The organism is Rhodococcus sp. NPDC057529 (assembly GCF_042802055.1).
In the GTDB taxonomy this organism is placed as follows: domain Bacteria; phylum Actinomycetota; class Actinomycetes; order Mycobacteriales; family Mycobacteriaceae; genus Rhodococcus_F.
The window spans coordinates 57672-114944 of record NZ_JBHVEY010000019.1 but is presented as its reverse complement, the minus strand read 5'-3'; the positions used below and the strand labels follow the sequence as shown (position 1 = coordinate 114944).

53 protein-coding genes (2 of these 53 running past the window's edge) are annotated in these 57273 nt (G+C 68.2%); 27 read left to right on the top strand and 26 right to left on the bottom strand.

Going from position 1 to position 57273, the window contains the following annotated elements:
• The 7 genes in view from ACFU5V_RS31175 to ACFU5V_RS31145 are tightly spaced (each overlapping or abutting the next) and all read right to left on the bottom strand, a layout consistent with a single transcriptional unit that may run on beyond the window.
• Positions 1-785, bottom strand: partial view of an AMP-binding protein gene (locus ACFU5V_RS31175; protein WP_378703720.1) — the 5' portion only. It extends 613 nt beyond the left edge of the window; only the first 785 of its 1398 coding nucleotides appear in the window; its start codon is at positions 783-785; its stop codon lies off the left edge, out of view.
• Positions 778-1380, bottom strand: a complete 603-nt coding sequence (locus ACFU5V_RS31170) for an energy-coupling factor transporter transmembrane component T family protein (protein ID WP_378429828.1) — start codon at positions 1378-1380, stop codon at positions 778-780. The genes ACFU5V_RS31175 and ACFU5V_RS31170 overlap by 8 nt, the downstream gene beginning before the upstream one ends.
• A complete protein-coding gene (locus ACFU5V_RS31165) occupies positions 1377-2057 on the bottom strand; it encodes an energy-coupling factor ABC transporter ATP-binding protein (protein ID WP_087555067.1) in 681 nt (226 codons plus the stop codon). Before ACFU5V_RS31165 ends, ACFU5V_RS31170 begins: the two co-directional genes overlap by 4 nt.
• Entirely contained in the window at positions 2054-3181 is a 1128-nt protein-coding gene (locus ACFU5V_RS31160; protein WP_378703718.1) for a thiolase family protein, read from the bottom strand. Before ACFU5V_RS31160 ends, ACFU5V_RS31165 begins: the two co-directional genes overlap by 4 nt.
• The gene (locus tag ACFU5V_RS31155) at positions 3178-4299 is read right to left on the bottom strand and encodes a class I adenylate-forming enzyme family protein (protein ID WP_378703717.1); all 1122 of its coding nucleotides are present in this window, start codon (positions 4297-4299) and stop codon (positions 3178-3180) included. The genes ACFU5V_RS31160 and ACFU5V_RS31155 overlap by 4 nt, the downstream gene beginning before the upstream one ends.
• The gene (locus ACFU5V_RS31150) at positions 4296-4880 is read right to left on the bottom strand and encodes a biotin transporter BioY (RefSeq protein WP_083395608.1); all 585 of its coding nucleotides are present in this window, start codon (positions 4878-4880) and stop codon (positions 4296-4298) included. Before ACFU5V_RS31150 ends, ACFU5V_RS31155 begins: the two co-directional genes overlap by 4 nt.
• Positions 4877-5812: a DMT family transporter gene (locus ACFU5V_RS31145; RefSeq protein WP_378703715.1), complete on the bottom strand. Its 936-nt coding sequence runs from the start codon at positions 5810-5812 to the stop codon at positions 4877-4879. Before ACFU5V_RS31145 ends, ACFU5V_RS31150 begins: the two co-directional genes overlap by 4 nt.
• 83 nt (positions 5813-5895) lie before the next feature.
• Here ACFU5V_RS31145 and ACFU5V_RS31140 point away from each other — a divergent pair, with 83 nt between their 5' ends.
• Positions 5896-6819: a LysR family transcriptional regulator gene (locus ACFU5V_RS31140; protein WP_378703714.1), complete on the top strand. Its 924-nt coding sequence runs from the start codon at positions 5896-5898 to the stop codon at positions 6817-6819.
• Here ACFU5V_RS31140 and ACFU5V_RS31135 read toward each other — a convergent pair.
• The 5 genes from ACFU5V_RS31135 to ACFU5V_RS31115 form a co-directional block, all read right to left on the bottom strand.
• Entirely contained in the window at positions 6811-7812 is a 1002-nt protein-coding gene (locus ACFU5V_RS31135; RefSeq protein ID WP_378703712.1) for a sugar phosphate isomerase/epimerase family protein, read from the bottom strand. The two genes, ACFU5V_RS31140 and ACFU5V_RS31135, sit on opposite strands and share 9 nt — an antisense overlap.
• A gap of 50 nt (positions 7813-7862) precedes the next feature.
• Complete coding sequence (locus ACFU5V_RS31130) at positions 7863-9041, bottom strand: Gfo/Idh/MocA family protein (protein ID WP_378703710.1); 1179 nt, start codon at positions 9039-9041, stop codon at positions 7863-7865.
• Between the two features lie 229 nt (positions 9042-9270).
• Positions 9271-10338, bottom strand: a complete 1068-nt coding sequence (locus ACFU5V_RS31125; protein WP_378703708.1) for a LacI family DNA-binding transcriptional regulator — start codon at positions 10336-10338, stop codon at positions 9271-9273.
• Positions 10339-10479: 141 nt separating this feature from the next.
• Positions 10480-11661, bottom strand: coding sequence for a DUF2254 family protein (locus ACFU5V_RS31120; RefSeq protein ID WP_378703707.1), 1182 nt, complete (start codon positions 11659-11661; stop codon positions 10480-10482).
• Positions 11658-12323, bottom strand: coding sequence for a hypothetical protein (locus tag ACFU5V_RS31115; RefSeq protein WP_378703705.1), 666 nt, complete (start codon positions 12321-12323; stop codon positions 11658-11660). The genes ACFU5V_RS31120 and ACFU5V_RS31115 overlap by 4 nt, the downstream gene beginning before the upstream one ends.
• A gap of 214 nt (positions 12324-12537) precedes the next feature.
• On the opposite strand from ACFU5V_RS31115, the gene ACFU5V_RS31110 reads away from it, so the two are divergent.
• From ACFU5V_RS31110 to ACFU5V_RS31085, 6 genes are all read left to right on the top strand, one after another.
• Positions 12538-14892 carry a sulfatase-like hydrolase/transferase gene (locus ACFU5V_RS31110; RefSeq protein ID WP_378703703.1) on the top strand — a complete coding sequence of 785 codons (2355 nt, stop codon included), beginning with the start codon at positions 12538-12540 and terminating at the stop codon, positions 14890-14892.
• Between the two features lie 131 nt (positions 14893-15023).
• Positions 15024-16928: a helix-turn-helix domain-containing protein gene (locus ACFU5V_RS31105; RefSeq protein WP_378703702.1), complete on the top strand. Its 1905-nt coding sequence runs from the start codon at positions 15024-15026 to the stop codon at positions 16926-16928.
• 147 nt (positions 16929-17075) lie between these two features.
• Complete coding sequence (locus tag ACFU5V_RS31100; RefSeq protein ID WP_378703701.1) at positions 17076-18350, top strand: hydroxymethylglutaryl-CoA reductase, degradative; 1275 nt, start codon at positions 17076-17078, stop codon at positions 18348-18350.
• A 1-nt stretch (position 18351) separates the two neighbouring features.
• The gene (locus ACFU5V_RS31095) at positions 18352-19320 is read left to right on the top strand and encodes a hydroxymethylglutaryl-CoA lyase (protein WP_378703699.1); all 969 of its coding nucleotides are present in this window, start codon (positions 18352-18354) and stop codon (positions 19318-19320) included.
• A gap of 32 nt (positions 19321-19352) precedes the next feature.
• Complete coding sequence (locus ACFU5V_RS31090; RefSeq protein WP_378703698.1) at positions 19353-19826, top strand: hypothetical protein; 474 nt, start codon at positions 19353-19355, stop codon at positions 19824-19826.
• Complete coding sequence (locus ACFU5V_RS31085; RefSeq protein WP_378703696.1) at positions 19823-21202, top strand: tripartite tricarboxylate transporter permease; 1380 nt, start codon at positions 19823-19825, stop codon at positions 21200-21202. Before ACFU5V_RS31090 ends, ACFU5V_RS31085 begins: the two co-directional genes overlap by 4 nt.
• A gap of 10 nt (positions 21203-21212) precedes the next feature.
• On the opposite strand, the gene ACFU5V_RS31080 is transcribed toward ACFU5V_RS31085, so the two are convergent.
• Positions 21213-21911, bottom strand: a complete 699-nt coding sequence (locus ACFU5V_RS31080; protein WP_378703695.1) for a GntR family transcriptional regulator — start codon at positions 21909-21911, stop codon at positions 21213-21215.
• Positions 21912-22001: 90 nt separating this feature from the next.
• On the opposite strand from ACFU5V_RS31080, the gene ACFU5V_RS31075 reads away from it, so the two are divergent.
• Positions 22002-23135 (top strand): AbrB family transcriptional regulator, encoded by a 1134-nt coding sequence (locus ACFU5V_RS31075; RefSeq protein ID WP_378703694.1) that lies wholly within the window; start codon positions 22002-22004, stop codon positions 23133-23135.
• On the opposite strand, the gene ACFU5V_RS31070 is transcribed toward ACFU5V_RS31075, so the two are convergent.
• Positions 23095-23601, bottom strand: coding sequence for an FBP domain-containing protein (locus ACFU5V_RS31070; RefSeq protein WP_378429843.1), 507 nt, complete (start codon positions 23599-23601; stop codon positions 23095-23097). The two genes, ACFU5V_RS31075 and ACFU5V_RS31070, sit on opposite strands and share 41 nt — an antisense overlap.
• Before the next feature lie 294 nt (positions 23602-23895).
• Between ACFU5V_RS31070 and ACFU5V_RS31065 the strand changes: the two genes are divergently transcribed.
• The 15 genes from ACFU5V_RS31065 to ligD all read left to right on the top strand — a co-directional run bounded on the left by ACFU5V_RS31065 (position 23896) and on the right by ligD (position 41388).
• Entirely contained in the window at positions 23896-24852 is a 957-nt protein-coding gene (locus tag ACFU5V_RS31065) for a glycosyltransferase family 2 protein (protein WP_378703693.1), read from the top strand.
• A 129-nt stretch (positions 24853-24981) separates the two neighbouring features.
• Positions 24982-25836, top strand: coding sequence for a glycosyltransferase family 2 protein (locus ACFU5V_RS31060; protein ID WP_378429845.1), 855 nt, complete (start codon positions 24982-24984; stop codon positions 25834-25836).
• Positions 25826-26830, top strand: coding sequence for a glycosyltransferase family 2 protein (locus ACFU5V_RS31055; RefSeq protein WP_378429846.1), 1005 nt, complete (start codon positions 25826-25828; stop codon positions 26828-26830). Before ACFU5V_RS31060 ends, ACFU5V_RS31055 begins: the two co-directional genes overlap by 11 nt.
• Positions 26830-28215 carry a glycosyltransferase family 2 protein gene (locus ACFU5V_RS31050; protein WP_378429847.1) on the top strand — a complete coding sequence of 462 codons (1386 nt, stop codon included), beginning with the start codon at positions 26830-26832 and terminating at the stop codon, positions 28213-28215. Before ACFU5V_RS31055 ends, ACFU5V_RS31050 begins: the two co-directional genes overlap by 1 nt.
• Positions 28212-29546 (top strand): lipopolysaccharide biosynthesis protein, encoded by a 1335-nt coding sequence (locus ACFU5V_RS31045; protein WP_378429848.1) that lies wholly within the window; start codon positions 28212-28214, stop codon positions 29544-29546. Before ACFU5V_RS31050 ends, ACFU5V_RS31045 begins: the two co-directional genes overlap by 4 nt.
• 40 nt (positions 29547-29586) lie before the next feature.
• Positions 29587-30375 (top strand): glycoside hydrolase family 16 protein, encoded by a 789-nt coding sequence (locus ACFU5V_RS31040; protein ID WP_378703691.1) that lies wholly within the window; start codon positions 29587-29589, stop codon positions 30373-30375.
• The gene (locus ACFU5V_RS31035; RefSeq protein ID WP_378703689.1) at positions 30368-32497 is read left to right on the top strand and encodes a hypothetical protein; all 2130 of its coding nucleotides are present in this window, start codon (positions 30368-30370) and stop codon (positions 32495-32497) included. The genes ACFU5V_RS31040 and ACFU5V_RS31035 overlap by 8 nt, the downstream gene beginning before the upstream one ends.
• Positions 32498-32821: 324 nt before the next feature.
• Positions 32822-33751, top strand: a complete 930-nt coding sequence (locus ACFU5V_RS31030; RefSeq protein ID WP_378703688.1) for a hypothetical protein — start codon at positions 32822-32824, stop codon at positions 33749-33751.
• A 24-nt stretch (positions 33752-33775) separates the two neighbouring features.
• A complete protein-coding gene (locus ACFU5V_RS31025) occupies positions 33776-34828 on the top strand; it encodes an NAD-dependent epimerase/dehydratase family protein (protein WP_378703686.1) in 1053 nt (350 codons plus the stop codon).
• Positions 34825-36015, top strand: coding sequence for a DegT/DnrJ/EryC1/StrS family aminotransferase (locus ACFU5V_RS31020; RefSeq protein WP_378703684.1), 1191 nt, complete (start codon positions 34825-34827; stop codon positions 36013-36015). Before ACFU5V_RS31025 ends, ACFU5V_RS31020 begins: the two co-directional genes overlap by 4 nt.
• Positions 36012-36821: a glucose-1-phosphate cytidylyltransferase gene (rfbF, locus tag ACFU5V_RS31015; RefSeq protein WP_378429854.1), complete on the top strand. Its 810-nt coding sequence runs from the start codon at positions 36012-36014 to the stop codon at positions 36819-36821. The genes ACFU5V_RS31020 and rfbF overlap by 4 nt, the downstream gene beginning before the upstream one ends.
• Positions 36805-38037: a methyltransferase domain-containing protein gene (locus ACFU5V_RS31010; RefSeq protein ID WP_378703682.1), complete on the top strand. Its 1233-nt coding sequence runs from the start codon at positions 36805-36807 to the stop codon at positions 38035-38037. Before rfbF ends, ACFU5V_RS31010 begins: the two co-directional genes overlap by 17 nt.
• A gap of 99 nt (positions 38038-38136) precedes the next feature.
• Positions 38137-39750 carry a serine/threonine-protein kinase gene (locus ACFU5V_RS31005; RefSeq protein WP_378703680.1) on the top strand — a complete coding sequence of 538 codons (1614 nt, stop codon included), beginning with the start codon at positions 38137-38139 and terminating at the stop codon, positions 39748-39750.
• 92 nt (positions 39751-39842) lie between these two features.
• The gene (locus tag ACFU5V_RS31000; RefSeq protein WP_378429857.1) at positions 39843-40277 is read left to right on the top strand and encodes a PAS domain S-box protein; all 435 of its coding nucleotides are present in this window, start codon (positions 39843-39845) and stop codon (positions 40275-40277) included.
• 139 nt (positions 40278-40416) lie between these two features.
• Entirely contained in the window at positions 40417-41388 is a 972-nt protein-coding gene (gene ligD, locus ACFU5V_RS30995; RefSeq protein ID WP_378703679.1) for a non-homologous end-joining DNA ligase, read from the top strand.
• 23 nt (positions 41389-41411) lie between these two features.
• Here the strand turns inward: ligD and ACFU5V_RS30990 are convergent, their stop codons facing one another.
• The 11 genes from ACFU5V_RS30990 to ACFU5V_RS30940 all read right to left on the bottom strand — a co-directional run bounded on the left by ACFU5V_RS30990 (position 41412) and on the right by ACFU5V_RS30940 (position 55213).
• A complete protein-coding gene (locus ACFU5V_RS30990; RefSeq protein WP_378703678.1) occupies positions 41412-43172 on the bottom strand; it encodes an MOSC domain-containing protein in 1761 nt (586 codons plus the stop codon).
• Between the two features lie 480 nt (positions 43173-43652).
• Positions 43653-44870 (bottom strand): VWA domain-containing protein, encoded by a 1218-nt coding sequence (locus ACFU5V_RS30985; protein ID WP_378703676.1) that lies wholly within the window; start codon positions 44868-44870, stop codon positions 43653-43655.
• Entirely contained in the window at positions 44867-45529 is a 663-nt protein-coding gene (locus ACFU5V_RS30980; RefSeq protein WP_378703674.1) for an SRPBCC family protein, read from the bottom strand. Before ACFU5V_RS30980 ends, ACFU5V_RS30985 begins: the two co-directional genes overlap by 4 nt.
• A 12-nt stretch (positions 45530-45541) precedes the next feature.
• Positions 45542-46429, bottom strand: a complete 888-nt coding sequence (locus tag ACFU5V_RS30975) for an AAA family ATPase (protein WP_378703673.1) — start codon at positions 46427-46429, stop codon at positions 45542-45544.
• Positions 46426-47310 carry an XdhC family protein gene (locus ACFU5V_RS30970; RefSeq protein ID WP_378703672.1) on the bottom strand — a complete coding sequence of 295 codons (885 nt, stop codon included), beginning with the start codon at positions 47308-47310 and terminating at the stop codon, positions 46426-46428. The genes ACFU5V_RS30975 and ACFU5V_RS30970 overlap by 4 nt, the downstream gene beginning before the upstream one ends.
• A gap of 30 nt (positions 47311-47340) precedes the next feature.
• Positions 47341-49740 (bottom strand): aerobic carbon-monoxide dehydrogenase large subunit, encoded by a 2400-nt coding sequence (locus ACFU5V_RS30965; protein WP_378703670.1) that lies wholly within the window; start codon positions 49738-49740, stop codon positions 47341-47343.
• Entirely contained in the window at positions 49737-50315 is a 579-nt protein-coding gene (locus ACFU5V_RS30960; RefSeq protein WP_095863487.1) for a (2Fe-2S)-binding protein, read from the bottom strand. The genes ACFU5V_RS30965 and ACFU5V_RS30960 overlap by 4 nt, the downstream gene beginning before the upstream one ends.
• Positions 50316-50317: 2 nt before the next feature.
• Positions 50318-51223, bottom strand: coding sequence for an FAD binding domain-containing protein (locus ACFU5V_RS30955; RefSeq protein WP_378703668.1), 906 nt, complete (start codon positions 51221-51223; stop codon positions 50318-50320).
• 75 nt (positions 51224-51298) lie between these two features.
• Positions 51299-52441, bottom strand: a complete 1143-nt coding sequence (locus ACFU5V_RS30950) for an XdhC family protein (RefSeq protein WP_378703666.1) — start codon at positions 52439-52441, stop codon at positions 51299-51301.
• Positions 52442-52478: 37 nt separating this feature from the next.
• Positions 52479-54290, bottom strand: coding sequence for a DUF4873 domain-containing protein (locus tag ACFU5V_RS30945; protein ID WP_378703665.1), 1812 nt, complete (start codon positions 54288-54290; stop codon positions 52479-52481).
• Entirely contained in the window at positions 54287-55213 is a 927-nt protein-coding gene (locus ACFU5V_RS30940) for a diiron oxygenase (protein WP_378703663.1), read from the bottom strand. The genes ACFU5V_RS30945 and ACFU5V_RS30940 overlap by 4 nt, the downstream gene beginning before the upstream one ends.
• A gap of 125 nt (positions 55214-55338) precedes the next feature.
• Between ACFU5V_RS30940 and ACFU5V_RS30935 the strand changes: the two genes are divergently transcribed.
• The 4 genes from ACFU5V_RS30935 to ACFU5V_RS30920 are packed head-to-tail and all read left to right on the top strand — an operon-like array spanning position 55339 to position 57259.
• Positions 55339-55956, top strand: coding sequence for a TetR/AcrR family transcriptional regulator (locus tag ACFU5V_RS30935; protein ID WP_378703661.1), 618 nt, complete (start codon positions 55339-55341; stop codon positions 55954-55956).
• 33 nt (positions 55957-55989) lie between these two features.
• Complete coding sequence (locus tag ACFU5V_RS30930) at positions 55990-56307, top strand: ArsR/SmtB family transcription factor (protein ID WP_378703659.1); 318 nt, start codon at positions 55990-55992, stop codon at positions 56305-56307.
• Positions 56304-56867 carry an SRPBCC family protein gene (locus ACFU5V_RS30925; RefSeq protein ID WP_378429868.1) on the top strand — a complete coding sequence of 188 codons (564 nt, stop codon included), beginning with the start codon at positions 56304-56306 and terminating at the stop codon, positions 56865-56867. The genes ACFU5V_RS30930 and ACFU5V_RS30925 overlap by 4 nt, the downstream gene beginning before the upstream one ends.
• A gap of 41 nt (positions 56868-56908) precedes the next feature.
• Positions 56909-57259 carry a VOC family protein gene (locus ACFU5V_RS30920; RefSeq protein ID WP_378429869.1) on the top strand — a complete coding sequence of 117 codons (351 nt, stop codon included), beginning with the start codon at positions 56909-56911 and terminating at the stop codon, positions 57257-57259.
• Positions 57260-57264: 5 nt separating this feature from the next.
• Here the strand turns inward: ACFU5V_RS30920 and ACFU5V_RS30915 are convergent, their stop codons facing one another.
• Positions 57265-57273 carry the 3' end of a sigma factor-like helix-turn-helix DNA-binding protein gene (locus tag ACFU5V_RS30915; protein ID WP_378429870.1) on the bottom strand. The gene runs 471 nt beyond the window's last position, so 9 of the gene's 480 nt are visible here — the last part of the coding sequence; the start codon falls outside the window, past its right edge; the stop codon is at positions 57265-57267.

Here is a 57273-nt window from a genome sequence, read left to right as displayed (position 1 = left end):
TGCAACGCCTCACGCCCCGTGCGCGGCCACCGGGCCGCCGAGGACAGCACCTCCCGGACGCTGTCGACGGGGCCGATCCCCGACCGCACGACGTCCCAGGCGATGGTCGGTACCGAGTACAGGTGGGTGGCCGCGTCGCCCAGCGACTGCGTGACCGGCCGCAGGTCCACGGTCGCGCCGCGGCTGAGACCGTGGATCGCGCCGTACAGGAAATGCGTGTGGTCGAGGACCCCGGGCACCGCCACGCGGTCGCCGCCGCCGATGTCGAACGTCGTGTCGGAACGGTCGAGGGTCGTGGCCCACGATCGCTGATTGCGCACGAACAACTTCGGTTCACCGGTGGTACCGGAGGTGATGCCGACCAGCAGTTCGGCGCCCGGGTGTGCCCGGCCCGCGGTGCCGTCGGATTGCAGGGTGTCGGCCGTCTCGACGGTCCCGTCGAATCCCAGCCTCCGCAGCCGGCGGTGCTGGTGCGGCGCGGCGACGACGGCACCGGGTTTCGCGAGTTCGAGCACCCGCGTCAGCTGCGCGGGCAGCAGGTGCCGGTGCAGCAGGACGACGCTGACGCCCGCGTGCATCGCGGCCGTCACGACGACCAGAGACCCGACGTCCGACGTCGGCAGCACGGCGACCCGGTCCATGCCGTCGAGCCCGGCCGCGGTCCGGGCGACGCGCGACCAGAACCGGCCGTAGTCGACGGTCTCGCGGGCGGAGACGATCGCTACCGCCTCCGGGTTCTCGGCGGCGCGACGGGCGATGCGTTCGGCGGGCAGCAGCTCAGTCATCGTCCACTCCCCGTGCGACGAGGGCGTCCCCCATCGCGTCCGCGGTCCGGAGGGCACGCACCAGAACCGGTGTGGCCAGCGCCGTCATCGACCATTGCAATCCTCGTGCCTTCCGCGCCTGCGCCACCTCCTGCACGATCCCGGTGAGCAGCGGGATACACCGGATCGCCAACGCGAGGAGGAGCCCGATCCGGTCCGGGTCGACCCCGACTCTCCGCAGCGGCCCGAGTGCGCGCGACACGGTGTCGAGCATGTCGGTGACCCGGGTGGTGAGCGTGACCAACGCGGCGAGCGCCACCGAGATCAGCAGCACCCCGCACACGACGACCGCCCGCGACGGGGACGTGATCAGCACCTGGAACACCGCGATGATCAACAACATCCACACCACGGGGCGCAGTTGCGCCACGGCCACCCGCCACGGAATGGCGGCCACCACGAACAGCAGTCCCACCAGAACGACGACGACGCCGACCTCGAGTGGGGTGCGCACGAACACGGTGGCCGCGACGATCGACAGAATCAACAGCAGCAGTTTCAGCCCGGCGGGCATCCGGTGCAGCAGCGAGTCGCCGGGGCGGTACAGCCCGATCATTCGACCAGCTGCCGATACGCGGGGACGGCGTCGTCCGGGCTGCCGTCGAACGCGACGAGACCGTCGTCGATGACGATGACCCGTTCGAAGCTCTCCAGCAACGCCAGTTGGTGGGTCACGACGATCACCTGCTGGTCCATCGAATCGAGCGCCTCGGAGACGACGCGCGCGTTCCGCAGATCCAGCAGCGTGGTCGGCTCGTCGGCGATGACCACCTCGGGCCTGCGGATGAGAACGGCGCCGATGGCGAGCAACTGCTTCTGGCCCCCGGACAGCAGGTGCGCGGGATGCTCGGCGTGCTTGTCGAGCCGGAACCGCACCAGGATCTCCTCGACGCGGGCCGCGATCTCCTCTTTGCTCAGACCCGACCGGCGCAGCGAGAACGCCAGATCCTCGGAGACGGTGGGCATGACGATCTGGGTGTCGGGGTCGGTGAACACGAACCCGACCTTGCGCCGCACCTGCGCGCCCTTCCGGGCGGCGTCGACGCCGTCGACCGTGACGGTGCCGGAGGTGGGTTTCAGCAACCCGTTGATCATGCGCGCCAGCGTCGACTTGCCGGAACCGTTGGATCCGATGATGCCGACGCGCCGCTCGGCGAAGCGCAGGTCGACGCCGCGCAGCACCTGGCGGTCGCCGAAGGCGTGACTCACCGAGTCGAAGACGATCTCGCTCACGACACACGCTCCACGAGCACGGCGATGCCCTGTCCGCCGCCGATGGCGCAGGCGGCGAGTCCGAGCGCGGGTCCGTCCTCGCGCAGCATCTGACTTGCCAAGCGCACCAGCAGGATCGCGCCCGACGCCCCCCAAGGGTGTCCCATGGCGATGGCGCCGCCCTGCGGGCAGATCACGGATTCGTCCAGACCGAGTTCGTCCGACACCGCCAGCACCACCGACGCGAACGCCTCGGTGATCTCGACGACGCCCAGATCCGCCACGTCGTGCCCGGTTCGCTTCAGGAGTTTGCGGATCGCCGGAACCGGACCGAGCCCGGGCAACGCGGGGTCCGATCCCGCGACCGCGGAGCCGAGCACCCGCAGCGCAGGCAGTCCGGCGGCCAGCGTCTCGGTGGTCACGGCCAGCACTGCGGCGCCGTCGGAGATGCCGCACGAGTTCCCGGCAGTGGCTGTTCCGCCGGCACCGAAACTGGGGCGCAGTCGCGCGAGCCTTGTCTCCGTCAGGCCTGCGCGAATGCGCTGGTCCTTCGCGATGTCGCCGATCGGCACGATCTCCGACGAGAAGTCGGCGGCCGCAGCCAGGGCGTGCGACCGCGCCGCGTACGCGTCCTGCCGCTCGCGGCTGATGCCGCGCACCCGGGCGAGATCGTCGGCGGCCACACCCATGTCGGGGTCGGGAAAGCCTTGCGGCGCAAAGGGAGCGCGGGTGTAGCGCACCGGGTCGGCGCCGGCGACCGGCGGCCAGAACCGCCACGGCGCGGTGCTCGCCGATTCGACGCCGCCCGCCAGGATCAGCTCGTCGGCGCCGCTGCGGACGCGCAGCGCGGCCTGCATCACCGCGTCGAGACCGGAACCGCACTGCCGGTCGACGGTGACCCCGGGAACCTCCACACCCAGCCCCGCCCGCAGTGCCGCGACCCGTGCCGGGTCGCCGCCCGGCCCGAGACAGTTGCCGAGCACGACGTCGTCGACCTCGGCGTCGAGGCCCGACCCGCGCAGCGAGTCCACGACGTCGCGCAGCACCGGGGCGGCCAGATCGGTGGTGGTCAGATCGGCGAACCCGTGCCCGGCATTGCCGATCGGCGTCCGGCGCGGCGCGACCAGTACAGGGACAGAGCTCATGCCAGCCAGTCTCTCACTCGGCCTCGGGCGACCTTGCCACTGGCGGTCCGCGGCAGCGCCTCGATCGGCACCCAGCGGCGGGGCATGGCTTCCTTCGTCAGCGCCCGGCGCGCGTGCGCACGGATCTCTGCGATCTCCGCGGTGCCGTCGAGCTCCACCACCGCGGTGACGGTCTCGCCGAGCACCGAGTGCGGCGTTCCGACGACGGCGACCGCGGCGATGCCGTCGAGCGTCCCGAGGATGCGCTCGACGTCCTCGGCGACCACCGTGGTGCCGCCGACGTTGATCGCGGAGTCGCCCCGGCCGCGGACGGTCAGTTCCCCGTTGTCGCCGAGTTCGGCCAGGTCACCGACGCCGAACCAGTCCGGTGCCCCGATCACGCTGTACGGCGAGCGGACGTACAGCAGACCGTCGCGGATGTCGGCCTCGACACCGCCCAGCAGCCGCAACGGTTCGGGGACCTTCCGCGCGGCGACGAGGGATAGTTCCGCAGCGCCGTAGTACTCGACGATCTCGATCCCGTCCGCCATCGCGCGGGCGCCGTCGTCGAGGGCGGTGCCTGCGACGATCGCGGTGCGCAGCTTCGGCGCCTTCCCCACCACGTCGCGGAGAACGGCGGGGACGGCGTGCACCACCGTCGCCCGCGACGGGTCGTCGGTGACGCACGCGCCGCGCCACAGTGCGTGCACCGCACCGAACAGGTGCATCGTGGCGTGCAGCGGCCCGGTGATCAGCACGTGGTCGGTGGGTTCGATCCCGGTGATCGCGGTGAAGGCGGGGAAGCTGTCGAACCAGGATGCCGCGGTACGCGCGAGCGGACGGGGCCTGCCGGTGGAACCGGACGTGGCCACCAGTAGGAAAGCCGACGGCGGAATCGCGGGCCGGTCGGGACGGGCGTCGGGGTTCTCGACGATCACCGCGGTCCCCTGCCGCGCGGCGGCGCAGACGCAGATCAGTGCGTCTGCAACCGGCAACTCCGACGCGTCGTGGACGGACGCGTCGGAGCCGTGTTCGTCGATCCACCGGTCGATCGCCCGGTCGAGTTGGGCGTAGGTGTATGTGCGGCCGTCGACGTCGAGAGCAGGCTGATCGCCGGCGCCGCCGAGTACGGCAGTCACGTACGGATGAGGCCGGGGTACGCGCGGTGCACACTCTTGGCGACGACGGTGGCGACGACGACCTTCAGCGCGTCGCCGGGGATGAACGCGAAGTTGGTGGTGATGGCGGCGCCGACCCCGAGGTCGGTGCGCAGCAGCAGCCCGATGGTGCCGAACAGGTAGATGATCACGATCCCGCCGAGGGCGTTGATCAGCAGACCGAGAGCGATCGGGTACTTCGGCAGGATCCGCGCGGTGAGGAGGCCGATGACCAGCGTCGCAGGAAGCCACCCGATGAGGTATCCGGCGCTGGGACCGGCGAGCGCCGTCAGTCCGGTGCGGCCGCCGGACAGCAGCGGGAGTCCGATCAGGGTCAGTGCGAGGAAGACCGCGACGGCGGCGGTGCCCTTGCGTGCACCGAGCACGGCGCCCGCGAGGATGACCCCGAGGGTCTGCAGTGTGATCGGCACGCCGCTGAAGCCGACCGTGATGGCGCCGGGCAGACCCAGCGCGGCGATCAGTGCGGCGAACACCGCGATCTGCGCCATGTCCCGCGCTGAAATACCGAGCCTCGACACCCGAGCACTCCCGACTTCTGTCATGACGACTCCTCTTGCTTCAAACTTGAACGACGTTCAAGGTAGCAGGTCGGCGCCGCCAACGGTGCGGCAGACTCCGGCACCTCGTCCGCGATGGGCGACGTGCGCGCCCCGGCCCGCGCCGCCCCGATTCCCGCCGCGACGACGAAACAGATCCCGGCCACCGCCGCGCGGTCCGGTACCTGCTGCAACACGACGAGTCCGATGATCAACGCGAAAGCCGGTTCCAAACTCATCAGTGTCCCGAACGCCGCCGTATTCAGCCGGCGCAGGGCGAGCATCTCCAGCGTGAACGGCACTACCGGCAGCAGTATCGCCAATCCCAGCCCGATGATCAACAGGTCCGGCGTCATCTTCGCGAGCATCGACGGCCCGCCCACGACGGTCGCGACGAGTCCGGCGACGGGCATGGACACCGCGAGTCCGTTGACACCCGCCACCTCGTCCCCCACGCGCTGGGTGAGCACGATGTAGAGCGCCCAGCACGCGGCCGCGCCCAGGGCGAACAGGATTCCGACCGGGTCGACGCCGCCGACCCAGGGTTGCGTCAGCAACAGCACTCCCACGGCCGCCAGCGCCGGCCACCGGAGGCGGCCCCGCCCGTGCACGACCGCGACGCCGAGGGGTCCCAGAAACTCCAGTGCACTCGCGGTTCCCAGCGGGATCCGGTCGACCGCGGCCATGAACAGCAGGGTGACCGCGGCCGTCACCACTCCGAGCAGGATGCACGCGACGAGGGAGGAACGCGTGAACGCCTTCGGCCGGGGCCGCACGATCACGGCCAGCAGCACCCCGGCCCAGGCCAGGCGCAACCACGCGGCCCCCTCGGCGCCGACGCGTTCGGAGACGCCGACGGAGATCGCGAGTCCGGTCTGCACGCACAGCATCGAGGTCAGCGCCATCGTCGCGCCGACGTGGGTCGGGTTCCTGGTCATGCCTGCATTGAAGGACACCGCAACCGTTCACGTCCACGTGACTTTCATGGACAAACCGTTCGGCTATCGCGAACAATGCGTGGGTGGACACGCGGCGCCTGCATCTCCTGCTCGAGCTCTCCCGCCTCGGCTCGATGCGTGAGGTCGCCGAGACACACCGGCTGACCACCTCGACCGTCTCCCAGCAGATCGCCGCGCTGGCGAAGGAGACGGGTGCGCAGCTCGTCGAACCGATCGGCCGCCGGGTGCGGCTCACCCCGGCCGGTCGCCGGCTCGCCGATCACGCCGTCACCATTCTGGCCGCCGTCGACGCCGCCCGGCTCGACCTCGACCCCCACGCCGAACCGGTCGGCACCCTGCGCGTCGGGGGTTTCGCGACGGGCATCCGGGTGTCGCTGCTCCCCGTCGTCGCCGAACTGGCGCACACCCACGCGCAGGTGGACGTGGTGATCAGCGAATACGAGCCGGTCGAGGCGTTCGCACTGCTCGCCGACGACGAACTCGATCTCGCCCTGACCTACGACTACAACCTGGCGCCTGCGTCGCCCGGCGCGGCGCTCGAGGCCGTCCCGCTGTGGTCGACGGCCTGGGGACTCGGCGTCCCCACAACCGACGCGGTCGAACCCGCCGACGTCGCGGCGTATGCCGATTCGCCGTGGATCGTGAATTCCCGCAACACCGCCGACGAGGACGCCGTCCGCACGCTGGCCTCGCTCGCGGGGTTCACACCGCGGATCGCCCACCAGATCGACAGCCTCGACCTCGTCGAAGACCTCATCACCGCCGGCTACGGCGTAGGGCTGCTGCCCGCCGACCGTCCCACCCGAGAAGAGGTCACCGTCCTGCCGCTCGGCAACCCGAAGGTGGTGCTGACCGCGTATGCCGTGACCCGCCGCGGCCGGTCCACCTGGCCGCCGCTGCGGCTGGTCCTCGACCGCCTGGCCGCACAGCGGACAGAACTCCCCACCCGCGCGGACACGGGTGGGGAGTCGGGGGTCCTAGCGTGATGCAACGGCGGACGCGGCGTCCTTCAACGTGCGGGCAGCGACCTGCAACCCTTCGAGCTGTCCGAGTTCGACGTCCTCGTGCTCGATGTTGACGGCCATGTCGGGGTCGACTCGCTGCAGCGCCGCGAGGAACCGCGACCAGAAGTCGACGTCGTGTCCGCGGCCGACGGCGACGAAGTCCCATGCCGAGTCCTCGGGCCACTTGTTGACCACGTGCCTGCCGCCGAGCCCGGTGGGGTTCTGATCGGCGGGGATCCGGGTGAACCGGTCGTCGAGGACGCCGTAGATCTTGCAGTTCTCGTTGATCCGGGTGTCCTTCGCCGCCGCGTGGAAGACGAGGTCACCGAGCCAGTCGACGGCCGCGACCGGGTCGATGCCCTGCCAGAACAGGTGCGACGGGTCCATCTCGGCACCGACGTTCGTCGCACCGGTCTTCTCGACCAGACGCTTCAGCGTCGGCGGGTTGAACACCAGGTTCTGCGGGTGCATCTCGATCGCGACCTTGACCCCGTTCTCGCGGGCGAGCGCGTCGATCTCCGTCCAGAACGGCACCGCGACCTGATCCCACTGGTAGTCGAGGGAGTCGAGATAGCCGCTGTCCCAGGTGTTCACGTGCCATGCCGGCCACTGGCCGCCCGCGTGCGCGGCGGGCAGCCCGGACATTGTGACCACCCGGTCGACACCGAGCAGGCCGGCGACGCGGATGGCGTTGCGCAGGTCCTCGGCGTCCTCGACGCCGACCTCGGGGTCGGCGTGCAGGGGGTTGCCGTTGCAGTTCAGGCCTGCGATGGCGACGCCGGTTTCATCGAACACCTTCAGGTACTCCTGCGGCGACACCTCGCCGGAGAGGAGTTCCTTGACGGGCAGGTGCGGGGTGGGCAGGAATCCGCCCGCGTTGATCTCCGCGCCCTCGAGTCCGAGGGACGCGATGGTCTCCAGGGCCTCGCGCAGGCTGCGGTCGTGCAGGATGGCGGTGTACACACCGAGTTTCATGAGGGTTCCTTGCGTGGTGGGAAGAAGTTGCGGTTCAGGGGTTTTGCGGCTCAGCCGATCTTGACGGCTGCCCCGTTCGCACGGGCGGACTCCGCGACCGCGGTGACGATCTGCATGCCGCGCAGGGCGTGAGCGAACGTCGGCAGCGGGCCGAGGACGTCGATGCCGGCGATCTGGTCGAGGAAGGCGCGGGCCTGGTAGGCGAAGAACTCGGCCTTGCCGTGTCCGACACCGCCCGCGTCCATCGGCAGGCCACCCTGGATGTACGGGTGCTGCGGTCCGACGATCACCCGTCGCTGACCGTTGACGGCGGGGTCGATGCCCTCGCTGGACACCGAGAATTCCGCGGCGCGAGCCAGATCGAAGGCGGCGGAACCGGACGTCCCGAACAACTCGAATCCGAGCCCGTCCGGAAGCTGGTGCGCGACACGGGAAGCGGAGAACGTGCCGACCGCGCCGTTCTGGAAGCGCGCGGTGAACGTCGCGAGGTCCTCGTTCTCGACGGGCGCCATCTCCCCGGTGGTCTCGGCCTTGGTGTGGCCGTACGTGACTCCGGCAGGCACGGGACGCTCCGTGATCACCGTGGCGAAGGTCGCGCCGCTGATCTCGACGATGGGACCACACACGAACTCGGCCATGTCGAGCAGGTGGCTGCCGACGTCCGCGAGCGCGCCGGTGCCGGGACCGCCGCGGTGCCGCCAGGTGATCGGCGAGGCGGGGTCGAGGCCGTAATCGCACCAGTAGTGCCCGTTGAAGTGGATGATCTCGCCGAGACGCCCGGTCGCGAGTTCGTCCCGGATCGCCTGGATCGCGGGTGAGCGGCGGTAGGTGTATCCGACGGTGGCGATCGTGTCGGCGTCCGCCGCCGCCGCGACCATGGACTCGGCGTCCGCGATCGACCCGGCCAGCGGCTTCTCGCACAGCACGTGCTTTCCGGCGGCGAGGAGCCCCTCGACGATCTCCCGATGCAACTGGTTGGCGACGACCACGCTCACCGCGTCGATGTCCGGGGATTCGGCGATCGCCTGCCAGCTGTACTCGGCCCGCTCGTAGCCGTACCGCTTCGCGGTGTCGTCGGCAACGGCCTCGTTGGTGTCGGCGATCGCGACGAGACGCACGTCCGGCCGGTCGGTCCCGAACAGGGTCGACGCCATGCGATATCCGGCGGCGTGCGCTCGTCCGGCCATGCCGCCGCCGATGACGGCGACACCGATCGAGTTGGAGGTCATGAGTGAAGCCTTTCGAGAGGGTGAAGAAACCGGCGGATGTCCTGTCCAACTAGTTCGGTCTATTTGACCGGTCTAGTACGACTACTATGAGCTGAGTCACGCCACGGTGTCAAGCCCGGTGCCGAGCGACATGCGCCTACGCGTCGGAGCAGACGGGAACACCCGCCGAGCGCCCTGCAGCCTCGGCGGGTGGGATAGTGAAAACTAGTGCGTCAGTGCACGTTCCCGATCAGGACACGTCGGACCGGGATCCTTCCACCGGCGCGGGCGCCGGTCCGGTGGTCCGGCGCGTGACGAGCCGGGGCCGGAGAACGGTCGCGATCGATTCGGTCCTGCCGCGGTCCAGCCGCTCGATGACCGCGTCGACCGCCGTGGCGGCCTGCTCCCGCGGTTGCTGATTGACCGACGTCAGATCGATGTGCGCGAGCTGAGCCAGGAAGCTGTCGTCGTATCCGGCGACGGAGACGTCCTCCGGGATCCTCACGCCCCGGCTCCGCAGTTCGCTGATCAGCCCGATGGCACTGCGGTCGTTCGCCGCGATCACCGCGGTGGGTAGCTGGGACCGCTCGAGCAGAGTGTGCGCCGCGACCGTCCCGGCGTTGTCGGTGAAATCGCCCTCGACGACGTCGACGTCGAGGCCGTGACGGCGCATGGCGCGGCTGTAACCCGATCTCCGGTCGGCCGCGATCGTGCCCGCACCGCCACTGAGGTGCGTGATCTGCCGATGACCCAGTTCCACCAGATGATCGACGACGGTGCCGATCCCCTTGCCGTCCGCGGTGCGCACGACGTCCACCGAGCTGTCGCCGACGCGTCGACCGACCACGACCACCGGAAGCCGCTCCCCCAGCGCGTCGAGAACGTCGGTGTCGAGTTCGGTGCCGAGCAGAATCAGCGCCTCGCAGCGGAAATCGAGCAGAGTGTCGACCACCTTCTGTTCGGCATGGGTCGGAGTGAGCGCACCGAGCACCACCTCGTACCCGTTCTCGTCGGCGGCGGCGACGAGGTACTCGACCATCTCGGCGTGGAAGCTGTTGCGGATGTCGGCCATCACGCCGACGAGGTGGGTGCGCCGAAGCGACATCAGTGCGGCGGTCCGGTTCGGCCGGTAGCCGAGCTCGTCCGCGACCTCGAGGACGCGTTTCCGCGTCTCGGCGCTCGGTCCGGCGACGCGCCGAAACACCATGGAGACCAATGCCTTCGACACACCCACTCGATCGGCGATGTCCTGCATCGTGACGGCCTGCCGGGGCATCTGAACGGAACCGCCGCTCCGGGAATCGTCGTCGCTTCGCATGTGCGGACCCTTTCGCTCGCCGGGCACGAGGCACACCCAGGGTATCCGACACGGACCGAAGTACTAGACCGGGCTACCTCCCCGAATAGTCCAGGTGCCACGACGAGAAGCATCGCGCCGGGCGCGGGATCGTCGGCCAGCTCACACGGGAGGGGGAAGGAGTGTGCCGAGGTGTTCGTTCACCCGGGTCAGCCGCTGGGTGAGGACGTCGCGGTGGTCCGGGTGGGCCCGGTTCCGCACGCGTTCGAGCAGTGTCTGGATGCGGATGAGGACACTGGGTGTGGTCGCCGCCGCGGGGATGAGGTCGTCGAGGCTGGTCCGGACGAAGTCGTCCCACCCCGGTCGTGCGATCACCAGGCGCAGAGCGTTGTTGCGGTCGGTGACGCGCCGGGATTCGATCGGTGCCGCGGCGGCCCGGGCGAGCAGGTCCTCGAGGTAGTCGAGGGCCTGGACCGCCGTCGCGGGGTCGTTGGGCCGCAGCGCGCGTAGCGCGATGTCGGTGAGGAGCCTGAAGGCCAACAGCGGGTCTTGTTCGAATGTCCGCTCGCTGCCGACAACCAGCCCGCCGAGAACGATCGACGGTGCCAGTTCCCCATAGATGTCGGCGACCGGGGTGCCGCACTGCAGGGTGGTGCCTGGGGCTGCGCGCAGGACGATGACGGCGTTCGCGGTCTGAGCGGCGCCGACCAGGCGGTCGACCAGAATTTTTTGCAGCACGGCAGGTGATGTCGGCCAGGTAACCATGGTGCGAGGCTCGGGCAGGGGGGCTGCGGGTGACACAACTGTGCTCGCGGCTGTGGGGCTCGCAGCGTCGAGGACGTCGCGGCCGCGGGCAGCGATGGAGTTCAGGACGGGCGAGAGTTGGATGGAGGTTGCCGCTGTCACCTGGAGGGTCCGCAGCAGCACGGCCATCACGGCCAGCAAGACGATGGCGATGATCAGGACAGCCATCGAGACCCGGGCGCGGGGGCCGGTGGCGAAGGCCGCGGAGATGCAGAAGACGGCCACGCCGAGGGCGAACGCGAAGGTCTGCCGCAGAATCGGGGTGTCCCGGAATTGGGTCAGGCGCGGGCTGTAGTTCGAGGCCACCCACCGCACGACCAGGATCCCCAGTGAGTAGATGACGGCGACCAGGCCGAGCACACCGAGTCCGATCGTGGTCAGGACGCCGATCACCTGCTGCGCCGGCAGTTCGGGTCCGCGCCGGATCCTCGGGACGGTCAGCCCCAGGCCCAGCCCGACGAGGATGTACAGCGCCACTGTGAGTTCGGCGTACAGGATGCGCCGACGACGGTAGGCATCACCGGCGGGCGCTGTGCTCATGCTCCTCCCTCCCGCGGCCGGACCGATTGTCGGTGATCGGTGGCGAGGATGTACACGCTGACTGCCAGCACCCACGCCGGGAAGACCAGCGCCACCCAGAGACTGAAGCTGACGACCACCAGCAGCACCACCGCGAACAGGTAGGTGGCGATCACCAACGGCCCGGGCATCAGCCGGGTCCGCCACCACATCGTGGCCAGGGAGATCATGAACACGGCGGCCATCCGCACGGCGTAGACGTTGGTGACGTGCAGCATCACCTCCCGCCCGAAGTACACGATGTCGTTCTCCGGGACGTTGGCGTTCCGGGAGACGGCGAGTAGTGCGCCCGCGAGCGCCATCGACACGAACGTCATGGCGAGGAACAGCAGCCCGCTGCCCACGAAGACGGTCGAGAAGAAGCGGTCCTCGAGGTCGCCGAACCGGTCGCGGAGGACCCCGATGAACCACAGGAACGCGATGCCCGCGAACGGGGCGAGGAACAAGGCGGTGGTGATCTGCGAGCCACCCCGCGCCCAGGGCGCGCTTGCGGTGGCCGGCATCGCCGCGGCCAGCAGGGCAATGCTGGTGGCGAAGAGCACACCGAAGACGATGCCCGCGATCGCCGCGGAACGCGGCGTCCGAAGCCGTCGGTACCGGGCCCCGCCGCGTGGATCGGCCATGGGATCAATCATCGCCGAAATCGGGGGTGGGAACCAGCAGACAATGGACCCGTCGCGGCCGCGCGCGGCGCTGCTGCACAGCGGGTGAACAAACCCCGCGAGGCTTGCGCGTGGCGGGGGTAGACGCTCGGTCGCCGCACCGGGAACGATGAAAAGGTGGGGTTCCCGCATGCCGAGAAGTGCGCAGCGGACCGTCGACCGGAGGAGCGACGCCATGGCCACGAACCGTAAGGGCAAGATCGCCGTCGATATTCGAGATTCGGTTGCGGACTGGTCACCGTACCTGCCCGCCGCGGCCCCCGAGGGCGCCCCGAACGTGTTGATCATCGCGTGGGACGACGTGGGCTACGGCAGCATGGATGTCTTCGGCGGTCCCATCGAGACCCCCACCATGCGGCGCATCGCCGACGCGGGTGTGCGGTACTCGAACTTCCACACCACCGCGCTGTGCTCGCCCACCCGCGCCTCGCTGCTGACCGGCCGCAACGCCACCTCCAACGGAATGGCCACGGTCGCCGAACTCAGCTCCGGGTTCCCCGGCATCTCGACGCACATCCCCTTCGAGAACGGATTCATCTCCGAGGTGCTGGCCGAACGCGGCTGGAACACCTACTGCGTCGGCAAGTGGCACCTGACCCCGAGCGAGGAATGCAACCTGTCGGCGGTCAAGAGCCGGTGGCCGCTCGGTCGCGGGTTCGAGCGCTTCTACGGCTTCCTCGGCGGCGAGTCGAACAGCTGGTACCCGGACCTCGTCTACGACAACCACCCGATCGAGGCTCCCGGAACCCCCGAAGACGGCTACCACCTGTCGAAGGACCTGTCCGACAAGGCGATCGAGTTCATCCGCGACGCCAAAGCCGTCGACCCGGACAAACCGTTCTTCATGTACATGGCCCCGCAGGCCGGGCATGCCCCGCACCACGTCCCCCCGGAATGGGCCGACAGATACAAGGGCACGTTCGACCAGGGTTACGAGGCTATCCGCACCGAAATCCTGGCCCGGCAGAAGGAACTGGGCCTGTTGCCGAGGGGCACCGAGCTGTCGCCGATCAACCCGCACGGGGAGCCGAACACGACCGGCCCGGACGGACAGCTCTGGCCGATCCTCGACACCGTCCGCCCGTGGGACTCGCTCACCGCCGACGAGCAACGCCTGTTCATCCGGATGGCCGAGGTATTCGCCGGATTCATCTCCTACGCCGACGATCAGCTCGGCCGGGTGATCGACTTCCTCACCGAATCAGGGCAACTCGACAACACCCTGCTCATCGTGATCTCCGACAACGGCGCCAGCGGCGAGGGCGGACCGAACGGTTCCTTCAACGAATGGCGGTTCTTCAACGGCGTCGCCGACACCACCGAGGTGACACTGCCGCACCTCGACGAACTCGGCGGCCCCGCCTCGTACAACCATTACAACACCGGATGGGCCTGGGCGTTCGACACCCCGTTCCCGTACTGGAAGAGGTGGGCCGGATACGAGGGCGGCATCGCCGACATGTGCATGGTCTCCTGGCCCGCCAGGCTGCAACCCCGCACCGAACCGCTGCACCAGTACATTCACGCGGTCGACGTCGTGCCCACCATCTACGAACTCCTCGACATCGAACCGCCCGCGGTGCTCAAGGGCTACACACAGAGCCCGATCGAGGGCGAGAGCTTCGCAGCGACGCTGACCGACCCCACCGCCCCGGGGAAACAGACCCAGTTCTACGCCATGCTCGGGCAACGTTCCCTGTACCACGAGGGATGGCTCGCGTGTTCGCTGCACCCGCCGATCTCCGGGTGGGGCAACTTCGGCCACGACGTCTGGGAGCTCTACCACCTCGACGAGGACCGAGCCCAACTCCACAACCTCGCCGACACCGAACCGCAACGCCTCGCCGAGATGAAGGAACTCTGGTTCTACTACGCCGGCATCTTCAACGGCCTCCCACTCGACGACCGCAACGCCCTCGAACAGGTCCTCGCCGACCGCCCCCACCCCGGCAAACCCCGCGACCGCTACGTCTACTACCCGAACTGCGCGGACGTCCCAGAAAGCGCCGGTGCCCCGATCACCGGCCGCTCGTACACCATCGCGGCCGGCGTCCACGTGGACACTTCCGACGCCGAGGGTGTCCTCTTCGCGCACGGCGGCGTCGCGGGCGGGCACAGCATGTACGTCAAAGACCACCGACTCCACTACACGTTCAACTGGCTCGGCACCCGAATCGAAGACGTGGCCGCCGACCGCGACATCACCCCCGGCGGGCACGTGTGCACCGCCGAATTCACCGTGAAAGGCAAGAACGAGGACCCGGCCATGCCAGGGTTCGCCGGCACCCTCGACCTCTACCTCGACGAGCAGCAGGTGGCCAGCAGCGAAATCGTCACCCAGCCCGGCGTGTTCTGCCTCGTCGGAGACGGAATCTGCGTCGGACGCGACAGTGCTTCCCCGGTCACCGCCGACTACACCGCACCGTTCCCGTTCACCGGCGGCACCATCGACAAGGTTGTCGTCGACGTCTCCGGGGAGCACTACGTCGACCACGAGGCACAGGTCCGGGGCTGGTTCATGATCGACTAGCGCCGCTCACCGGAGCAGCCGCACCAGCCTCGATTTTCCGTCCGCGGCAACTGCCCGCCGTGCCGGGATTCGTGCGGGGCGCTGATCTCGATCAGTAGGGACTTCTCCGCCGGTCAGGGCAGAGTGTGGGCATGGATTCACGGGAGGCCGGCGACGCGCTGGGGATACTCGCCGACGCGATGACCGGCGAACGGTCGGTCGACTCGGCCGCGGTGCGCGAGGCGCTCGAGCAGGTCGCGGCCGGTCCGGCCGACAAGTCGGCGTTCGCGGAGAAGGTGCGCAGGCACCAGGTCGAGCTGACCCGTTTGCGGAGGCGCGAACGCGAACTCGGGGTGTTGTTCTCGAGTGCCCGCGAACTCGCCGAACTCCGTGACATCGACGCACTCCTCGGACGGCTGGTGAGCCGCGCCCACGAGATGATGGGCACCGACGTCACCTACCTGTCCGAGTTCGATCCGGCGAACCGGGAACTGAACGTCCGCAAGACCGTCGGCTCGGTGACGCCGCAGTTCCAGCACCTGCGCGTTCCCCCGGGGATGGGACTGGCCAGCCAGATCGCCGATTCCCGAGCTGCACAATGGGTTCTGCGTTACCAGGACTACGCGGAGGGACCGCACGAAGATCTGATCGACGACGCGGTCTCCGCGGAGGGAATCGTGTCGATTCTCGGGGTGCCCATGCTGTCGGACGGCCGCGTGCTCGGCGTCCTGTTCGCCGCCACCCGCCAGGAACACACGTTCACCCCGGACGAGATCGCCGTACTGTCCGCGCTCGCCGATCACGCATCGGTGGTGCTGCAGACCGCGAGCACCCTCGACCAGGTGCGCAGGTCCGAGGACGAGGCCCGCGCGGCGCTCGACCGCCTGACCGACTATCTGCAGGTGCGGGACCGCTCTACCGTGGTGCACCAGGAACTGATCGAGGCGGTTCTGATCGGTGGCGGATTCGAGCAGGTTGCAGGCACTCTCTCCACCGCACTCGGACGCACGGTCACGATCGTCGACCGGGAGTTGCATCCCGTCGCCTCCCACCCGACGGATGCCGACCCACAGTCCGTCCAGCTGTCGCAGGTGGTGCGGGATGCCATTGCGTCGAGCCGCACCACCGGCCACTGCGTTCGCGTCGACGACCCCGGGACGCCGATCGTCGCCGCCGTCACCGCGGGCGAGTTGTATTTCGGCGCGGTACTGGTCGGAGCCGGGGACCTCGAACTCGGCCCGGTCGACGAGCGCACCATCGAACGCGCCGCGCAGGTCGGCGCACTGCTGGTGCTGCAGCAGAATGCGATGGCCGACGCAGACCTGCGTGCCCGCGTCGAGTTGGTCGCGGACCTGCTCGACCCGGCACCCGAGCGGCGCCGCGACCTGGAACGACGGGTACGCGCCCAGCGAGTCACCCTCGCCGCCCTCGACACCGTCGTGCTGATCTCGGTTTCGGCCGAGAATCGTGCCACCGCCGCCCGCGCGGCCACCGCCTTCGTCGGCGATCACGGTCTCGTCGGGGAACATGCGGGCGTGGTCGCGGTGGTTCTCACCGCCACCGCCCCGCCCGAGCTCACCTCGGACCTGCGCAACCACCTACGCGAGATGTTGCACGGTCCGGTGCTGGCGATCACGACACCTCGCGCGGGTTCGCCGGACGCGCTCCCCGCCCGATTCGAGTCCGGGCTGCGCACCTCCCGACTACTCGCCGCGCTCGGCACCACCGACGCCGCGGTCAGCACCGACGCGTATCTGCCCTACGCTCTGCTGTTCGACACCGATGCACGGACCTTGAACGCGTTCATCGACGCGACGATCGGGCCGGTACGCGCCTACGACGACGGCAAGGGAACGGACCTCCTCGCCACGTTGCGTGCATTCGTCCGTAACGAGGGAAGTCCGACGAAGACGGCGCGGGCCCTCAACTACCACACCAACACGATTCTGCAGCGCCTGAACAGGCTCGAGATGCTGCTGGGGCCCGAGTGGCGGAGCGACGAGCACCTGTTCCGGATCTCGGCGGCGGTGCGTCTCGACGAACTCAGGGGACAGTGATGGTCACACATTCCTGACCGGAAAACATGTGTGATGAGTACATGTCGGGGTCGTCGGTGTGGTCCTACTGTGTGAACCGAAGCACAGAACAGGGTTGCCGTCGGGGCTCACCACACGCCCCCGCCCGTGAGTACGTGGAGGAACACAGTGCCCGTCAACAGCCGCATCCCCGGTCTCAAGGATTCCAGCGCGCAGCAGCGCCGCACCGTGATCGCCGAGAGGACCGGCCTGTCCGAACTCGACGTCGCCGTCTTCGATCCCGGCCAGGGCCTCGGCGTCGATCAAGCAGATCACATGATCGAGAACGTCGTCGGGGTCATGGCGATCCCGGTGGGCGTCGCCACCAATTTCACCGTCAACGGGCGTGACTACCTCGTCCCGATGGCTACCGAGGAGCCGTCCGTGGTGGCCGCCGCCAGCAACGCCGCCAGGATGGCGCGGGTCCACGGGGGCTTCCACACCTCCAGCACCGATCCGGTGATGCAGGCCCAGATCCAGATCCTCGAGTGCCCCGACCCCGAGGCGTCCCGGCTGCGGGTGCTCGAGGCACGCACGGAGATCATCGAACTGGCCAATGCCCAGGATCCGATGCTGGTCCGATTCGGCGGCGGCGCCCGCGACCTCACCGTGCGACTCGTCCCGACGCGCACCGGAGTGCACGTGGTGGTGCACCTCCACGTCGATGTGCGAGATGCCATGGGCGCCAACGCTGTCAACACCATGGCCGAGGCCATCGCCCCGCGGCTGACCGAGATCGCCGGCGGGCGTTCGCTGCTGCGGATCCTGACGAACAAGGCGGACCTCCGCATCACCCGGGCCCGGGCCGTGTTCGACAGGGATCTGCTCGGCGGCGAAGAGGTGGTCGACAACATCGTCCATGCGTCCGCGCTCGCCGAATCCGACCCCTACCGCGCAGCGACCCACAACAAGGGCATCATGAACGGCATCACCGCCGCCGTCCTGGCCACCGGCAACGACACCCGCGCGGTCGAGGCAGGCTGCCACTCGCATGCGGTCGCCGCGGACGGCCGGTACACGGCGCTTTCGCACTTCGAGAAGACCGTGGACGGTCACCTCTCCGGCACCCTCGAGGTGCCGATGGCCGTCGGACTGGTGGGTGGCGCCACCAAGGTGCACCCCGTCGCGCAGGCGGCGGTGAAGATGCTCGGCGTCTCCACCGCCTCGGAGCTGGCGGACGTGATCGTCGCGGTGGGGCTCGCGCAGAACCTGGGCGCCTGCCGCGCGCTGGCCGCCGAGGGCATCCAGCGCGGCCACATGAGTCTGCACGCCCGCACCATCGCCGCCTCGGCCGGCGCCACCGGCGACGAACTCGATCTGGTGGTCACGCGGCTCATCGACGACCAGCGCATCCGGGTCGAGCACGCGGAAAAGGTGCTCGCCGACCTCCGTTCCGGACACTGACGTGACCACCCCCGCAGATCTCGAACCCGTGTGGCGTCCGGCGCCCCACGAGTTCGCCGACTCGTCGCTACCCTCTGCGGTCCGCGTCTACGAGGTCGGACCGCGTGACGGGCTCCAGGCGGAGTCGGCGATCGTCCCCACCGCGGTCAAGGCGGAGTTCTGCCGTCGGCTCGTGTCCGCCGGGGTCCGATCCCTGGAGGTGACGAGTTTCGTTTCCCCGAAATGGATTCCGCAGCTCGCCGACGCCGAGTCGCTCATGGCCGAACTCGACCTTCCCGACGACGTCCGCCAGGTCGTGCTGGTCCCCAACGAGCGGGGGCTGGGTCGGGCACTTGCCGCGGGCGCCCGGGAGATCGCCGTTTTCGTCAGCGCCACCGAGACGTTCGCCCGGAAGAACCTGAACACCTCCGTCGCCGGCGCGCTCGACAACGCCCGGCCGGTGGTCGCGGGTGCGCGCGCCGAAGGAATCGGCACCCGTGGCTACATCTCGATGTGCTTCGGTGATCCGTGGGAGGGGCGGGTGGATCCCGGCCGTGTCGCCGATATCGCCGCGGAACTGGCGGGCACGGGATGCTCGTCGATCTCGCTCGGTGACACCATCGGCGTCGCCACCCCCGGCCACGTCCGAGCCGTGCTCGACGCCGTCGTGGCCGCCGGTGTGCCGGTCGACTCCATCGCCGGACACTTCCACGACACGTACGGCCAGGCACTCGCCAACGTCCACGCCGCGCTGATCGCGGGAGTCACCGAATTCGACACCGCGGCGGGAGGCCTCGGCAGATGCCCGTACGCGAGGGGTGCCACCGGGAACCTCGCCACCGAGGACCTGGTGTGGATGCTGCACGGCCTCGGCATCAGCACAGGCCTCGACCTCGATACCCTGACCGACACCTCCCGCTGGATGGCCGGGCACATCGGCCGTCCCAGCCCGTCTCGGGTGGCGACGGCCCTGACCGCCGCACTCTCCTAGCGCACGACACCCCTCACACGGAAGTACAGACGATGTCCATCGAAAGCCAGCCCGCCTCGCAGGCGCCCCCGCCCACCGACGATCAGACGCCCCGGCCTCGTTACCTCGAGGTGTGGGGCGACACGGTGGCCGGACGAGATCTCGCCGTCTCCGTCGTCATCGGTATCGTCGTGAGCGTCTGCGCGCTCCTCGGCGCCACCGCGCTCTTCAACTCCTTCGTCACGGATTCGTCTCTGGCAGACGCGTATGCGCTTCTGGTCGGCATCGCCGCATGCCTCGTCGCGGGCATTGTCAGCGGGAAGTTGTTCCGACCCAAGCGGAACATCACCGTCGACTCGTCCGAGGGCGACAAGGTCGGCGACGTGATCCGGGTGCTGCAGGAGGAACGTCAGGGGCTGGGGTCGGTCAGCGACCTGCCTGCCCAGACGGTCCAGGAATTGAAGGATCTCGACCTCTACGACCGGTTCGCCGAGGCGGAGACGCACGGGAGGGGCGGACGATCATGAGCGTGCTGCTCACCAACGACGTCCTCGTCGCGATCGCGCTCGGCGTCATCGGCGCCGTCGTGTTCTCCCTGATCGGGCTGGTGTCCGGAACCGACGAGACGGCCACCATCGCCCCGCTGACCCTGCTGGTCATCCTGCTCGGCGCCCCGCCCGCGGCGGTGTTCACGTTCTTCCTCGCCGGCGCCGTCGCCAAGCACATGACCCACGCGGTGCCCACCACGCTGCTCGGCATCCCCGGCGACACGATGGCCGTGCCGCTGATGCGTGAGGCGCGGCTGCTGCGCAGCCTCGGTGTGCCACACATCGCCCTGCGCAAGGCGATCTCGGGTGCGATCATCTCCGCGTTCATCGCCGTCCCCGTGGCGGTGCTGTTCGCCACCCTGCTCGCCCCGGTGGCGGACACCGTCCAGTCGGTGGCGCCGTGGTTGTTCCTCGTCGCCGCCGTCGCGATCGCCTACACGTCGCCGGGCAAATGGTCCGGGGTGGCCGCGCTCGTGCCGTTCGTCGTCCTCGTCCTCGCGCTCAAGTCGCTGACGAAGAGCTACGACGTCTCCCTCAACATCAGCTACTTCCTCGGCATCGCGGTCGGTCCCCTCATCGCGGACCTGTTCCTCGTACTGGGTGCGTCGGGACGAAAGGACATGGCCCGCAAGGAACCGGCGACGGTGTGGCTCGCCCCGGAGATCAAGGGATGGAACGGGTATTTCCCGAACCCGTTCCGGATGCTCGACCGCAAGCAGACGGCGCACGTCGCCGCGACCGCGACCGTCTCCAGCGCCACGTTCGTCTTCAGCCCCGTCGCGATGACCGTGCTCATGGGCGAGGTCGTCGGATCCCGGGTCAAGCAGGGCTACCACCGGTTGACCTCGGTGATCGCCGCCCGCAACGGGACCACCGAATCGACGTACATCGCCGAAGCGCTCATTCCGCTCATCGCGTTCGGGCTGCCGCTCAGCCCGGTCGCGGCAGGACCGGCCGCTCCCCTGTTCAACGCGCCACCGGTCTTCACCACCGACGACGGCACCGGGCAGATCCGCAACCTGTCCACGGCACTGACCAACTGGGAGTTCCTGCTCTACGGTCTCGGTGCCGTGGCGATCGCCGCTATCATCGCCTACCCGTTCGCGATGAACTTCGCCCACCGCGCGGCCACCCTGGTCGTCCGGCACGTCAGCCACGAGGCGATCATCGCCACGTTCACCGGCCTGGTCGTCGTCATCAGCGTGTGGGAGGGCGGCATCCTCGGGCTCGCCGTCACCCTCACCGTCGGACTCGTCGGCGGTCTGCTGTCTCGGGCGTTCAAGATCCACGCCGGCGTCCTGTTCATGGGGTACTACGTGGCGGTCCTCAGCGTCCCCGCCATCCTCGCGCTCTGACCGACCCCGGCTACGCGGTGACCAGGTCGATGGAGATACCGGATCCCTGAGGATCGACCACCGCCGCGAGAATGGTCTGCTGCGTCTGCGTCAGGTGCTCGGCGCAGGCTGCGGCAGCGGCCGCCCCGTCGCCGGAGAGGATCGCACGGCACATCGACAGATGCTCGGCCAGCGAGACGTCCAGGCGGTCGGGGCGGGAGTGGGCGATGTTGCGCAGCCGCTCGGTGTGCGGACGGAGTTCGGCGATCGAGCGGGCCAGCTGCGCGTTCCGGGTGTGCGCGATGACCGCCTGGTCGTAGGTTTCGGTGAGTGCGTAGTAGCGATCGCGCCGGTCCTCGGACGGCTCCTCCCGGGAGATCGCCTCGAGTGCTTCCGCTACCTCTTCGAACTGCTGCCGGGCCGCGGAGTCCCGGGCGACGGTCTCGGCGACCATACGCGCCGCGGCCGCCTCGAGCAGGATGCGTAATTCGAAGAGGTCGCGGACGCTCTTGATCGAGATGGGAGCGACCCGGGCGCCCTGCCGGTCGACGAGCGTGACCAGCCCCTCCGCTTCGAGTCGAAGGAAGGCCTGACGGACGGGGGTACGGGACGCCGCGTACCGCGAGCCGACGTCGAGAGCACTCAGCGATTGCCCCGGCGACAGAACCCCGTTCAGGATGTCCGCCCTGAGCTGCCCGTATACCTGTTCGCTCTTGCTCTCGCCCGCCATGCATACATTCTAACGTTCGCAATGGCATCGGCTAAGGTATACGTTAATGCACACCATCGAAGAACAGCATCCCGACAAAGGCGCCCGATCGTGAACGACGTGCACACCCCCGAACGGACCGTGCCGACGCGCGCATCCCGACTGCGCGGAGGCGGACTCCGATGGGCCGCGCTGATCGCACTCTCGGCCGGCGGCTGGGCGCTCGGCGAGAGCATCGGACTCACGGCGGCCGGCCTTTTCGCGGCCCTGATCGTCGCAGCGGCCCTGGCCGTCACCGGATGGGGTCCGCCCCGTGTGCCCCGCCCGTTGGGCAAGCTTGCCCAGGGCGTGCTGGCCAGTGCGGTCGGGCTGATGGTGCACCGGGAGACGATCGCCGCCCTGGGCTCGCTGTGGGTGCCGGTGGTCTCGATCGCAGCCGCGACCCTGGTGATCAGTGTGGCGGCCGGAGCCCTCCTCGCGCTGCATCGTGACGTGGACGCGGTGACCGGATCCCTGGCCATGACGGCGGGCGGCGCCACCGGACTCGTCGCGATGGCCCGCGAACTCGGCGGCGACGACCGCATCGTCGCGGTGGTGCAATATCTGAGGGTGGCGCTCGTCGTCGTGTCGATGCCGATGATCGTCACGTTCGGTTTCCGCGCGGATACCGGTACGGGAACGGCGACGGCCACCGACGGCGGCGGCGCCGAATGGTATGTGGCACTGCCGTTCCTGGCGCTGTTCATCGTGGGCGGCACCGCTGTGGCGTCCCTTCTGCGACTGCCCGCACCCGCGACGCTCGGTCCGCTGGCGGTGAGCGCCGGATTCGAACTCGGCGGCTGGAGCGACGCGGCCTCGGTCCCGCCGATGCTGATGACCGCCGCGTTGATCCTGATCGGCTGGCAGGCCGGGCTCGCATTCGACCGGGCGAGCCTGCGGGCGATCGGACGGATCCTGCCGTACGCCGCGCTGCTCACCCTCCTGGTCGGGGCGGCGTGCGCAGGCCTGGGCATCCTTCTCGCCCACCTCACCGGCGCGAGCCTCCTCGAGGCCTATCTCGCCACCACCCCCGGCGGTCTGGCGGCGGTGCTGGCCGTGTCGGCCTCCACCTCCTCCAACGTCACGTTCGTCGCCGCCGCGCAGGTGCTGCGGCTGATCATCATGCTCGTCACCACCCCGATCATGGCGAAGGCATTCGCCCACTTCAGTTCTCGGCGCCGCCGCGCCCGTAGACCCGCGAGATGAAGGCGTCGAGGTTGTCGCGAACCCGCGCGATCCTCTCCTCCGGTTCGAGATCCTCGCGGTACTGCCTGCCCAGCGCGGGCGACTTCTTCCGGCGCGCGTACAGCGAGCAGGCGAGGTCGGCGCACATGTACGTGCCGATCGAGTTGCCCCGGCGCCCGGACTCCCCCGACTTACGCGCAGTCATCAGCGAGACGCCGCCATTTGCGTGCGTGGTCATGCAGACCGTGCACATCTGCGCGCGGCGGTAACCGCCCGTCTCGTAGCGCAGCGCCACGCCGACCAGTCGACCCTCCCGCGGTACGACGACATAACAGCGGCCGGGAAACGACGGGTCGCTCCAGCCGAGGAAGTCGAGGTCCTCCCACGGCCGATCGTCCAGGTCACGAGGTACCGGCAGGCGCTTGGCGTCGCCCTTGGAGCAATTGATGAACGACGAGCGAATGTCGTGTTCGGTGACGGGTTCCATGACGAAAAGAACTCCTTCTGTCGACGGGTGGACAAAGCCTCGTGACACTACGGACCACGGCAGCGGCGGGCAACGGATTTTCGGCATTCCACGTTGCGCGGACGCGCCCCCGTGCAGGCAAACGAGAACCATTTTCGGAAAAACCTGAATACGGTTGAGTAATTCTTCCGATAACAGGGAAAAGGTATGTTTCTGACAGTGAATGTGGAACACTGGTCTGATCGGAACCCAAGCCGAGAAACGCTGTAACCACGGTGCGAATCGACGGGTGCGGGGCCGGGGTGGGAGAACAGCATGGTGACGAATTCGGACACCGCGCATACATCGAGGCGCGAGGCCGACACAAGGTCCGTCCCGGGCCGAGACCGGGACCGACCACCGACCGTCTCTGTGTGCATTCCTGCCTATCAGGCGGAGCGTCATCTGCGGACAACGCTCGACAGCGTTCTGGCGCAGACCTTCATCGACCTGGAAATCGTGATCGTCGACAACGACAGTTCGGACGGCACCCGCGACATCCTGGAGAACGTCCACGACGACCGCGTCCGGATCATCCGGAACGACGCGACGGTGCCGATGGTGGACAATTTCAACCTCGCGATACGCGAGAGCCGGGGACGATTCGTCAAGCTCGTGTGCGCCGACGACACCATCGAGCCCGATTGCATCGCAACACAAGCCGCGGTGCTCGAGGCCGACGACGCCGTAGCGCTCGTGTCCGTGCGGACCGATTTCATCGACGACGAGGGCGCGCTGCTCCGGCCGGCCCGGGGGCTCGGGGGAATCGTCGGGCGAAATTCGGGACAAACGGTGGTCCGGCGAATCGTCCGGAGTGGCAGCAACCCCATTGGTCCTCCGGTGGCCGGGATGTTCCGCCGGGTCGATTTCGACCGGTGCGGCGGGTTCCGGGGCGAGCTTCTCTTTCCGATGGAGCTCGACCTGTGGTCGCGGCTCGTTCGAAAGGGCGACTTCGTCGGTGTGCCGCGCACCCTGGCATCTTTCCGGATCGGCAGCGATTCGAACACCGCATTGACCTCGGCACGTTCGCAGCTCGCCCAGCAGCTCGAGTTCACGAGTCGTTTGATCCACGATCCCGAATGGCAGATCCCGCTGTCTGACCGAGTAATGGGCCGGATCAATTCGTACGACATGCAGATGCGGCGAAGTCTGCTGTTCGCACTCAGCGCGCTCCGCGCATCGAGGCGCCGGCGTGCACTCGGATCGGAGAAAGGCCGGGAACGGCCGGGATGAATCCGCCTGGACACGTACAGATCACCGCAACGAACAGACTCCGGACCGTAGCGATCATCCGGAGAGAACCCAGACTTCAGCAGCACACGGGCACTCGAAAGCCCCTATGACGCAACGGACGTGAAGGCGATGGATGCACACGTGACCGAGATTCACCCCAACGGCAATCCGAGGAAAACTACGCCGAGGCCGTCCGTGTCGGTGGTGATGCCGGCACTGAACGAAGCGAAGAATCTGCCCTTCGTCGCGGCCCGGATGCCGGCTGGCATCGACGAACTCGTGTTCGTCGACGGCAACTCCGTCGACGACACCGTGGCCGTCGCGCGACGGCTGTGGCCCCAGGCGAAGATCCTGACACAGACCCGAAAAGGCAAGGGCAATGCGCTGGCCTGTGGTTTCCTGCATGCCACCTCCGACATCGTGGTGATGATCGACGCCGACGGGTCCACCGACCCCGCCGAGATCCCGGCGTTCGTCGACGCGCTGGTCCGCGGTGCGGACTTCGCGAAAGGAAGCCGGTTCATCGCCGGCGGTGGAAGCGCAGACATCACGTTCACCCGCCGGCTGGGCAACTGGATGCTGAATTCCTTCGTCAACATGGAATTCGCTGTCTCGTTCACCGACCTCTGCTATGGCTACAACGCGTTCTGGCGCCGGCACGTCAGCGTGATGTCGCTGCCCGCGACGGACCGTCCCGACGCCCACTGGGGTGACGGCTTCGAAATCGAGACGCTGATCAACGTCCGGATGGCGGCCTCCGGCCTCGGCATCGTCGAGATACCGAGCTTCGAGCGGCGCCGGATCAGCGGCAAGAGCAACCTGAACGTGGTGCGCGACGGTTTCCGGGTACTGCGCACAGTCCGGATGGAACACCGCAACGGCACGAAGACGACCGCGAATTCAGTCGAGCGGCCGACCTCACTCACTCGCCGGTCCGTCTACTCGTGGCGATCCCGCGATCGCGGTGATTACGTTGCCCGATGAGGTCCCGGCCACCGGGCATTCGCTTTCGGACGCGACCGACGAATTCGATGCGGGCCCGGCCGAATCCCTCTCGGTCGTCATCTGCGCCTTCACCACTCGGCGCTGGTTCGACCTGTGCCGCTCGGTGCAGTCGGTGCTGTCCCAGGACGGGCCCGATCCCGAACTCATCTTGGTGATCGATCACTGCGACGAGCTGTATGTCCGCGCGTGCAACCGATTCCGCACGGACGAGCGGGTGACGGTCCTGGCGAACGCGGATACCCGGGGACTGTCCGGGGCACGCAACACCGGCGTCCGAGCCGCCCACGGCGACGTGGTCGCGTTCGTCGACGACGATGCCCGCGCCGAGCCGGGGTGGACGCAGGCCCTCATGCATCACTACCGGAATCGCGGAATTGCCGGCGTGGGCGGGTACGCAGTCCCGAGCTGGTCCGGGGCCCGTCCCTCGTGGTTTCCGGAGGAGTTCGACTGGGTCGTCGGCTGCAGCTACGTCGGCCAGCCGACGCGGGTCGCCCCCGTCCGCAACCCCATCGGCTGCAACATGTCGATGCGCCGCTCGGTTCTGTACGCCGTCGGCGGATTCAGATCCGAAGTGGGCCGCGTCGGCTCCGTTCCCGTCGGCGGTGAGGAGACCGAACTCTGCATCCGCGTCCGGGCGAACAGGAGCTCCAACCAGATCCTGTTCGATCCGGACATGCGGGTGCAGCACCACGTGTCGGCGGACCGGGCCACCCTGCGATATTTCGTGCGGAGATGCCATCACGAAGGACTGTCGAAGGCCGTCGTCGCGGAGCTGACCACCGCATCGGACGCGCTGAGCAGCGAGCGCACCTACACCCTCCACGTCCTACCACGAGCGGTGCTTCGTGAAGGCCTCTCGATGCGACGGGACGGACTCGTGCGGGCAGCCGTCGTGCTGTTGGGCCTGACGGTCACGACCGCCGGATACGTTCAGGGCAGGGCCGCCATCCGGCTGCATACCGGGAGGACCTGATGGATCCCGCCGCACCCGCTCTCACTCTCCGCCCGGCTCTGGACAGTCCCGAGCGGCCGGACTGGGACGGTGCGGTGTGGACAGGTGAAGTGTGGGTCGACGCGATCGAGGATGCCGACCGAAGCGGGCGAGCGACGGGAATTCCGGTCCGCTGTCGGTTGGCGGACGCCGAGGGCTACGGCCGGGCACGACTGCTCGTGCGCGCCGAGGGACGCCCGCTCGGGTTCGTCGAGATCGAGGTGTCGGAGGGTTCCGTGAACTTCGGCGAGCTCAGGCGCCGAGTCGCGGGACTGCGGGTCACCGAGTCGGACCGCCCTGTGCAGGCCGGTCCGGCTCGCGTGGCCGAGGGGAAGGCAGTGCCGGTGACGGTCGTCGTGTGCACTCGCGACCGGGTGTCGATGCTGCGCGCTGCCCTCCGATCCGTCCTTGCGGTGGACTACCCGTCGTTCGACGTACTCGTCGTCGACAACGCCCCCAGAACCGACGCCACCCGCCAGTACGTGCTCGGTCTCGCGGATCCGCGGGTGCGCCTGATCCGTGAGCCTCTCCCGGGGCTGTCCCGGGCGCGGAACACCGGACTGTCGGCGGCCACGGGTGACATCGTCGCGTACACCGACGACGACGTGGTCGTCGATCGGCATTGGCTCTCCGCGCTGGTCGAGGGTTTCCGCCGGGGGCCGTCGGTCTCGTGCGTGTCCGGGATGGTCCCCGCCGGCGAGATCCGGACGCCGGCGCAGGCCTACTTCGATCGACGGGTCGGCTGGTCGGACTCCACCGACGCCCGCATCTTCGAGTGGGCGAAGCCACCCGACGATGTTCCCCTGTTTCCCTTCACCGTTCGCTGCTACGGAACCGGCGCAAACTTCGCGGTGGAACGCGACGTGGTTCGCCGCCTCGGCGGTTTCGACGAGGCGCTCGGCGCGGGTGCGCCGACGGGCGGGGGCGAGGACATCGACATGTTCTTCCGGATTCTCCGCTCGGGGCGCCAACTCGTTCACGATCCGGCGGCGATCGTGTGGCATCGACACCGCTCCGACAGCGAAGGCCTTCTCGTCCAGTCCCGCGGCTACGGACTCGGACTCGGAGCGTGGCTCACGAAGATCGCCGGTGATCGCAAGATGGCCACGCTCGCGGCGACCACAGCGGCCCGGCGCGGCGGCGCGCTCGTCCGCCACCTCCGCTCCTCGTCGAAGGAAACGGCTCCGCCGGCCGACCTCGCGGGGCTCCTGCCGCCGGGAATCGGTTCCACCACCGTCAGATCGATCGTGAAGGGCCCCTGGGCGTATCGGCAGGCGCGGAGAGAAGGACGGGCGGCCGCGCCGCTGCGGGAACAGCAGGCGCCGCGGTCGACTGCAGTTCCCCACCATCCGATGGTCGAGCCGTGACCCCCGGCGTTCCACGTATCGAGACGCGGCGGGTCGACTCCGAACACCCGGCCGAGCGGAACCTGCGCCTCAACACCAACTCCCTGATTCTCGCCAACGTCCTGGCGGGCGTTCTCGGACTCGCCTTCTGGGCCGCGGCCGCCCGGCTGTTCCCCGCACACGAAGTGGGGGTGGCCTCGGCGCTGATCACGTCCGCCGTGATGCTGTCGACATTGTCGATTCTCAGCATCGACACGATGTACGAGCGGTTCCTGCCGTTGGCGGGCACCCACACCGGAGCACTGCTCAAGCACGGTTTCCTCCTGGTTGCTGCAACCTCCCTCCTGTCGGGGACGGCGCTCGTGGTGTTCGGCCCCCGCGACCCGCTGTTCCAATCCGGCTGGGCGATGGTCTGTTTCCCCGTGTTCGTGATGGTCCTCGGGGTGTTCACGCTGCAGGACAAGGCCACCGCCGGACTCGGAGTGGCGAGGTGGTCGGCCGCGAAGAACGCCTTCCATGCCGCGGCCAAGCTCGTCGTCCTGCTCGCAGTGGCAGGCACCGACGTGGCCGTGTCCATCGTGTCTGCGTGGGGTGCGACCGCAGCGGCCGCGGCACTGTGCATTCTGGTTGCGCTGCACCGACGATCCCGCTCCCACCCCCGATTCCTCGCGGCACCGAGCCTGCCGCCCCGCCGTGAACTGTGGTCGTACTTCGGTTCGTCCTTCGGCATCACGGCGCTGTGGGCGATCGGACCGCTGGTTGTGCCGCTGATCGTCGTCACGCAGGTCGGCGCGGAGGCTAATGCGTACTTCGCGATCGCATGGGCCATGATCAGCGCGTTGTATCTGATGGTGCACCTGGTCGTCAGCCCATACGTGGCAGAAGTCGCCGCCCACCCGGGCAGGGTCGCGTCGCTGTCCCGACGACTGGTGCGCACCCTCGCCGTGGTGGCGTGTGCCGGCGGCGCGGGACTGGTGGTCGTCGGTCCCCTCCTCCTCGGTGTCGTCGGCGCCGAGTATCGAATCCACAGCACCGGTTTGCTCTACCTGGCCGGCGTGTTCATTCCCCTGTCCGTGGTGGGCGCAGTCTACGAGGGACTAGCGCGGGTGCACCGCAGACTGACGTTGGCACTGGTCGTCCGTGGCCTCTCCACGTCGATCATCGTCGCCGGTTCCCTGATCGGCACCCGGGCCGTCGGTGTCGTCGGCGTCGGCTGGGCCTACCTTGCCGCCGAGGCGGTATCGGCGCTGGTTCTGATCGGCCCGGTGATCCTGTGGCTTCGACGGGCCTCACAAGAGCGCGGGTACGACGAGATTCCCGCAGACGATCCGGGAGGTGAGCGAGTTGAGTAGACGATCGTGGGTTCGAGCGGCCCGTGCGTCGCTGATCGGCGTGAGCGCCGTACTGATCGCGCAGGCGGCAGCTCCGCCCACAGACCTTGCAGTGCAGTCGGTCTCGTCGTACCAGAAGCGGCAGGCGCTCATGTTCGACGACTTCAACGGCCCCGCCTGGACGCCGCCGAACCCCCAGTGGTGGTCGTACGACACGGGCGGCGGCGGCTGGGGCAACGGCGAGGCCCAGACCTACACGTCCGCCCCGTCGAACGTCCGGTTGGACGGCGCAGGGCACCTCGTGATCGAGGCCCGCAACGACGGCGGTGAATACACGTCTGCCCGCGTGACGACGCAGGGACGCACATCCCTCCTGTACGGCCGCGCCGAGGCGCGCGCGAAACTCCCGCGCGGAGCGGGAATGCATCCGGCCTTCTGGTTGCTCGGCACGGACCTCGGAGTCGTCGGCTGGCCGGACAGCGGCGAGATAGACGTCGTCGAGACAATCAGTGGTGCCGGCCAGCTGTACAGCAGTGTGATCGGGCCGAGGACGACCGGCGGCGACTGGCAGGCCGGCCCGACCACGGACGTGGCGAACACCTTCGTGGACGATTTCCACACCTACTGGGTGGAGAAGGCTCCCGGCAGGGTGACGTTCGGGGTGGACGGCCAGATCACCGGCGCGGTCACCGCGGCGGGCCTCCCGCCGGACGAACGGTGGGTGTTCGACAAGCCGTTCTTCCTCCTGCTCAACGTGGCCGTCGGCGGAGAATGGCCCGGCCCTCCCGACGGCAGCACACCATTCCCGGCCGCGATGGTCGTCGACTGGGTACGTGTTACCGGTGACTAGGTCCGCGCCTCTGCTCGACACGCCCCGGGGCGCGGCGGTGGCGACCGCGACTGCGACCGACGCAGCGGAGTCAGGTCGCTACGACATCCTCGCCTTGATGTCGGCGGCGGCCGGTGCGCTCGCATTGGCCCCGCTGTCACCGGAATTGCGCGCGATTCTGCTCGCGACGTTCATCCTCACGGGGCCGGGACTTGCCGTGGTGACATGGATGCAGCTCCAGGCGCCCGCCGTCGCTGCCGCGATACCCGTGACGGGTCTGTCGATGATGACAGGTTTCACCGCGGTACTCGGCTGGGCGAATCGCTGGGTTCCCGTGCCGATCCTCGTGACCCTGGTCACCGGCGTCGCCCTCTCCGCCCTTCTCCACGCGCGGCGCGCGGGAGGATTCGCCACCCTCGTCCCGGCCCTCCCCCGGGCAACGGCACTGCGCGGCAACGCACCCCTGCTGTGGACGATGGCAATGCTGGGGGCCTGGCTGGCTGTCCTGCCGGGGCTGATCAACGTGCCCTATTCCGAGTTCGGCCTGCTGGCCGTCGGTACAGGGCCGGGACTCGTCCTCGTCGTCGCATCCCTGGCCGGGGTGTTCGCCTGGGCGCTGCGGAGGAACCACCTCGTCACCGCCGCGTCGATCATCGGCGCAGTGATCGTCGTCCAACGTGCGACCGTCAGCCTGATCACCGAGGCTCCGATCTACACCTGGACCTACAAGCACATCGGCGTAGTCGACTATCTCCAGCAGCATCAGACGCTTCCGCCACGCGGTATCGACGTGTACGGCGAGTGGCCCGCCTTCTTCACGGCATTCGCATGGTTCGGCGAGATCACGTCCGTCGACTCGCTGCTGGTCGCACAGTGGTTCGCCCCGGTGATCCATGCCCTGCTGGCGTTGCTCGTCGGAGCCTTGGCGATGTTGCTGGGGCTGGGGATCCGGCATGCGCTCGCCGCGGCGATGATCATCGAACTGGTGAACTGGGTCGGACAGGACTACTTCGCCCCCCAGGCGTTCGCACTGCTGATGGCGGTCGGCATCCTGGCCCTGCTCATCGCCTCCCGGACCTGTCACCATGCGGGGTACATCGCTCTCCTCGCGTTCGCCGCCCTCATCCCGACGCACCAACTGACGCCGTACTGGCTGCTCGGGGTCATCATGGCGCTCGTGGTGACCCGGCAGATCCGGCCGTGGTGGCTCCCCGTCCCGTACCTGGCGATGCTCGTCGGCTACCTCGTACCCCGCATGTACATCGTGCTCCCGCACGGGTTGTTCTCGGGCGCGAACCCCGTCGCCAACGGGTCCAGCAACGTCGAGTACGCGGGTTCCCTCGGCAAGCTCTTCACGTCCACGGTGTGCCGAGGACTGTCGGCCGCGGTGATCGTGCTCGCCGTCGTCGGAATCATCGTGTGGTGGCGTCAGGGCCGGCCGTTCCTCGCGCCGGTGATCATCGCCTTCAGCTCGTTCTCCCTTCTCTTTCTGCAGAATTACGGCGGCGAGGCAATCTTCCGGGTGTACCTGTACGCGCTGCCCGGGTGCGCGATCCTGATCGCTCCCCTATTCCTCGCTGCGATTACCCGCACCGGTCGTCATGTTGGGCTCCAACGGGCGACCGCGTTGGTCGCCGCCGCCGCCCTGGGTGGCGCAGCCGTCGCGGGGCTGCAAGGCTATTACGGTCTGTGGTCGCTCGTCGTGGAGTATCGGTCGCAGGTCACCCTTTTCGACGACTTGACGGCGGACATCCACGGCCCCGCCATGATCACCAGTCTGGATTCGGCGGGCTTCCCCAGTCGCGCCACCGCGGACTACGCGGATCTGGCCAAGCACGATCAGGACTTCGACACGCCGATCGTCGACCGCTGGCCGGAATTCCCGAAGGACTTTCCCGATGCCCACCAGTTCGAGGACATCACATTGGTTGCGGAATCGAGCAGTGCAGAAACCTATTTCGTGTTCACGACGCAGGCACTCGATGCCATCGATTATTACCGGTACTTCACCCCGGAGGCAGTAGCGAGATTCGAAGGTCAGTTCCGGCACAGTCCGCAGTGGTCGATTCGGCTACAGGACGAGCACACCATTGTCTACCAGTTCGATCGCTCCGGTTCGGGAGCCGTCGGTACCGGCGGCTGAGAAACCGGAAAAGAAAGTCAGGAACAAAGAGTCTGCCAATAACAGGGAAGAGGTTTGTTTTGGTCCACAAATGTGGAAGACTGGTCTGATCGGAACCCGAGCCGACAACGCCCCCTTCGAGGCAAGTAGGCCGGTGGGGGCCGGGGCGGGAGATCAACACTATGGCGAAATCGGATGCCGCGCTCACAGCGAAGCGCGAGACCCTGATGGTTGCCTGCCCGTCCGCGCCACAGCACACCAGGCGGCGGACGGCGATGCCGTCGAGCGACATTCGACGCGGCCTCCGACAGTTACCGAGTATCGACAAGATGTGAGGACAGACCCATGGCATTCGTTATTTCCACCGAGTCCGACGTCACGGACGAGGCCCGACGTGAGCGAATCTTCTCGGGCGAGGTGTTCTGCTTCCCGCCCCGTGACTCGATCCGCGCCTTCAGTGAATTCGCCTGGGAGTTGATCGAAGCCGCCTTCGGTGCGCACAATCCTCTGACCGCGCACGACGACCTGCCGGTCGAAGAATACGTGCGCATCCTCGGGCCGCTGAAGACCGGCTTCACCCACCATCCCCATTCCAAGGAACTCCTGCGCAACGTACTCGTGGACCTCGGAGCAGACATCACCCGGACGTACTTCGACGTGCCCAAATTGCGCGCCGTGCCGCCGGCCTCCTATCTCACGGCAGGTCTGGGATACAACTACACGCCGCACCGCGACACCTGGTATTCCTCACCACAGTGCCAGAACAACTGGTGGGCACCGATCCTCGGCGTGACGGACAAGAGTTGCATGGCGTTCCACCCCGAATTCTGGCAGCGGCCGACCGACAATTCGAGCGCCCAGTTCGATGCCTACGAATGGAATCGTTCCTCCCGCCGCGATGCCGCGCTCTACATCAAGGAGGACCCGCGGCCGCACCCCCGGCTCAGCGGACAGGATCCCGGCAGCGAGGTCCGGATCGTCGGTGAAGTCGGATCGATCTTGTCGTTCTCCGGCGCCCAACTACACGCGACGGTGCCGAACACGACCGGTCAGGCCCGATTCAGTTTCGATTTCCGCACGATCAGCCTCGACGATCTGATCGCGAAAGCGGGACCCCCGAACGTCGATTCACATTCGACCGGCACCTCCGTCCGCGACTACCTGCGCGCCGACACCTACGAACGGGTACCCGACGAGATCGTCGCGCTGTACGACGAGGGCGGCAGCACCGACGGCGTCCTCGTATTCGACCCGTCCGTACTCGAAGTCACGTAGAGCGATCATCGAGGAGCCGGTGAAATGTCCGACAGCACATCATCACCCATGAGAATTCTGGTCACCGGACACCTGGGTTACCTGGGCGTCGAGATGACTCCGTTGCTCGTCGGCCTCGGACACGAGGTCGTCGGCCTCGACACCGGCTACTTCGACGGTTGCGACTTCCTCGCGCCTCCCGAACCGCTGCCGATGCTGAACATCGACGTCCGAGACGTCACCCCGGCGGATCTCGAAGGATTCGATGCCGTCGTCCACCTCGCCGCGCTGTCGAACGATCCACTGTCCGACATCGATCCGAGCCTGACGTACGACATCAACCTCGCCGCATCCGTCCGGCTCGCGAAGGCGGCCAAGGCGGCGGGTGTCGGCCGGTTCGTCTTCTCGTCCTCCTGCAGCCTGTACGGCGCCGGCAGTGATCTCGAGTTGGACGAAGGGGCGGCGTTCAACCCCGTGACGCCGTACGGGGAGTCGAAGGTGCGCGTCGAGCAGGAATTGTCCCTGCTCGCGGACGACGACTTCTCGCCGGTGTATCTGCGGAACGCGACGGCGTACGGCTTCTCACGCCGGCTGCGTGCGGACGTCGTCGTCAACAACCTGCTCGGGCACGCGATGACCACGGGCAAGGTGCTGCTGCAGAGCGATGGCACGCCGTGGCGGCCACTCGTCCATGTCCTCGACATCGCGCACGCATTCGCTCGAGTGCTCGCAGCGCCGAGACACGTCGTCCACGATCAGGCTTTCAACGTCGGGCGGGTCGGCGAGAACTATCAGATTCTCGACGTCGCGCGACTCGTCGCCGAGGTCGTGCCCGATTGCGTTGTCGGACATTCCGAGGGTGCCATGCCCGACATCCGTGACTACCGCGTCGACTTCTCCAAGATCGAGAGGGAGCTGCCGGGTTACCGCCCCCAGTGGACTCTTCGCCAGGGAATCGAGGAGTTGTGGGTGGCGTATTCCGACGGCGCCATGACCGCGGAGCGCTTCGAAGGACCGCGATTCTTCCGGCTGAGGACCATCCAGCAGCACCTCGACCGGGGTCGGCTCGACGCCGATCTGCGCTGGGTGGCAACATGATCGAGCCGAGGACGGTCCCGGCCGTCGAAGAGCGGGCCGCAGGGCGCGAGCAGGACCGCATCCCGGTAGCCGGTCCGTGGGTGACCGATCTCGAGGTCCGGTACGTCGCCGAGGCGGCAGCGAACGACTGGTACACCCACGCCGGCGAATCGGTCGGCCTCTTCGAGACCGAGTTCGCCGACTACCTCGGCACCGAATTCGCCGCGGCCGTGCCGCACTGCACGTCCGCGTTGCATCTCGCGATGCTCGCTCTCGGTCTGGGTCCCGGCGACGAGGTGATCGTGCCGGAATCGACGTGGGTGGCGACGGCGGCGCCGGTCACCTATGTCGGCGCGACCCCCGTCTTCGCCGACATCGACGCAGACACCTGGTGCCTGTCTCCCGAATCGCTCGCACGGTGTGTCACCTCCCGGACCGCGGCCATCGTCACGGTGGACCTGTACGGCGGGATACCGGACATGGCCGCCGTCCGGTCCGTCGCCGCCGGCATTCCGATCATCGAGGACGCCGCCCAGGCCATCGGCGGAAAGCTGGACGGGCGATTCGCCGGCACGCTGGGCGATATCGGAACGTTCAGCTTCCACGGCACGAAGACGTTGACGACCGGTGAGGGTGGACTGGTCGTGACGGATCGGAGCGACCTCGCGGAACGGATCCACCGGTTGCGCGACCACGGTCGCACACCGGCGGACCACCGGTTCTTCACCACCGAGGAGCTGGGTTTCAAATACAAGATGAGCAGTCTGCAGGCCGCGTTCGGACGTGCCCAGCTGGCCCGCATCGATGAGCTCCTGGACAAGAAGCGGCAGATCTTCGAATGGTACGAGGAACGTCTCGCGGACGTTCCCGGCTTGGAGCTCAATCACCGGCGGGACGGCCTCACGAACACATTCTGGATGGTCACCGCCGTTCTCCACCCGGACTATCGCCTGCGTGCCCGCCGAATGATGGAGCTGTTCGATCTGCATTCGGTGGATACTCGCCCCTTCCTGCCGCCATTGAGTTCACTGCCCGCCTTCTCGCAATACCACACCGCGACGACTGCGGCGCGGCGAAACAAAATCGCATACGACATCGCTTCGCGCTCGATCAATCTGCCGTCGGCGCTCGTGTTGACCGAAGCGCAGGTCGACCGGGTGTGCGACGTACTACACACCATTCTTCGACTACGTAAGGAACTCTCATGAAGGCCGTCATTCTCGCCGGTGGGCGGGGCACTCGAATCAGCGAGGAATCGCAGAGCCGGCCCAAGCCCATGGTCGAGATCGGTGGGCGACCGATCCTCTGGCACATCATGAAGATATACGGCCAAGCCGGGGTCACCGAATTCATCATCCTGCTCGGCTACAAGGGCTACATGATCAAGGAGTACTTCGCCAACTACTTCCTGCACATGTCCGACGTGACGATCGATCTGGCCACCGACACGACCAAGACGCTCTCGTCCAAGACCGAGCCGTGGACCGTCACCCTGCTCGACACGGGCGCCTCCACCATGACCGGTGGACGCCTGCTGCGGGCCAAGGAGCACATCGGCGACGACGTCTTCTCCTTCACGTACGGAGACGGTGTCACCGACGTGGACATCCGCCGGGTCGCCGAGTTCCATCGGGAGTCCGGTTCGATCGCGACGGTCACCGCCGTCCAGCCGCCCGGCCGCTACGGCGCACTGCGGATGGAGGACGACCGGGTGCAGTTCGAGGAGAAGCCCCGGGGCAGCAGCGGCTGGGTGAACGGTGGATTCTTCGTGGCCCAACCGTCCGTCCTCGATTACATCGACGGCGACGACACCGTCTTCGAAGGGGCTCCGCTGGAGCGGCTTTCGACCGACGGTGAACTGTCCGCGTATCAGCACCCCGGCTTCTGGCGCGGGATGGACACGTTGTGGGACAAGATCTACCTCAACGAACTCTGGGACAACGACAAGGCCCCCTGGAAGATCTGGAACGACGGACTGGGCGGCGAGGGGGACGATCATGAGTACTCCCTGTAGGCACTGCGGCACCCCTCTGGAGCAGTCGTTCTGCGATCTCGGGATGTCGCCGCTCGCCAACTCGTATCTTGCCGCCGATCAACTGGATCGACGAGAAGTGTTCTACCCGTTGCATGCGTACGTGTGCTCGAAGTGCCTTCTGGTCCAGCTCGCCGAGTTCGAATCGGCCGAGTTCATCTTCACCGACTATCTCTACTTCTCGTCGTATTCGCAGAGCTGGCTCGATCATGCCCATGCGTATGTCCAGGACACGACCGCACGGTTCCACCTCGACAGTTCGAAGCAGGTCGTCGAGATCGCCAGCAACGACGGATATCTGCTCCAGTACTTCGTGGAGTCCGGCATCCCGTCCCTCGGCATCGAGCCGGCCGAGAACGTGGCCGAGGTCGCGATCCGGCGCGGGATAGACACCCGGGTAGGGTTTTTCGGAACCTCGATGGCGAGCAAACTCGTCGGAGAGGACATCCGAGCAGACCTCCTGATCGGTAACAACGTCCTGGCACACGTCCCCGACCTGAACGACTTCGTCGCCGGAATGGCGACCGTGCTCGCAGCGGACGGTGTGATCACCATGGAGTTCCCTCACCTGCTCCAGCTGATCGAGCACAACCAGTTCGACACGATCTACCACGAGCACTTCTCCTACTTCTCGCTGCTGACCGTCACACGCGTGTTCGCGGCCCACGGTCTGCGGCTGTTCGACGTCGAACAACTCCCCACCCACGGTGGGTCCCTCCGGATCTACGCCTGTCACGCCGAGTATCCCCGTCACATCACGTCCCGGCGCCTGCGAGAACTGGGCGAGCTCGAACAGGCCGCGGGTCTCCACCTTCCCGAGGGCTACACCGCATTCCCGGAGCGGGTGAAGCGCACCAAACGAGCATTGCTCGAATTCCTCATCGATGCACGCAATCGCGGACTGTCGACCGCCGCCTACGGCGCGCCTGCCAAGGGCAACACCCTGCTCAACTACTGCGGGATCCGAGACGACCTGCTCGACTACACCGTCGACCGGAGCCCCCACAAGCAGGGCAGGTTCCTGCCGGGAACCCACCTTCCCATTTACGCGCCCGAGCACATCCGAGATACCCGCCCCGACTACCTCTTGATCCTCCCGTGGAACCTGCGGGACGAGGTGATTCGCGACATGTCGTACATCCGCGACTGGGGTGGCAGATTCGTCGTCCCCGTTCCCGAACTGGCCGTGCTCGACTGAGCCCAGATCTCTTACTGCAGGAAACGAATTCGTCACCCCGGACCGGACAGCGCGCCGACCACGTGTATCGTGCTGATTCCGGCTTGGAGGGGATGCGGAATGGCGGCAGGTACACGGGTCGGCTCGCAGTTCGGGCACTACCATCTCCGGGTTCTGCTCGGCCGCGGCGGAATGGGTGAGGTGTACGAGGCGTACGACACCACCAAGGATCGCACCGTCGCACTCAAGATCCTCGACGTCGACCTCGCGAAAGACCCCACCTACCAGCAGCGGTTCCGCCGCGAATCGCATGCCGCGGCCCGGCTGCAGGAGCCGCACGTCATCCCCATCCACGACTGGGGCGAGATCGACGGCGTGCTCTACATCGACATGCGTCTGGTCGTCGGGCAGGATCTGCGGGCGCTGCTCCGCTCGCGTGGGCCGATGAGCCCCGCACACGCGGTCGCGGTCGTCGACCAGATCGCGGCGGCGCTCGACGCCGCGCACGCCGACGGTCTCATCCACCGCGACGTCAAGCCGGAGAACATCCTCGTCACGGCCGGTGAATTCGCGTACCTCGTCGACTTCGGTATCGCGCACTCGAGTTCCGATCTCCGTCTGACCACCCTCGGCAGTGCTGTCGGCTCCTACGCGTACATGGCGCCCGAGCGGTTCGACAACGCACCGGTCGATGCCCGCGCGGACGTCTATTCGCTGGCATGTGTCCTCTACGAATGCCTCACGGGATCCATTCCGTTCCCGTCCAACAGCATCAGCAGCGCGATCCGCGCGCACCTCACGACGCCCGTGCCCAGCCCCAGCTCGATCCGGCCCGACGTGCCCGCGACGTTCGACGAGGTGATCGCCCGGGGTCTGGCGAAGGATCCCCGCGATCGGTACCGGACGGCAGGCGATTTCGCGGCGGCGGCCCGCTCCGCGTTGTCCGCTCGCGAGCGGAAGACCGAAACCGATATCGCGACCCGCCCGGAACCGTCGCCGGGCATGCGGTCCGAGCCGACCCGGGTCGACGACCGCGGGCGTCCGCCCGTCTACCCGCCGACCGCGTTCCACGGTGGTCCGGCCGCCCCGCCTCCGCCCTATTACCCGCCCACTCCCTACACCGCCCCGCCGCCTGCGCGTCGGTCGGTGGCCGTCCCGGTGACGGTGACCGTGTTGGTGATCGCGCTGCTCGCACTCGCCGGGGTGGTCGGATGGCTCGTGCTGGACAGGAACAATCCCGACAACCCCTCGGTCGCCGCGGCCGGCAGCAGCCAGGTCCGCGTCCCGGTCACGGAGGACGTCCCCGTCTCGACCACGAGGGCGGCTCCGGCGACGGTCCCGCCTGCCGTGACTCCGCCGAGGCCGACGACAAGAACGACGACGCCGCCCGCGCCGCCGATCGTCGGCGAGGTGTCGGGCGCCGATCGGCAGGGCTTCCTGCCCCCGTCCGATGCACGATGCAACTACACCAACCCGGCGGTGTTCATCGGTCGCACCACCAAGTCTCTGGTCGTGGTCTGCGAGACGGGTGTGGGACGCTACTACTACCAGGGCGTACGCATCAGCGACGGCGCCGCGATCTCCGTCGACGACCCGAGCCCCAGCGGTTCCGGCTTCGTCGCCACCGGCGACGGCGGCACCGAGTACCGGCTCACCCCGTCCGCCCTGACCATCGTCGGCGGCGACGGCAAGGTACTCGCGACCGAACCGATGATCGAGTCCGCATACCGCTGAATCGTCCTCCGAAGAATCCGAATGTCCTCCGAGGAATCGCCGTCTGCGGCGACAACGGGACGAGCGGTCGGAATCGGTGAGAGTATAGAGCTGTGAGCGCAGAGGCAGATCATGAGGAGAGACGTCGCCCGATCCCGGACACCCCATTGGGCTACCTCGAGCAGCTACCCGCCCTCGTCCTGCTCGAGCGCCTGCCGGTTCCCGTCTTGGCGGTCGAGGACGACGGCACGGTCGTCCACGTGAACAGTGCGTTCGAGAGGATGCTGGGGCACCCCGTCGCGTCGCTGCGCGGGCGTCCGGTGTCCGAACTCCTCGAACTGGACGAGACGTCGACGGGCGCCGCCGCGGTCGAACACCTCCGTGAGTCGGCGACCACCCCGGTCGACCTGGCACATCAGGACGGATCCCGGGTCCGCGCCCTCGTCAGCAGGCCCATCCTCCGCCGGCAGGACGACCCGGTGACCCTCGTCTGTTTCCACGACGTCACCGAACAACTGTGGAACGGCGGCCGGGCCCCGGGGTTCTGACCTCGCGCCCACAGGTGCACACGGATTTGCCGGATTCCCACGCAATTGCGCCCGCATCCGGCCAATCGCTGTGCAACGGCGCGACGAGGATGGCCGCGAAACCGCGCGGGCCCGATCTGCGGCGGGTTAGGTTGGCTGCATGGCGACCGGCAAGGACAAGTCACCCGCTGTCGAACTGGAGGTCGGCGACCGGACCGTGCGGATCTCGCACCCGGAGCGCGTCTACTTCCCCGCCACCGGCGCCACGAAACTGGACCTCGCGAACTACTACCTGAGCGTCGGCGACGGGATCGTGCGCGCATTGCGCGAACGCCCCTGCATGATGCACCGCTTCCCGGACGGCCTGAGCGGCGAGAAGGTGCACCAGAAGCGGTTGCCGCACGGTGCGCCGGACTGGGTGCAGACGGTCCGCGTGACGTTTCCGCGGTACAACCGCCACGCCGACGAACTGTGCGTCACGCACCCGGCGGACGTGATCTGGGCGGTGCAGATGTCGACGGTCGAGTTCCATCCGTGGAACTCGCGCCGCGCGGACGTCGAACGTCCCGACGAGTGGCGGATCGACCTCGACCCGATGCCCGAGTGCGGGTTCGACACGGTGCGGCGCGTCGCCGGGGTGGTGCACGAGGTGCTCGACGAACTGGGTGCGACGGGATGGCCGAAGACGTCCGGCGGCAGCGGCATGCACGTCTACGTTCGGATCCGGCCCGACTGGGGATTCGGCGACGTCCGGCGGGCCGCGCTGGCGTTCGCCCGCGAGGTGGAGCGCAGGGCACCGAAGGACGTGACCACCACCTGGTGGCGGAAGGACCGGGACCCGCGCAAGTTGTTCGTCGACTACAACCAGAACGCCCGCGACCACACCATCGCCAGTGCGTATTCGGTGCGGGGAGTGCCCGACGCGACGGTGTCCACCCCGGTGACGTGGGACGAGATCGACGACGTGGACCCGCACGAGTTCACGATCGCCACCGTTCCCGAGCGCTTCGCGACACTCGGTGATCTGCACGCGGGAATCGACGACGCCGTGTTCTCGCTCGAGCCGCTGCTGGAGTGGGCGGACCGCGACGAGGCCGAGGGCGAGTCGGATCCCGGTGGCGCGGAGGACTAGTCGGCGCTACAGGTCCAGAACCGCTACAGGTCCAGCACCACGTCGTCCGCCGGTGTGGTGCAGCAGATGAGCGTGTTCCCGTCCGCCGGCGGTTCGATGGGTTCCGGGTCGTAGTCGACGGCCCCGGACAGCAGCACCGTTTCACAGGTGTGACAGACGCCGGTGCGACAGGACCAGCGTGTGGGCACGTCACACGCCTCGGCGAAGTCGAGGAGGGTTCCCCGCCCGGCATCCCACGGCACGGTGAGCCCGCTGCGCGCGAACGAGACGGACGGACCTGCACCCGGCGGTCCGGGCGGCGGATGGGGTGCCCGCGAAGAAACCTGAACCACACCGGGATTGAGAGCCCCCTCGGCACCGAACGTTTCGATGTGAATCCGCGCGGGGTCGAGTCCGTCGGCGGCGAGCGCGGACCCGACATCGGCCATGAACGATGCGGGCCCGCACAGATAGGCATCCGCGTCCGCGGGCAGGCCGAGACTCGCGATCAGTTCCCCCGTGAGCCGGCCTGCCGTGGTGTAGTCGGCGCCCCTGCTGTCGGTTTCGGCAGGCCTGCTGTAGGCGATGTGCGAACGACTGCCCGGCAATCGGTCCAGGAGGTCGCGGCTCTCCTCGGCGAAGGGATGCTCGGATCCGTCACGGGCACCGTGGACCCACCACACCTGCCGCGGCGAACCCGCTTCCACGAGTGCGTACAACATCGACAGCAGAGGTGTGACCCCCACGCCCGCGGACACGAGCACCACCGGCCTCGCCTCGCCGTCCAGGACGAATGTCCCTCGCGGGGCCGCCACCTCGAGGGTGTCACCGGGGCGCACACGCGAATGGATGTATCTGCCTGCGACGCCGTGCGGTTCCCGTTTCACACTGATCCGGTAGTCGGTGGCGCCGGGTCGGTTGGACAGCGAATAGCTGCGGATCACCGGGCCCTGCACGTCGTCGGGGTGCAGGCGCACTGTGATCGACTGCCCCGCCTGCCAGGACGGCAACGCCGAGCCGTCGGGTGCGGCCAACGACAGCGACAGGACGCGGCGGCTCTCCTCGTGAATCCCGGTCACCGTGAGCGAGCGGAAGCCGGGCCACGCCGGCGGCGGGCTGCCTGCGGTCTTCGTCAGCCCGACGTTTCCGCCGGCACCCGAATCTGCTCGGTCCAGAATGCTCTGCAGCGACTCCTTCCACCCGGGGCTCAGCGCCGGGATCCGCAACGCTCGTTCGAGTGCGTCGCGTGGGTGGCCGGGCAGGTACAGGAGCGCGTCGATCTCCGCGACGGGCACCGCTTCCGGGCCCGCGGCGACCTTCACGATGTCCTGCCCGGCCTCGACCTCTCCTTCCTCGATCACCCGGAGGTAGAAGCCTGGCCTGCGGTGGGACACGAGCAACGCCGCCATCTGCGGTTCGTTCATGCGCATACCCACCCGGTAGCACGTCACGCGGGGCTGGGTGACCTCGAAGACCGCGGTTCCGATCCGGTAGCGATCACCGATGCAGACCTCGTCGTCGGGCAGACCGTCGACGGTGAAGTTCTCCCCGAAATGCCCGGGTTCGAGATCGTCACGGCGGAGGTATTCACGCCAGTGGCGGTACGACTCGTTCTGATAGACGAGCACGGCGCGGATCTCACCACCGTGTCCCCCGAGGTCGCCCTGGCCGTCACCGTCGATGTTGAGTCTCCGGACCGTCCGTGGGCCGTCCACGCGGCGCTTCCATACGCCGGTGTAGACCGTCCGCCCCCGCCAGGACACGTCCCGGGGCAACCCGACATTCAGTGAACTGAGCCTGGCCACGGCATTCGCCTCTTCTGGTCGGTACGACACTCGATCGGCCCCCGATCGATCATCTGTCATCCCGTCCCGCGGATCAACGACCCGGCATGTGACCGCAACACGACACGCGCCCCGACCGTGCGGCCGAGGCGCGTGTCTCGCATACCGAGCTCTTCCCTACCGGGGCGGCGGGGGCGGGGGCGGCGGAGGGGGTGGGGGGTTGGGATTGCAGAGTTGGCAGCCGTCGACCGGAGGTTTGGGAACGGGTGCGTGACAATCGTTCTGGCAGGGTCTGGCGCCGGCGAATTCGGCGGTTCCCACCAGCGAGATCGAGAGGGCCGCGAGGATCGCCCCGATGGCCGCCACGATCCTGGCGGAAGTTCTGGTAGTCGACATTGTTCCTCCTGTGAGCTGAAGCACGGTGTGCAGCACCGTCGTTCGAGCATCCGGGAAGGACGCCACGACTGCCAGGCACCCTGGGGGTGGAGTCGGGCCACCCGCTCAGCCGAGGCGGCCGATCACGTCCAGCACGTCGCGCAGCGCGGACAGCGAATGCGCGGGCAGGAAGGCGTCGCAGAACGGCAGCGCGGCGGCCATCGAACCGGCGAGCGGCCGGAAGCCGGGGTCACCGGCGCGGGGGTTGAGCCACACCAGGCGATGGGCGCGGCGACGCACCCGGGTGAGGGCGTGTGCCAGGTGCTCCGGGTCGTCGCTGTCCCAGCCGTCGGACGCGATGACGACGAGTGCGCCGCGCAGCGCGTTGCCGTGCGGGGAGGCGAGTAGTTCACTGACGCTGCCCGCGATGTGGGTGCCCCCGAATCTGTCGACCACCTTCTCGTTCGCCCTGCGGACCGCGGTCTCGGCGCTGCGGTGGGCGAGCACGGGGGTCAGCCTCGTCAGCGACGTGGAGAACGCGAACACCTCCGGCCTGCCCGCGGTCTGCCGTTGCACCGCCGCCCGCATCAGATGGAGGTAGATCGCGGCGTACGGCTGCATCGACCTGCTCACGTCGCACAGCATGACGATGCGGCGCGGACGGTTCCGGGCGCGGCTCCGCGCGAGGACCACCGGCTCCCAGCCCGTCGCCCTCGACCGGTTCATGGTGGCCCGCAGGTCGATACGCCTGCCGCGGCGATGCACTTCGCGACGCCGGGTGCGGCGGGACGGCCACGCCGCGGTGGCCTGTTCCAGCCAGGCTCCGAGGAGCCGGAGGTCGCCGGCGTCGAATCGGGCGAAGGGTTCGTCGGCGCGGGCCACGAGCCTGCTGGGCAGTGTGTCCGGCACCGCGGTGAGCGCGTCGTGAAGGCCGTCCTCGGCGTTGTCGACGCCGCCGGTCATCAGCGGTCGGGTCATCCACGGCACGCCCTCGACGTCCTGCGCGTCGCCGGGCCGGTCGCGGCCGTCGCGGATGGCGGCGAGGGCCGACTCCCGCCCGGCGGCGGTGCGCCGCGCATGCGGGTCCACCGACAGCAGCGCGTCCTCGAAGACCGCGGCGAACACCGCGTCGAACGACGCGAGGTCGTCGACGCGGTTGACGAGCGTCAGACGCGCCGACCAGTACAGCCGCGAACGTGAACCCGGCGGCGACAGGTGCAGCGCCTGCACGAACACCCCTGGGCCGCTCGCCGAGACGACGACGCCGCGGGCCCGCAACCGGGCGACGAGTGCCACGGCGAACGCGGCGAGATCGACACCCCGCAGGATGCCCGACGCGGTCATCGCCTGCGGCGGCCCACCACGAGGACGACCACGATTCCCGCGAGGACGGCAGCAAGGATCGGGGCGTACCGTTTCCACGCACCCGCACCGGACAGCGCCAGCAGGTCCAGCGGCGCCGGTTCGGCGGCGGGCCGTGCCACGGACAGCGTCGTGGTGCCGGCGGAGTCGGTGGCGGCACCCACTGATTCGGGTTCGGCCGCGGGCTGGTCGGCAGGCCCTCCGGAGAGTTTCGCTTCCAGCGATTCCGCGAACTGCCCCATGAGTTTCTCCGACACCTGCTGGATCATCCCGCTGCCGAACTGCGCCAGTTTGCCGACGATCTTCATGTCCGTGTCCACGGTGACGCGGGTGCCGTCGCCCGCTTCGTGCAACTGGGCGATGATCGTCGCCGACGCGTTGCCGGACCCACGCGAGTCCCGCCCGCGGGCGTCGATCACGGCGCGGTGCTCCTGCGCATCACGCTCGACGAACGTGGCCTTGCCCTTGAATTCACTCGTCACCGGGCCGACCTTGACCTTCACCTTCCCCAGGTAGTCGTCGCCCTCCCGCCCGGTCATCTGCGCGCCGGGCAGCAGGGGGGCGACCTCCTCGAGGTCGCTGAGCACCTCCCACGCCTGCTCGATCGGGGCGCTGACGGTGAACTCGTTGGCGATCTTCATGGCGGAACCCTCTCATCCGGTGGCCAGGCCGCTCGCGTAGTCGACGAATGCGTCCTGAACCATTGTGCGGTCGTCCGGGGTCTTCGCGAGCGCACTCAGGCTCGAGATCGCGTCTTCGCGAACCAGATCGGCCACACCCAGCGCCGCGAGCGCGGACACCCAGTCGATCGCCTCCGCGATTCCGGGGGGCTTGTCGAGATCGAGTTCGCGGGCGCGGCCGACGAATCGGGTGGCGTGCTCGATGAGGAGTTCGGACGCCGCGGACACCGTGCGGCGCACGATCGCGGCCGCCCGCGCCGGCTCCGGGTAGTCGATCCAGTGGTACAGACACCGCCTGCGCAGCGCGTCGTGAAGGTCGCGGCTGCGGTTGGACGTCAGCACGACGACGGGATGATGTTCGGCCGTGAACGTTCCCAGTTCGGGAACGGTCACCGACGCCTCCCCCAGGAATTCGAGGAGCAGGGCCTCGAACTCGTCGTCGGCCCGGTCGATTTCGTCGATCAACAGCACGGGCGGGGTCGGTCCCCGGTATCTCACACAGTGCAGGATCGGACGTTCCAGCAGGAACTCCTCGGTGAACAGGTCGTCCTCGGTGAGGCCGTCGCCCCTCGATTCGGCCAGCCGGATGGTGAGCAGCTGCCGCTGGTAGTTCCAGTCGTAGAGCGCCTCGTTCGCGGTGAGGCCCTCGTAACACTGCAACCGGATCAGGGGCGCGCCGAGGACGGTCGCCAGGGCCTTCGCCGCGGTGGTCTTGCCGACTCCGGGTTCGCCTTCGAGCAGCAGCGGACGGCGCAGGACCGCCCCGAGGTACAGCGCCGACGCGGTTCCGAGGTCCAGGAGATAGTCCTCGGCGTCGAACCGCCGGACCACGTCCGCCACATCCTCGAACCCCTCCGTCATACCGCTCCCGTCTCCTGCGCGAACGACGCCCGGCACCCCTGCCCGCAGAACCAGAAGTCGTGGCCGTCGCGCCGGAGGTGGACGGTGCCCGGACCCACGACGACGCGCATCCCGCACACCGGATCGACCGCCTCCGCCACCGCCCGCGGGATTGAATCGTCCTCCGGCGCCCGCAGTCCCGCTCTCCGCAGCTGCTGCACCAACTCGGCCGCGATCGACACGGCGATCTCCGCCGACGTCCGCGCCCCGATGTCGAGTCCGACCGGGGTGTGCACCCGCGCCCGCTCGGCCTCGGTGAGACCCAGGGTGTCGAGGATGGCTCCCCCGCGGGTCCGGCTGGCGACGAGCCCGACGTACCCGACGCCGGCGTCGAGCGCCGCGCGGATGACCTCCGCTTCGGGTCCGCCGTGGCCGGCGAGCACCACGGCCGTGGTGCCGGCGAACTGCCCGGCGTCGTCGTGCTCGACGGTGTACCCCAGCAGTTCCGCGATTCCCGCCAGACACTGCGCGATCGGTGTGGTGCCGCAGATCCTGACAAGCGGCGGCGGCACCTGCGGCTCCAGGAAGATCTCCATGGCACCGCCGGACAGGCACGGATTCACCACGACGGCCGCGCCCGGGGTCTCCGGGAACTGCACGGCCCCGTCGGGGAGGACCCGCAGCAGCACGCTCTCGTTGCGCTCCAGCACCCCCAGCGCGGCCGTGCGCACCGAGTTCTGCGCGCACTGCCCGCCGACGAAACCCTCGATCGTCCCGTCCTGCAGGAGGATCGCCTCGTCCCCGGTGTGACTGGACGTCGGCGGCTGCGCCCGCACCACCGTCGCGTGGACGAACGGCCTGCGGTCGCGCGCCAGTTGCGCCGCACGCTCTTTCAGATCCATCGGGCCTCCTCGCAGCCGACGGGGCGACACTCAGATCGGAGGTGTCGCGCGGCCCTGCATAGCCTCCCACACCCGGGACGGGGTGAGCGGCATGTCGGCGTGCCGCACCCCGAACGGGGCGAGCGCGTCCACCACCGCGTTCACCACGGCCGCGGGCGATCCGACCGTCGCCGATTCGCCGATGCCCTTGGCGCCGATCGGGTGATGCGGCGACGGGGTGACGGTGAAGCCGGTCTCGAGTTTCGGCACCTCGAGCGCGGTGGGGATCAGGTAGTCCATGAGCGACCCGCCGAGGCAGTTGCCGTCCTCGTCGAATTCGATGATCTCCATCAGCGCCATGCCGATGCCGTCGACGATGCCGCCGTGGACCTGCCCCTCGATGATCATCGGGTTGATGCGCGTGCCGCAGTCGTCGACGGCGAGGAACCGCCGCACCTTCACCACGGCGGTGCCGGGATCGACGTCGACGACGCAGAAGTACGCGCCGTACGGGTACGTCAGATTCTCGGGGTTGTAACAGATCTGCGCGTCGAGTCCGCCTTCGATGCCCTCCGGCAGGTCGCCTGCGCCGTGTGCCCGCATCGCGATGTCCTGGATGGTCACCTTCGCCGACGGGTCACCCTTCACATGGAATTCGCCCTTCTCCCATTCCAGATCCGCGACCGAGGCCTCGAGCATCCCGGACGCGATGATCTTCGCCTTGTCCCGCACCTTGCGGGCGACCAGCGCGGCCGCCGCCCCGGACACCGGCGTCGACCTGCTGCCGTACGTGCCGAGCCCGAACGGCGTGTTGTCGGTGTCGCCGTGCACGACGTCGATGTCGTCCGGCGGGATGCCGAGTTCCTCCGCCACGATCTGCGCGAACGTCGTCTCGTGACCCTGCCCCTGGGTCTGCACCGACAACCGGACGACGGCCTTCCCCGTGGGATGGACCCGCAGTTCGCACCCGTCGGCCATGCCCAGACCCAGGATGTCCATGTCCTTGCGGGGCCCGGCACCGACGGCCTCGGTGAAGAACGCCATGCCGATTCCCATCAGCTCACCACGGTCGCGGCGTTCCTTCTGCTCCTCCCGCAGGTGGTCGTAGCCGATCATGTCCATGGCCTTGCGCATGGTGGTCTCGTAGTCGCCCGAGTCGTACACCCACCCGGTCTTGCTGGTGTACGGGAACTGTTCCGGCCTCAGCAGATTCTTCAGCCGCAGTTCGGCCGGATCCATCTTCAGGTCGAATGCCAGGCAGTCGACGAGCCGCTCGACCAGATACACGGCCTCGGTGATGCGGAACGAGCAGGCGTACGCCACCCCGCCGGGCGCCTTGTTCGTGTAGACCGCCGTCATCGCGCAGTGCGCGGCCTCGATGTCGTAGCTGCCGGTGAACACGCCGAAGAACCCCGCCGGATACTTCACTGGGGCCGCGGTGCCGTTGAACGCCCCGTGATCGGCCAGCACCTTCGTGCGGATCGCGAGCATCTTGCCCTCCGCGGTGGCCGCGATCTCACCGACCATGATGTAGTCGCGGGCGAACCCGGTGCTCATCAGGTTCTCGCTGCGATCCTCCATCCACTTCACCGGTTTGCCCGTCACGAGCGACGCGACGATCGCGCACACGTATCCCGGGTAGATCGGCACCTTGTTGCCGAATCCGCCGCCGATGTCCGGGGACACCACCCGGATCTTGTGCTCCGGGATTCCCGAGACGAGGGCGTAGACCGTCCGGTGCGCGTGCGGGGCCTGGGAGGTGGTGTAGAGGGTGAGCTTGCCGGACACCCGGTCGACGTCGGCGATGGCACCACACGTCTCCATCGGCGCCGGATGCACCCGGGGGTAGACGATCTCCTGCTTCACCACGACGTCCGCCTTCGCGAACACGGCCTCGGTCGCGGCGGCATCGCCTGTCTCCCAGTCGAAGCAGTGATTGTCCGTCTTGCCCTCGAGGTCGTCGCGGATCACCGGCGCATCGGGCGACAGCGCCGCGCGGGCGTCGACGACGGGATCGAGCATGTCGTATTCGACGTCGATCAATTCCAGCGCGTCCCGGGCCGAATAGCGGTCCTCGGCGATGACGAACGCGACCTCCTGGCCCTGGAAGCGCACCTTGTCGGTGGCCAGCACGGCCTGCACATCGTTGGACAGCGTCGGCATCCACGCGAGGTTCTTCGCGGCCAGGTCCGCGCCAGTCACCACCGCCGTCACCTTCGGAAGTTCCTGCGCCGCAGTGGTATCGATGCTCACGATCCGCGCGTGCGCGACCGGCGACCGCAGGATAGCCAGGTGCAGCATGCCGGGGAGGGTGATGTCGTCGACGTAGTTTCCGAGCCCCCGGATGAAGCGGGGGTCCTCCTTGCGGAGCATGCGACCGTGGCCGCACGGTTTCTTGTCGTTGTCCACAACGGCGTCGCCCGAGGGCGGACGCGATTCGACGGTGGTCATGACGCACTTCCCACATGCTCTTCGACGGTCTTCGGCGTGCCCTCGGCGCCCCGCGTCGTGTCCTCCTGGACGTCCGCGTCGAAGTCGCCCGCCGGTTCGGGCTCGGCGGCTTCACCGGCCCGGTGGTCCGCCGCCCACTGGATCGAGCGCACGATCGTCGTGTACCCGGTGCAGCGGCAGATCTGCCCGGAAATCGCTTCCCGGATGGTGGCCTCGTCCGGGCTCTCCTCGCGGTCGAGCAGGGCCCGCGCCGTCATCATCATGCCGGGCGTGCAGAACCCGCACTGCAGTCCGTGACACTGCATGAAGCCCTGCTGGACGGGATCGAGTTCGCCGTCGTGTTCGAGGCCCTCGACCGTGCGGACGTCGTGCCCGCCGGCCATCGCGGCGAGCATCGTGCACGACTTCACCGGATCGCCGTCCACGGTGACGACGCACGTGCCGCAGTTGCTGGTGTCGCAGCCCCAGTGGGTCCCGGTCAGACCCAGTTGGTCGCGGAGGAAGTGGACGAGCAGCATGCGCGGTTCCACCTCGGCGGTCACTGCTTCACCGTTGACGGTCATGTTCACCTGCATGGCTATGCCTCTTCTCCGGTCGGCTCGTGCTCCACGTCGCTGCGGAGCACCCGGTCGACCGCTGTTCGGAGTGTGCGGATCGTGAGTTCGGATGCGAGATGACGTTTGTAGTCGACGGTGCCGCGGGCGTCGCCGACCGGCGAGCAGACCTGCGCGGCCATCCGCCCGGCCTGGGCGAACGCCTCCTCGGACGGGGGGCGTCCGGTCAGGTAGTCGGCGATGTCAGCGAGTCCGGAGGGGTCGGGGTCGACCGCGGTCAGGCCGACCCCGACCCGGGCGATCTCGCCGCCCTCCACCGTGACGGCCGCGCCGGCCGCGGTGACCGCCCAATCGCCGGTTCGCCGTTCGACCTTGGCGTAGGCGCTGGAGCTGTGGCCGTGGACGGGTATCACGATCTCGATGAGCATCTCGTTGTGCGCGAGCGCCGTCTCGTACGGTCCGACGAGGAACTCGGACACGGGGATCTCGCGGCGCCCGCCCGGTCCCTGCACCACGCACGTGGCGCCGAGGACACCGCAGACCGTCGCGAGGTCCTCGGCCGGATCCGCCTGGCACAGCGATCCGCCGATGGTTCCGCGGTTGCGGACCACCGGGTCTGCAATCACCTTCTCCGCGTCGCGGAAGAGGGGGAACGCCGCCGCGAGTTCGTCGGATTCGAGGAGCCGGCGGTGCCGGGTCATCGCACCGATCCGCAGCCTCGACCGCTCGGTCGTGATGTATCCGAGTTCGCCCTCGAGGTCGTTGATGTCGATGAGGTACTCGGGATTGGCGAGGCGAAGTTTCATCATGGGGAGCAGGCTGTGGCCGCCTGCCACGAGGCGGGCTTCGTCGCCCAGCCGGTCGAGTAGGGCGATCGCGTCGTCGACACCCGTTGCACGCTCGTATTCGAAGGATCCTGGTACTTGCATTGTGACCTACCTCACAAATGTGGATCCTTTCAGCCTGCGCAAGAACCGGTGGTCCGTCAACCCCGGTGAACCGCCCTATTCGACGAGGGAATCCACCGGTTCCTCGTGGTGGATCCGGCCGCTCGACTCCGCCAGCGGGCGCCCCGTGCCACCCCACCGGCAGGCGATGATCTCGGCGGCGATGGACACCGCCGTCTCCTCCGGGGTGCGGGCGCCGATGTCCAGGCCGATGGGGCTCGACAAACGGTCGAGTTCGGCGTCGGTCAGACCTGCCTCGCGGAGTCGTTCGCGCCGGTCCAGGTCGGTTCTGCGTGATCCCATGGCACCGATGAACGCGACGTCCGGCAGGCGCAACGCCGCCTCGAGGAGAGGGACGTCGAACTTCGGGTCGTGGGTGAGTACGCAGATCACGGTCCGGCCGTCGATGGCACCGGCCTCGGCCTGGCCGGCCAGGTACCGGTGCGGCCAGTCCACCACCACCTCGTCCGCGGTCGGGAACCGCGCGTGTGTCGCGAACACCGGCCGGGCGTCGCAGACCGTCACCCGGTATCCCATGAAGGCGCCCTGCCGCGCCACCGCGGCGGCGAAGTCGATGGCCCCGAACACGAGCATGCGCGGCCGCGGCGCATAGCTGGCGACGAACACCTCCATCCCCTCGCCACGACGCTGACCGTCGGTGCCGTACGTCAGCACGGTGCTGCCGCCGGCCGCGAGGAGACCCCGGGCGTCGTCGGTGACGGCGGAGTCGGCGCGGTCCGAACCGAGGGCACCGCTCACGTCCTCGGGCCGGACGATCAGCCGGCGGCCCACCCGCGTGGCATCGGGATGCGCCACGACGGAGGCGACCGCGACCGGCCGGTGGTTCTCGATGTCCCGGACGATCTCACCCAGTTCCGGAAAATTGTCCCGCGAGACGGGCTCGACGAAGATGTCGATGATTCCACCGCAGGTGAGACCCACCTCGAACGCATTCTCGTCGCTGATCCCGTACCGCTGCAGCACCGGCGTCCCTGTCGCCGCGACCTCGGTCGCGAGTTCGTAGACCGCCCCCTCGACGCATCCGCCCGACACCGAACCGGACGCGCTGCCGTCGGGTGCCACGACCATGGACGCCCCCGCCGGCCGCGGTGCGGAGCGGAACGTGCGGACCACCGTTCCGACGCCCGCCGTTCCGCCCGCCGTCCACACCGCCATCAGGTCTGCCAGCACGTCGCGCATCAGCACCCTTCCCGCTCGAGTCCGATTCGCTTCCAGCCTATTCCGCCGACGCGAGTTTGGCCGCGGAGACGGGCACCTCGACGTCGACCGGTGCCAGCGGGAACGGGGGCGCCCCGACCCCCGCGATCCGGAAGTGGCCCCACGGGTCGCGCTCGGCGAGGACGGCGGGCACCTCGGGACCGTCGCCGATCGTGAGGAACAGCGGGGTGCGGTTGCGCTGCTCGGCCGCGTCGACGCCGTCGCCGACGACGCGTCCGTACCAGTGGTACAGACCGTCCAGCGGTTCGAGGTGACCGTTCAGGAAGACCTCGACGGCCACGGTCAGGTCGCCGGACGTGAGCACGCCCGGCCCCCGGTACTCGGTGTCGACCTCGCGTTCGGTGAGCGAACTCAGCTCGAAGTGCCGGTCGTCGGGGGTACGCAGGCGCCGCCAGTACGATGCGCTCGAACCCGGCCACGCCGCCCGGTTGTGGCCGGTGGAATCGAGGTACCAGCTGTCGCAGCCACCCGAATTCCACACCGAGCCCTCGAGTTTGCGGTGGATCACCCGGTTGAATTCGCGCTGCGCGCCCGCCCGCACCTCGATCCGCGTCGCATCCCGTTTCTTCATCAGCGCCAGGCACCGGGTGATGTAGTGCGCCTGGGCCTCGATGACGAAGACGATCGACTGATTGCCGCCTCCGGAGTTCGGCCCCATCATGAGGAAGAAGTTCGGGAAACCCGTCACCGCGACCCCGAGGTACGCCTCCATGCCGTCGCGCCAGGCCCGCTGGATCGTCAGCCCGCGACGACCCACGATGTGCTCGTTCTCGAATCGGTCGCCGACCGCGAATCCCGTGCCGTAGACGATGACGTCCGCGTCGTGCATCTGTCCGTCCTCGGTGCGGACCCCGCGCTCGGTGACCTCCGAGATGCCCGACGTGACGAGGTCGACATTCTCCCGTTGCAGGGCCGGGTAGTAGTTGCTGGACACCAGGATTCGCTTGCACCCGATCGTGTAACCGGGGGTCAGGGCTGCGCGCAGGGCGGGGTCGTGCACCTGCCTTCGCAACAGTCCCCGGGCGGCCGATTCCAGCGCCGTCATCAGTCGTGGGTGCAGGAACCCGGCGATCAGCGATTCGTGGCTCCAGTAGATCGCGTGGCGGTAGACCTTCTGCGCGCCGGGCACAGTCTTGAACACCGCCTTCTCGCCGGCGGTGATCGGACGGTCCAGCTTCGGCAGGATCCAGTGCGGTGTCCGCTGGAAGACGTCGACGTGTGCGGCCGTCTTCGCGACCTCGGGCACGAACTGCACGGCACTGGCCCCCGTGCCGACGACCGCGACCCGCTTACCCGTCAGGTCGACCGAGTGATCCCATTCTGCGGAGTGGAATGTCGTTCCCCGAAACGATTCTCGTCCGGCGAACACGGGAACGCTGGGTTTGTGCAGCGGCCCCGGGCCCGCGACGACGATCCGCGGGTGGAACACGGAACCCGCGCGGGTCTCGACCCGCCACCGGTCCGTGGTCTCGTCGAAGTCGTAGGAGATCACCTCGGCGCCGAACCGGATGTGGGGTGCCAGGTCGTAGTCGAGGACCACGCGCTCGATGTAGTCGAGAATCTCGGGCTGCCGCGCGTACATCCGGGTCCATTTCCGGTTGGGCGCGAAGGAGAACGAGTACATCAGCGACATCACGTCGCACCCGCATCCCGGATACGTGTTCTCCCGCCACGTTCCGCCCACGCGATCGGCCTTCTCGAGGACGACGAAGTTCTCCTGCCCCGCCTCCTTCAGCTTGATCGCCATGCACAATCCCGCGAATCCGGTACCGACGACGAGGACGTCCACTTCGGCGGATCGGTCGGTCACAGGAATCCCCCGCGCCGCCACAACGCACGGGAGGTCGCCCGCATCAGGCCGTTCTCCTCGAGGAACGCGGCCAGCGATGCGAATCCGCGGCGCTGATTCTCGCGAAAGTTCGGATTTGCCAGCGCCTGTCGACGCGCCTCCTTCGGATCCAGTCCGGCCCGCTCGTACATGGCCGGGTTGGTGAACAGCCGCTGGAACAGCGGGCCGCCGATCCCCTGCAGCGTGCCGACCCACAGCCGGTCGATCCGGTGGCCTTCCGCGACGCGGCGTCGCACCCCCTCGCGGGCGAAGCGGATGTGCCGGGACTCCTCGGTGACGTGGATCCGCATCAGCCGGGAGATCATCGGCTGCAACTGCGGGTCTTCGAGGACGCGCCGCTGCGTGGCGTCGAAGATCTCCTCGCCGATCAGAGCGGCCACCCAGAGCATCGTTCCGCGAAACGTCTTGGGCAGCACGTTGACCACGACGGCCTGGTACCACCGGAGCTGGAAGGGCTTGGCGCCCATCTGCTCGATGGCGCGGCCGAACATCGTCATGTGCCTGCACTCGTCGCCCATCTCGGTGAGCATGTACCGGGTGTGCAGTGAACTCGGATCGTTGTGCAGCAGCGCGCGCAGCAGGGCCTGGTTGAGGATGTTCTCGAACCAGATTCCGACGCTGAGGATGTTCGCCGATTCCTGCCGGGACAGTTCGATGCGCTGCGCCTCGCTCATCCCGTCCCACATCTCCGTTCCCCACAGGGACAGGACCTGCGGCGGCAGGAAGTACTTGCCGTCCTCGAGCGGCGCGTCCCAGTCGATGTCGACGACGGGAGCGTACGAACGCTTGACGGAACCCGTGAGGAGCCTGCCGGCGACTTCCTCCCGATCGATCGTGTGTGAACGCCGAGACATCGCTGATCCCTTCGTCGAGAGCGATCCCATCTCATTGCCGTTTATAGGTAAAACGTAAACCCGGGTGCGATCCAGGTCAATGGTTGTCTGTAACTCGAGTTCACATTTGCACCTTCCGGTTTGCGCCCACCCCACCCGACCAGCACAATCAGGCCGTGAGGACGCGGCCGACGACACCGACCCCGAGTGAACTCCGGGAACGAATCCTCGACGCGGCCGAACAGTGCCTGATCGAACTCGGCTACAGCACCCGACTCCATGCGGTCATCGCCGAGCGAGCGGGACTGTCGCGGCCCACGCTCTACAAACACGTCGGCGACCAGTCCGCCATCCTCGAGGCCCTCTTCCAGCGGGAGATCTCGCGCTTCTTCGTCGTCCTCGACCCCATACTGCGGGGACGGCAGCGCCAACTCCAGGTGCGATTCGTCGACGCCGTCGTGTTCGCCGTCCAGTACGCACGCCGACACCGGTTGCTGCAGAAGGGATTGCGCGACGACCCCGAGGTGGTACTCCCGTGGTTCACGGTGAAGGCGAAGCCGATGATCGAACTCGGGGCGCAACTGCTGACCCCCCACTTCCAGCGCCTGTTCACGCCCGGGCAACTGTCCGGCGTGAGCCCCGCCGCCATCTCCGAGTGGGCGTTCCGGATCGTCGGTTCCCTCGTCATCACGGAGGGAATCGTGGACACGTCCGACGAGCAGGCGTTGCGCGAGTTCGTCCGGTCCCTGCTGTCGATCGCCTTCATCCCGCAACCGGACGTGCATATTCCTTGACGCGTATATACGCATAGAGGAATACTCGAGGTCATGGCACCGGACGTGTTCACCGTGGTCGCCGAACCGCAGAGGCGCAGAATCCTCGAACGGCTGCGGGACGGCCACGCCTGCGTCGGCGAACTCGTCGACCAACTCTCGCTGCCCCAGCCGACCGTGTCCAAACACCTGCGGGTGCTGCGACAAGCCGGATTCGTCACCTGCCGCACCGCCGCCCAGCAGCGCATCTACAGTCTCGACCGCGAACCGTTCGACGAGTTCGAACGGTGGTTGCAGCCCTACCGCCGGCTGTGGACACACCACCTCGACGCCCTCGGGCAGCACCTCGATTCGAAGGAGAATTCGTCATGACCGAGTCGGACGCACGACGCGACTACCGCCCCAGCCCACTCCGGCACGCCGAAGCACGACCCGACGGCACCCGATGGGCATTGACCTTCGTCCGTGAGTTCACACACTCGCCTGCAGCGCTGTGGACCGCGCTCACCGACCCCGGAGAACTGCCGCAGTGGGCGCCGTACACCGCGGACCGGAACCTCGGCACGGTCGGTCCCGCCACCCTGACCATGGTCGACGGACCGGACCACACGGAACTCGACGGCACCGTGACACGGGCCGAGGCACCGCACGTTCTCGAACACGCCTGGGGTGACGACGTACTGCTGTGGACGATCGAGGAGACCGGAGAGGGAACGCGACTGACCCTGCGCCACACCCTCGACGACCAGCGCACCGCGGCGATGACGGCCGCCGGGTGGCACATGTGCCTGGACGTCGCCGAGGCCCTGCTCGACGGCAATCCGATCGGACCGATCGTCGGCGCCGACGCGATGAACTACGGCTGGCGCACACTCAACGAGCAGTACTCCGAACGCCTCGGCGTCGAACCGATCGATCCGACGCTGCCGTGAATCGGCGACGGCCGTCCACCGCTCCCCGGTACCGTTGACGCATGGGCCTGCAATGGGAAGCCGTGGTGGTCAACGCCGTCGATCCGACAGCCCTCGGACGCTGGTGGGCCGAGGCCCTGGGCTGGGGCGCCGTGACCGACGCCGACGGCGACGTCCACATCCGGCCCCGGGCGGACAGCCACCCGGAGATCCTGTTCGTCGCCGTTCCGGACCGCAAGCAGATCCCGAACCGGCTCCACCTCGACTTCCGGCCCGACGATCAGCAGGCCGAGGTCGAACGGCTACTCGCACTCGGCGCCCGGCACGCGGATGTCGGTCAGGGCGAGCAGAGTTGGGTGGTGCTCGCCGATCCGGAGGGCAACGAGTTCTGCGTACTCTCCGGCCGGACCTGACGCGATCAGGCCAC

What these genes read in the sequence shown, in the direction of transcription:
- ACFU5V_RS30950 (WP_378703666.1), bottom strand. Translation starts at nt 52,441, where the DNA reads ATGCGCGACGTGCTGGCAGACCTGATGGCGGTGTGGACGGCGGGCGGA.
- ACFU5V_RS30970 (WP_378703672.1), bottom strand. Translation starts at nt 47,310, where the DNA reads ATGGATCTGAAAGAGCGTGCGGCGCAACTGGCGCGCGACCGCAGGCCG.
- ACFU5V_RS31115 (WP_378703705.1), bottom strand. Translation starts at nt 12,323, where the DNA reads ATGGCCGATCCACGCGGCGGGGCCCGGTACCGACGGCTTCGGACGCCG.
- ACFU5V_RS31050 (WP_378429847.1), top strand. Translation starts at nt 26,830, where the DNA reads ATGGATCCCGCCGCACCCGCTCTCACTCTCCGCCCGGCTCTGGACAGT.
- ACFU5V_RS31025 (WP_378703686.1), top strand. Translation starts at nt 33,776, where the DNA reads ATGTCCGACAGCACATCATCACCCATGAGAATTCTGGTCACCGGACAC.
- ACFU5V_RS31090 (WP_378703698.1), top strand. Translation starts at nt 19,353, where the DNA reads ATGTCCATCGAAAGCCAGCCCGCCTCGCAGGCGCCCCCGCCCACCGAC.
- ACFU5V_RS30980 (WP_378703674.1), bottom strand. Translation starts at nt 45,529, where the DNA reads ATGAAGATCGCCAACGAGTTCACCGTCAGCGCCCCGATCGAGCAGGCG.
- ACFU5V_RS31005 (WP_378703680.1), top strand. Translation starts at nt 38,137, where the DNA reads ATGGCGGCAGGTACACGGGTCGGCTCGCAGTTCGGGCACTACCATCTC.
- ACFU5V_RS31120 (WP_378703707.1), bottom strand. Translation starts at nt 11,661, where the DNA reads ATGAGCACAGCGCCCGCCGGTGATGCCTACCGTCGTCGGCGCATCCTG.
- ACFU5V_RS31105 (WP_378703702.1), top strand. Translation starts at nt 15,024, where the DNA reads ATGGATTCACGGGAGGCCGGCGACGCGCTGGGGATACTCGCCGACGCG.
- ACFU5V_RS31070 (WP_378429843.1), bottom strand. Translation starts at nt 23,601, where the DNA reads ATGGAACCCGTCACCGAACACGACATTCGCTCGTCGTTCATCAATTGC.
- ACFU5V_RS30965 (WP_378703670.1), bottom strand. Translation starts at nt 49,740, where the DNA reads ATGACCACCGTCGAATCGCGTCCGCCCTCGGGCGACGCCGTTGTGGAC.
- ACFU5V_RS30940 (WP_378703663.1), bottom strand. Translation starts at nt 55,213, where the DNA reads ATGGGATCGCTCTCGACGAAGGGATCAGCGATGTCTCGGCGTTCACAC.
- ACFU5V_RS31065 (WP_378703693.1), top strand. Translation starts at nt 23,896, where the DNA reads ATGGTGACGAATTCGGACACCGCGCATACATCGAGGCGCGAGGCCGAC.
- ACFU5V_RS31020 (WP_378703684.1), top strand. Translation starts at nt 34,825, where the DNA reads ATGATCGAGCCGAGGACGGTCCCGGCCGTCGAAGAGCGGGCCGCAGGG.
- ACFU5V_RS30930 (WP_378703659.1), top strand. Translation starts at nt 55,990, where the DNA reads ATGGCACCGGACGTGTTCACCGTGGTCGCCGAACCGCAGAGGCGCAGA.
- ACFU5V_RS31145 (WP_378703715.1), bottom strand. Translation starts at nt 5,812, where the DNA reads ATGACCAGGAACCCGACCCACGTCGGCGCGACGATGGCGCTGACCTCG.
- ACFU5V_RS30960 (WP_095863487.1), bottom strand. Translation starts at nt 50,315, where the DNA reads ATGCAGGTGAACATGACCGTCAACGGTGAAGCAGTGACCGCCGAGGTG.
- ACFU5V_RS30920 (WP_378429869.1), top strand. Translation starts at nt 56,909, where the DNA reads ATGGGCCTGCAATGGGAAGCCGTGGTGGTCAACGCCGTCGATCCGACA.
- ACFU5V_RS31060 (WP_378429845.1), top strand. Translation starts at nt 24,982, where the DNA reads ATGGATGCACACGTGACCGAGATTCACCCCAACGGCAATCCGAGGAAA.
- rfbF (WP_378429854.1), top strand. Translation starts at nt 36,012, where the DNA reads ATGAAGGCCGTCATTCTCGCCGGTGGGCGGGGCACTCGAATCAGCGAG.
- ACFU5V_RS31170 (WP_378429828.1), bottom strand. Translation starts at nt 1,380, where the DNA reads ATGATCGGGCTGTACCGCCCCGGCGACTCGCTGCTGCACCGGATGCCC.
- ACFU5V_RS31125 (WP_378703708.1), bottom strand. Translation starts at nt 10,338, where the DNA reads ATGCGAAGCGACGACGATTCCCGGAGCGGCGGTTCCGTTCAGATGCCC.
- ACFU5V_RS31135 (WP_378703712.1), bottom strand. Translation starts at nt 7,812, where the DNA reads ATGAAACTCGGTGTGTACACCGCCATCCTGCACGACCGCAGCCTGCGC.
- ligD (WP_378703679.1), top strand. Translation starts at nt 40,417, where the DNA reads ATGGCGACCGGCAAGGACAAGTCACCCGCTGTCGAACTGGAGGTCGGC.
- ACFU5V_RS31150 (WP_083395608.1), bottom strand. Translation starts at nt 4,880, where the DNA reads ATGACAGAAGTCGGGAGTGCTCGGGTGTCGAGGCTCGGTATTTCAGCG.
- ACFU5V_RS31010 (WP_378703682.1), top strand. Translation starts at nt 36,805, where the DNA reads ATGAGTACTCCCTGTAGGCACTGCGGCACCCCTCTGGAGCAGTCGTTC.
- ACFU5V_RS31030 (WP_378703688.1), top strand. Translation starts at nt 32,822, where the DNA reads ATGGCATTCGTTATTTCCACCGAGTCCGACGTCACGGACGAGGCCCGA.
- ACFU5V_RS31085 (WP_378703696.1), top strand. Translation starts at nt 19,823, where the DNA reads ATGAGCGTGCTGCTCACCAACGACGTCCTCGTCGCGATCGCGCTCGGC.
- ACFU5V_RS30925 (WP_378429868.1), top strand. Translation starts at nt 56,304, where the DNA reads ATGACCGAGTCGGACGCACGACGCGACTACCGCCCCAGCCCACTCCGG.
- ACFU5V_RS31130 (WP_378703710.1), bottom strand. Translation starts at nt 9,041, where the DNA reads ATGACCTCCAACTCGATCGGTGTCGCCGTCATCGGCGGCGGCATGGCC.
- ACFU5V_RS31110 (WP_378703703.1), top strand. Translation starts at nt 12,538, where the DNA reads ATGGCCACGAACCGTAAGGGCAAGATCGCCGTCGATATTCGAGATTCG.
- ACFU5V_RS30955 (WP_378703668.1), bottom strand. Translation starts at nt 51,223, where the DNA reads ATGCAAGTACCAGGATCCTTCGAATACGAGCGTGCAACGGGTGTCGAC.
- ACFU5V_RS30985 (WP_378703676.1), bottom strand. Translation starts at nt 44,870, where the DNA reads ATGACCGCGTCGGGCATCCTGCGGGGTGTCGATCTCGCCGCGTTCGCC.
- ACFU5V_RS31160 (WP_378703718.1), bottom strand. Translation starts at nt 3,181, where the DNA reads ATGAGCTCTGTCCCTGTACTGGTCGCGCCGCGCCGGACGCCGATCGGC.
- ACFU5V_RS31080 (WP_378703695.1), bottom strand. Translation starts at nt 21,911, where the DNA reads ATGGCGGGCGAGAGCAAGAGCGAACAGGTATACGGGCAGCTCAGGGCG.
- ACFU5V_RS30975 (WP_378703673.1), bottom strand. Translation starts at nt 46,429, where the DNA reads ATGACGGAGGGGTTCGAGGATGTGGCGGACGTGGTCCGGCGGTTCGAC.